This window comes from Streptomyces syringium (assembly GCF_017876625.1).
Taxonomy (GTDB): Bacteria; Actinomycetota; Actinomycetes; order Streptomycetales; family Streptomycetaceae; genus Streptomyces; species Streptomyces syringius.
The window spans coordinates 799,328-853,374 of sequence record NZ_JAGIOH010000001.1 but is presented as its reverse complement, the minus strand read 5'-3'; the positions used below and the strand labels follow the sequence as shown (position 1 = coordinate 853,374).

Here is a 54,047-nt window from a genome sequence, read left to right as displayed (position 1 = left end):
AGGCACAGTGCGGCCGCGCACAGCAGCAGACCGGTCAGGACGCGGTCGGTGCCCAGCGCCCGGCGGCAGCCCCGCAGGGCCTCCAGCGAGGCGGCGGCCAGCTCGCGGCGCACACCCGCCCGGTCCGCCCCGGCTCCGGCGCCGTCCGCCACCGGTGTGCGGCCGCGCAGCAGCACGGTCGTGCACACGGCCCCGGCCAGACAGGCGGCCCCGGCCAGCAGCTGCGGCACGGCCAGTCCCAGGAGCTGCCCGGCCGCGGCCCCGGCGACGGTGCCGGTCACGATGCCGGCGTTCTCGGCCATCCGGCCCCGGGCGAAGAGCGCGTCGAGGTTCGCCGAGGGGTCCTCCCGCTGGAGGCGGTCGACGGCCCAGGCGTCCAGGCTGCCCGAGGCGAACGGCGTGCCGACGGCCGCGATCAGCGTTCCGGCCACCGCCACCGCGGGGTCGGCGGAGAAGAACAGCATGCCGTAGCCGACCGCCCGCACGGCGAAACCCACCACGACGGAGGCACGGCGACCGATGGCGTCCGCGAAGACCCCCGTCGGCACCTCCAGCAGGGCCTCCAGCAGCCACACCGAGGCGATGAGCCAGATGATGGTGCTGCTGCTCAGACCGCGCTCGCCGAGCAGCAGCACCGACGTGACCGTCAGACACATGTCGCCGAAGAAGTCGAGTCCGGTCAGCAGCAGATACAGCCGCACCGTCGCGCGCCGCGCGGTGCCGTCCGGCGTCGTCGGGCCGCCCTTCACCGCTCGTCGTCCCCGGGGCGCAGCACGGGGACGACGCCCATGTCATAGCGGTACGGCCGCCCCGCCTCCTCGAAGGCGTGCCGGATCCGGTCCCGTACCTGCATGGGAATGCCCTCTGGGTGTCTGCGGGAGAACGCCGACTCGTGTTGGAACAACAGGAAGAATCCCTCCGCCTCGAACGCGTAACGGGTGTGGTCCGGCCCGAAACACGGGCCGAAGGCAACAGTGAACAGCCGGTGGCCGTCGAAGGGGAACCACCATGCGGGGTCCTCCAGATCGGCCATGGTGACGTGCGACGGGCTCGTCGAACGGCCGGCGAACCACGTCAGTACCGTCAGCGACGACGCCCGCAGCGTCGCCACGTCCGCCCCGAGCCGCGCCGGGAGGTCCAGCACGAATCCGTCGGCCTCACCCGCGGCCACCAGCCGCAGGGCCTGCCGGAAGCGCGGCAGGGCCCGTTCGAGGTGGTCCTCCACGGGCAACTCGTCATGGGCGGGTTCGGAGACCGGCCAGGTGGAGGCACGGGCGTACGGGCAGTGGGTGCGGTCGATGACCGGCTGGAACCGGGAGCGCCCGGCGCTCTCGCTCACCGCGCCGGGCCGTTCGGCGCCGGGCCGTTCGGCGACCGCCCGGCGGGCCCCGCCGTCAGCTGCTCGCGCAACTCCCGCCAGCTGCCCGCCTCCTCCCACCAGCGCGCGCCCCACCGCTCGGCGAACCCGGCCACCGTACGGTCGGCCAGGGCGTGCCCCTCGAAGACCGCGCTCCAGTACCCGGCCCGCTCCGTCTCCTCCCGCACGTGCCCCGGGTCGATCAAGTCGCCCGCGGTCCGGGCCACTTCCTCCTCCAGCCGTTCGGGGCGGGCGGCACAGCGCAGGATCAGAGCGGCCAGCGCCCGGGTGTAGCGGTCCTCGTAGCGGCAGTGGGCCGCGACCCGCTCCGCGGTGTCCGCCGGGACGCCGAGCGAGACCAGCCAGGCGGCCGACAGGCCGAGGCTCTCCACGACGAGCGCGCCCCACTCGGCGATCACGGGCGGGCGGCGCCAGCGTTCGGCCAGCGGCAGGCCGGGGGAGCGCCAGGCCAGTTCCATGGCGTGGCCCAGTTCGTGGTGGACGTACTGGGCGCACAGGGGAGCCGGGCGGTCGGGCAGTGCCACCGCCGACCGGCCGGGGATCCGGACGGGGAAGGTGACCGAGGGCCGGTCCCGGGTCCACACGAGCGACAGCCGGTGGCCCTCGGGCAGGGCGGCCAGGCCCCGCAGCCGGGGCACGGCGGCCCGCACCAGCGCGCGCGGGCAGAGCTCGACACCGGCCAGGTCGCCGCGGAGGAAGGCCCTGCGGTCCGCGCGAAAGGCGGCCTCCGTGACGCCCATGGCCCGCGCCCACTCCCGCACCACGCCCGGCAGTTCCTCCGTGGCCCGCGTGACGCTCGTGACGTTCTGGACGTGCGGGGCTTGCGGGGCGGGCACGGTGCCCGGCGGCTCCGCGGGTGCCGGGCCGCCCGCGACGGAGCGCAGCAGCGCCGCGAGCCGTCTGCCGTTCTCGTCCAGGCCGGGCAGGCCGAGGTCGGCGGCGCGCAGCAGCTCGATCGCCCGCTCCACCACCGCCTCGTCATCCGCCCGCACCGGGGCCTGCGTCACCCGGTGCCCCCGTCCCGCACCAGCGCGCCCACCTCGACCAGCCGGCGCAGCAGCTCCTCGCCCGGTTCCCCGGCCGGCACGCGCGCGTGCTCGCGCGGGGCTTCGGTGAGCCAGGCGAGCGCCGCCGCCTCCTCGTCGTGCAGGACCAGCGGGCGCCCCGCGCCGGGCCCGGTGCCCGGGACCAGGATCGCGGTGCGGCGCTCCACCGGGCGCACCGTGTCGAGGACCAGGTCCCACGGCATCCGCTGCTTCTTCAGGGCCGTCCGACGGGCGAAGTCGGCGGTGTCGTACGGGCTGATCCGCAGCCGGGTGGCGGGGGCGGGCGCCAGCCCGGCCCGGCGGGCCGCGGGCGAGGGCACCGGCGGGCGGTAGGCCAGGTCGGTGTCGGCCGACGCCAGCTCCCACTGCCAGCCGGGGCGGCCCTCGGGCCACCCCTTCTCCAGATACTCCGCGAAGGCGCGGGCCGTGCTCGGGCCCGGCGGGAAGTCCTCGCCCGGCTCCCGCTCGCGCGCCCGCCAGGCGTCACTCGCCACGAACCGCCCGATGCCCGGTGTGCCCTCCCCGGCGAGATAGAGGAAGCCGGCGGTGGGCAGCCGCGCGGTCACCGTCGCGGCGACGGCCGCCAGCCGCCGGGCCCGCTCCAGCCGGAAGCCCGCCGCGTTGCGCACCTCGGACGGCACTGCGGTGGTGTCCTCGGTGTCGTACAGGGCCGCCCACACACCGCGCACGGCCCGTTCGTACACGCTCTCGCCCCCGGTGTGCGGGGGAACGACTCCCGTCATCGGTCCTCCCCGCGCCAGATCCGCACCTCGGCGGCCATCCGGCCGACCTTGGTCACCAGGTCCTCCCCGCGGATGCCCTCCGACTCGGCCACCATGGCGCGCAGCCCCGTCGCCGCCGGCAGATGACGCCGCGCCAGCAGCCACAGTTCCTCACGGATCGGCGCGGCGTGCTGGTCGTCCGCGGTCACCCCGTCATGGGCGGCCAGCACCGTCACCCCCGACAGATGCCCTTCGACGACCCGGTCCCACGCGAAGTCGTCCGGCATCAGCACGTCGGTGGCGATGCCGCTGACCTCGGAGGCGATCAGATGGTGGCCGACGTCGTAGACCATGAAGGCGTCGGCCCGCCGGGCGATCTCCGACTGGAGCGCGAACGGATTGGCGTCGCCTACGACATAGGCGTAGGCGGAGTTCTCCACCGCGACCCGCACGCCCAGCAGCTCCTGCATCCGCTCGACACGGGGGACCACGTAGTCGACGGAGTCCTCGATCCACGGCATCGGGACCAGGGCCTCGACCAAGGACTCACCGTCCTTGGTCCACATCGCCAGATCGGTGGTCACCCAGGAGACGCCCAGCCTGCGCACCGCGTCCCCGAGCTGCTTCACCAGCTCGTCGTCGACGGGGTCGAGGCCGCACAGATCGAGGTCGAGGGTGTGCAACAGCGGTACGAGGCCGTGCTGTTCACAGAACCGCACGGCCTCGTCGACCGTGGCGGCGTCCCGTGCGTAGGGCCCCACCATGAACGCCCGGTCCTCGCCCGCCAGCCGCTCGGCGAACGGCGCCAGCCGCTCGTGCTCGGAGGTCATGTCCCAGCTGAAGCCCACCAGGGGCCGCGCCCCGGGCGGAGCGGCCTCGCTCACCGTACGCATGGCACCACCAGTCCTCGTCCCAGGGCGGCCGTCACGGCCTTGCCGTCCGTGTCGACCGGGCCCGCCTCCTCGTCCCACAGCGGGCGCAGCGCCTCGCAGACGGCGTCCCGCAGATGCGTGCGGCGCAGCCCGGTGGGCGTGCGCAGGGTGAGGGTCGCGAACGGGCGGGCCCGCGGGCGGGTGTGGCGCACCGCGTCCGGCCAGGGATAGGAGGCGCAGGCCTCGCGCAGCCGGACCGCGTACTCGGGCACGTCGAAGACGCACCCGGCGACCCACGCGCCCTCCGGCAGCCGGACCCCCGCCCGCTGTGCCGCCGCCGTGGGCCCCGCCGCGGCACCCCACAGCACGTCGCACTCGTACCGCGCGATCTGCCGCGCCCAGGGATCGGCCGTCGGCAGCCACGCCTCCTCCAGGAAGGCCGCGAACGTGGTGACCGTGGAGGCGGCCTCGGGGAAGAGGGATCCCTCCTGCGCTCGCCGCCCGTGCCAGTGCTCGCTGCCCAGATACGCGTCCATGGCGTCCGGGACCAGGCCGCAGTAGACGCGGGTGGTGGCCGGCAGGGCGCCCGTGCACCGCTCCAGCACCATGGCCTTGCGGGTCGAGCGGTCCACGGCCATGCCGGGGTCGGGCGGCCCGTCCAGGGGCGGCGGCCCGTAGAAGCCGCGCCACAGCTCGGTCACCTGCGTCACGTACGGATGGGGGGCCGGCGTCGGGCCCGTGGTCCCGGTCGTCACCACGACACCGCCTCCAGGCAGTCGTCCATCCGCTCCAGCTTGACCACCAGGTCGTCGATCCCCATGCCCTCCGACTCCCCGATCAGGGCCTGGAGTTGCGTCATCCTCGGCATCAGCAGCTCCGTGGTGCGCCACACCGGGTCGTCCACGGGCCACCGGTGCTGGTCCTGTACGAGCTGGTAGGCGGTGAAGTCCCGGCAGGTGATGCCGGAGATGTGCGCCTCCACCACCCGCTCCCAGGGGAAGTCGGCGTCCTCGGGACGCTCGACCGGCTCCCCGCGCTGCTGCCGCAGGATGTACAGGTGCCCGATGTCCATGCACAGACCGCAGTCGGCCCGCTCGGCGATGCCGGCCATCAGGGTGAGGATGTCCAGGTCCCCGGCCAGCACCGGGTAGGGCGGGTTCTCGCCGACGATCGGCAGCTGGGCGATGTCCTGGATCCGCTTCGTCCGGTCCGCCACCCAGTCGACGGCCTCCCGGGTGAGCGGCACCGGGAGCATGTTCTCGATCAGTTTCTCCCCGCGCAGCACCCACATCGCAAAGTCGGTGGTGATCCACGGGGAGCCCAGCGCCCGCGCGTAGTCGGCGATCTGGCGGACCATGCCGGGGTCCACCGGGTCGATGCCGGCCAGGTCGAGGTCCAGGGCGTGCAGATAGATGGACAGGCCGTTGGCCTTGGCGAACGTGCCCAGCTCGTCGACCAGGTCGTCCTGGCCGCACAAGGCCGCGGCACTGAAGGCCGTCACCGGCGGCCGGGTGCGGCGCACCGCCTCCGCCGCCAGGTCCCGCTCGGTCATGGAGTCCGTACTCAGCCCCAGCACCGGCCGGCCGGTACGGGCGGGCAGGGGCTGGTTCACACCGGCGACAAGGGTTTCAGGAGCCATCGGCGGCTACTCCGTTCACGGTGGCGACAGGGGGTGCGGTGCGCAGCAACGCCCGGGTGCGGCTCGTGACATCGGCCCCACCCGTCCCACGGGAGGCGAGGGCGTCGATACGGGCCGCCGCGCGCAGCAGCAGACCGTCCAGGCCGGGCGAACCGGTGCCCGGCCGGGGCAGCAGCGCGGCGAACTCCTCGGGCGTGCCGGGGGTGCCGGAGGCGTCGGGCGCACGGCCGCCGCCCCGGCGTTCGCAGTCGTCGAGGACGTTGTCGAAGAAGAGGTTGGGGGCGTGGCGCGCGGCCACGACGTCGAGCTGCAGGGCGAGTTCGTCCGGTGTCACCGGGTGCCGCTCGCGATGGCGCGCCCGGGACTGCAGCAGCGCTTCCGCCTCGGCGAGCACGAGATCGACGGCGGGCTGGTAGGCGGCGCGGAACCACACGAGGGCCGCGTGCGCCCGGGCCGTGGCCGCGTCCTCGATCAGCGTCTCGATGGGCGGCAGCTCCGACATCCCGAAGGCCGTGCCCCGGCGCTCCTCGTAGTAGCCCCGGATGGGGGTGCCCGCGTACAGCACGAGGTGGGTGTACAGATGCTCGTGCGGTACGTAGTCGTAGAAGCCGCCCGCGCGCAGGAACGCCTGATTGGCGCGCAGGTCCTCGATCGTGGTCTCCGGGTCGATCATGATGAAGTCCAGGGACACCCCGAGCCCGTGCCGTTCCAGAAGCCTGACCGCGCCCAGGTTGTCCGCGGGCTCCACGCCCTTGGCGAGCCGTTTGAGCACCTGCGGCGAGGCGCTCTCGATGCCCAGCTCGACGAAGCGCAGCCCGCACTCCTTGAGGTCCGGGATGAAGCTCTGATGCTTGATCAGCTGATTGACGCGGGTACCGAAGCTGAAGGTGATCTCGGGGTCGTAGGCGTGCAGGGCCTGCACGATCAGCAACGCCCGCTTGGGATAGACGTAGAAGTTCGCGTCGCTGAAATAGACGTGCTTGTAGTCCAGCCCGTCGGCGGCCCGGAAGTGGGCCATCTCCGCGACCACCGACTCGCCCGACCGCATCCGGTACTTGCGCCCGATGGTCAGCACACCGCAGAAGGAACAGTTGTACGGACAGCTGCGGCTGGAATTGACCGCGAGCGCGGGCAGCAACGTGCCCCGCGCGGAGTCGAAGTAGGTCAGCGGCGGGTATCCGGAGTCGGAGACGAACGGGAAGTCGGGAAACGGCAGGGCGTCGAGGTCGTCGAGGAAGGGGGAGTCGATGTTGACGCGGATCTCCCCGGACGGCAGCCGCACGGTGGTGCCGGGGATGTCGAGCCAGGAGTCCTCGCCGCGGCGGGCCAGATCGAGCATGGGCTTCTCGCCCTCGCGGCGGACCACGACGTCGACGTCGGGGCAGTCCCGCATGATCTCGCTGTGCACGGCTGTCGCATGCGGCCCGCCGAGCACGATGCGCGCCGCGGGATTGCGCCGCTTGATCCACGCGGCGTGCTCCAGCGTGGCGTCCAGCGACTCGTTGTAGACGGAGAACCCGACCATGGCGAACCGGTCGAGGCCATGGCGGGCGGAGAGGTCCACGGGGGCCTCGGGGCTGTCCCCGAAGTCGAACCCGGACGCCTCGAAGCCGTTGTGCCGGAGATAGGCGCCGATGTAGGCCAGGCCGATCGGCTTGGACTTCCGGCGGTCCGAATACCCCACGGAGGGGTTCACCAGAGCGATTCCCGACGGCTGCGCACCGGTCGCCGTCATCGGTCCCGCCAGCCGAGCACGCCCCGGGCCAGCAGATTCTCCAGGAACCGCCGGGACGGCTCGGGTAATCCGGCCACCGCGGCCTCGTCCAGGGAGCCGACCGCGCCCCGCCACAGCCGCGAGGCCGAGGCGTTCAGCCGGAGGCACTCGCCCGCCGGGCCGCCGCCGGCGACATACACATGTCCGCATTCGTCGAGCACGGGAAGTTCGCTGCGCAGCACCATCGCGCCCCTTCTCATACGGGCGCGGCGGCATGCGGAGCACGCCGCCGCGCCGTGCCCCGAGTGATCAGGACCAGATCCGGCCGAGCATCTTGGTGTAGCTGGCGTCGCCCATGCTGACCACGTCGGCCTCGGGGTTCTCGATCTCCTCGAAGCCGAGCAGCTCTTCCTGGCCGATGCCGTCGTCTACTTTGTTATCGGGGGAGTTGAGTGACTCGTTCATATTTCCTACCTCCAGCGCTCGACGTGTCGGACAACAACGGACCGACCGGCCCCGTGGGGCCGCTGTGCCGGTCCGGGCTTCGAGGCCGCCGCCGCGGAGACCGCGAGCGGCGCGACGTGCAGGAGCGGGGCGGGAGCGGCGGGTGCAGGCGAGGTGAAGAGGCCGGCCGGGCCGGCCGGATGATGACGAAGACGACGAAGATGACGTCATGGGCCCCTACCACAGAGCACCCTAGGTCTGTACCTGAAAGCTGGTCAATACACGTGCACAAGGAGGGATTTGGCCCATGATGGACGACATGGCGGCAGAGCGGGACGACGACGAAACGATCGGGCCGTGGGAGCCGGAGCCCCCCGGATCCCCTGGAGAGCAGGTGGCGGCCCAGGAGCGCGCCTTCTGGGAGGCGCGCCGGCGCTTCGAGGACCTCGCCGACGAGGACGACGAGAACGGTGCGGGGGAGGGCGAGGAGGCCCGGCGCGAGCGGCGGCGCTTGAGCAAACAGGCCCGGCGGCTGCATCTGAACGTGCGCAGTCACCGCTACGCCCGCGCGGTGGACGACGGCCCGGTGCCCGGAGATCTGCGGCTGCCACCGCTTCCGGGCCGCGACGATGATTTCCCGGCCGATGCCGAGGACGGCTTCGAGGGAGAGACGGACGGCCGGGAGCCGGGGGAGGGGGCCGGCCGCTGACGCGTCCCGTCCCCTTCCGTCCCGTCCGGGGCGTCTCAGCGGTCGGTGGCGGGCTCGGGCAGGTGGGCCCGGGCATGCCGGACGACGGCGCGGGCGGCGGGGCCGACCGGCCCCTCGGTCCGCCAGGCCAGCGCGAGAACCCCGCGCAGCGCCGGGCGGAAGCCGACCGTGTGCAGCTGGGCCGCGTGGGCACGGGCGACGGACTCGGGCACGACGGCCACGCCCAGACCGCGCGCCGCGAGCTGGGCGAGCACGTTGGGGTCACCGGCCTCGAAGGCGACGTGCGGCCGGAATCCCGCCGCGGCGCAGGCGTTCTCCACCGAGGCGCGCAGACCTGTGCCGCGCGGCAGGCTCATGATCGGCCGGTCGGCGAGGGCGCCGAGCGCGAGGGTGGTCCGGGCCGCCAGCGGATCGTCGTGGCTCACGGCCACGACGAGCGCCTCGTCCACGACGATCTGGACGCCCACCCCGGGCGGGGGCTCGCCCGCCAGCCCGACGACCGCCAGGTCGATCCGCCCGCCCGCCACCGCCTCCAGCAGCCGGTCGGAGGTGTCCGCGGTCAGGCCGATCTCCACGGCCGGATGGTCGTGATGGAAACCGGCCAGCAGCGCGGGCAGGTCGATGGACGGCCCGAGCGAGGTGACCGTACCGATGGTGACCTGCCCGCGCAGCAGCCCGGTGAGTTCCTCGACGGCCTGCCGGGCGCCGCTGACCGCGCCGAGCGCGGCCCGCGCGTACGGCAGGACCGCCTCACCGGCCTCGGTGGGCCGCACGGTCCGCCCCGAGCGGTCCAACAGCTCCTGGCCGAGCTCCCGTTCGAGCTTGCGGATCTGGGCGCTGATGCCGGGCTGGGCGACGTGCAGTGCGGCGGCGGCCTTCGTGAAGCTCGCTTCCTCCACGACCTTGACGAAGTACTCCAGCTGGCGAAGCTCCATAACCGCCGATGCTAGCAATCGGGACGTCGGGTGCTTCGCCTTATGGGGCCTGGGCCTGGGCCGGGGCTGGGTCGGGTTCGGGGGTCGGGAGCCTCGTCAGGCGGACATCGGCTCGTCTCCTTCCTCCGCGACTTCCCCGCAGACATCGGCCAGTTCGTCCAGGGACAGGCCCAAGGTGCCCGCCAGGGCCGCCACGGTGAAGAAGGCGGGAGTCGGCGCCCGGCCGGTCTCGATCTTGCGCAAGGTCTCGGCGGACAGTCCGGCGGCCGCCGCCACCGCGACCATGCTGCGCTCACCGCGGGCCCGGCGCAGCAGAGCGCCCAGCCGCTCGCCGCGCTGCCGCTCCCAGGGGGTCAGAGGGGTTCTCACCATGACCGTGATACTAATACCGGTATAAGAATTGGTTGGCGGCGGCGTCGGGCATGCCCGGCGCCGCCGGGCGAAGGTGGGGAGTCGGAGCATGGTGGAGATCAAGACGGATGCGGCGCTGGAGGCCATGCGCGAGGCGGGACGCGTCGTGGCCCACGCGCTCGCCGCGGCGCAGGGCGCGGCGGCCGTGGGGGTGGGACTGCGGGAGCTGGACGAGGCCGCCCGCGCCGTGCTCGCCGAGGCCGGGGCGCGCTCCCCGTTCCTCGGCTATCAACCGTCCTTCGCGCCCACCCCGTTCCCCGCGGTGATCTGCGCCTCCGTCAACGACGCCGTCGTGCACGGCATACCCGGCGACTACCGGCTGCGCGACGGCGACCTCGTCAGCATCGACTGCGGAGCGGAACTCGACGGCTGGACCGGCGACGCGGCCGTCAGCTTCACCGTCGGCACCCCCGCCCCCGCCGATGTGGCCCTGATCGACGCCACGCGCCGAGCCCTCGACGCCGGCATCAAGGCAGCCGTCGTCGGCAACCGCATCGGGGACATCTCCCACGCCATCAGCACGGTCGCCCGCGCGGCCCGCTGCGGCATGCCCGCCGACTTCGGCGGCCACGGCATCGGACGCCGGATGCACGAGGACCCCTCCGTCCCCAACCACGGTCGCCCGCGCCGCGGTTATCCACTCCGCCACGGCCTCGTCCTGGCCATCGAACCGATGCTCATGGCCGGCGGCCGCAACGACTACCGCACGGCCCCGGACGGCTGGACGCTCCGCACGACCGACGGCACGCGGGCCGCGCACATCGAGCACACGGTCGCCATCACCGAGGACGGCCCCCGGATCCTCACCCTGCCGTGACACCGAGGGGTCGGCCGCTGAACCTCGGTCCCCTGGGGGCGGGGAGGCGCCGACCGAGTGGGGTGCGGGCAGCGGGGGAGTGCCGTGTAAGGTCCGCTCATTCACTGAAAAGCCCTGGTGAGGGGCTTGCTCGGAAAGAGGCGGAGGACATGGGCGAGGCAGTGTCGGCAGGCAGCTCCTGGAAGCTGAGCGCGAAGGAGGGCGGCGCCCTGGCGGCACGCTGGTGGCAGTGGGCCCTCTCGGCGCCGGACGACCACGATCCGGTGAGGGACAAGACCGGGGAGTTCGCCGACTGGCAGCAGCCCGACGACCTCTGGTTCCTCGCCGGTACCTATGGCGGCCGGGTGGAGCGGCGCTGCGCGATACCCGCGAACCGGCCGGTCTTCTTCCCCGTCTTCAACACCCAGCACCCCGTCCCGTGGCACTCGAGAAAGCCCATGGTGATGGGGGTGGCCGAGGCGACGGCCCATCTCAACGGCTCCGCGCTGCCGCTCGAGGAGTTCACCTCCCGCCCGTTCCGGGCCGGGGGCCGGCGCCGGGTCGCCTGGGGCCTGTGGGCGGGCCTCGCTCCCCTGGTCCCGGGCCACTACGTACTGGAGATCAACGCGAGCACCACCGGTGGCTTCTGGGTGGACACCACGTACCACCTGACGGTCGAGGACCGCTGAGCGCGTTCGAGCCGCGCCGGTCGCGGGCGCGGTGCCGCTAACGGTGCCGCTAACGGCCTAGCCGTTCGGGCGCCCGCCGCCAGCCTCCGGCTCTTCCGCGGCCGGGCGATCTAGTCTGCGATCACCTCGTCCGAGCCCCGGGCGAGGTGATCGCGGCACGGCTCTCACCTGGAGGAAGAAATGGCGCCGCAGCAGCCTTTCGGCACCGTCGTCAGCTCCATCGGGATCAATCTGCGCAGATATCCCAGCACCGATTCCGCCGTCCTCGGCACGCTGAACAAGGACGCCCAGGTCGGCCTGCGGAGCAAGGTCCACGCCCAGGACATCGACGGCAACAGCATCTGGTACCTGCTGAGGGACCAGGCTGCCTGGGTCGCGGCGCGGCACGTCGCCAACACCGGCCAGGTCCCTCTCTCGAAGGACGCGGACGGCGCGGGCTGAGGGGAAGCGGCCGCGTCGTCGCCGGCGGACCGTGCGCGACCCGCAGGATCAGTTGTGACCGAACTTCCGCGGCTGCTTGTGTGCGACCTGCTCCGGAGTCGGGCGTCCCGTCTCCTGGGCCGCCGATGTCTTTTCCTGCTTCTTGGTGGTGTCCGTGGTGGCGCCGTAGCCGTGGCCGCCCGTGCGGGCGCCGCGGTTCTGACGCGTCTGCTTCTTGCCCACGATCGTGCCTCCTGCAGCGGATCTCGGATGATGAGCTGCTACCAGGCTCGCACTTACGTACGAAGCGTGCATGTCGGGCATCCGGGCGTGTGCTGACGGTCACGGAGCGGGCGCGCAGCGTGATGACTGCTCCGGACTGCCGCCGGGCCAGGTCACCCGGGTGCCGTCGGAGGCCGGCGGCAGCCGGCCGTGACGAGAGGCCGCGATGTCAGCCGGTCTGCTTGACGCACGTCCTGTCGTCCGCCGGGAGTTCGCCCGTGGCCAGGTAGGCGTTGACCTGCTCGTCCACGCAGGTGCTGCCGTAGTAGCCATAGACCCCGTGCTGGTTGGCGCCCTTCAGGGTGATCAGCCGGGAGCCGGGCAGCAGGCCACGCAGGGCCACGGCGCCCGTGTGGGGGGTGCGCGGGTCGCCGGTGGCGGACACGATCAGTGCCGGGGCGTCCTGCCCCACCTGAGTGGGCTCCTCGCGCGGACGGTCCCAGAAGGCGCACGGGCCGATGTTGTTGGTCAGCGGGCCGAACAGTGGGTGCGCGGCACGGCTGCGCTCGATGTCGCGCCAGTAGCGCTCGGGGTCGCGCGGGGCGGCGACGTCCCCGCACAGGATGGCCGTCTGCACACTGCCGGTGGGTGATTCCTCGCCGGTCAGCACCGCTTTCAGATACTCCTTGAACTCCGTCGCGAGCCGGGTCGGTTGACCCTGAGCGGCCCTGACCATCACGGACAGATGCTCAGCGACCGCCGCCCGCGCGGAATCCGTGTCTTCCGAGATCCCACCGAAGATCAGGGTCGGCACCTGGGTGTCGTCGACCCGGAAGACGTCGGGGCCGGTGCCGAGGGTCAGTCCGCGCGCGGACGCCTCGACGACGCGGCCGACGGTGGCGAGCACGTGATCGCGGGTGCGGCCGAGGCCGTAGGTGGCATGCCTCTTCGCCGCCCAGTCCGCCCAGCCGGCGAGCGCCTGCTCGTTCTCCCGCTCGACGCCCCGCATCAGCCGGGGGGTGTAGCGGCGCGGGTCGGGCGCCCCGTCGAGGACCACCCGGTCGTGGCGGCCGGGGAACATCTGGGTGTAGACGGTGCCCAGATAGCTGCCGTACGAATAGCCCAGGTAGGAGAGCTTCCGCTCACCGAGCGCGCCCCGGATGACGTCCATGTCGCGGGCGGTGTTGCGTGTGGTGACGTGCGGCAGCACCGAGGCGTTCGTGGCACGGCACTTCGCGGCCAGGTCCTTGTGGAGGGCGACCTGCCGGTCGAAGCCGGCCCGGCCGAGGCCGGCCGAGAAGACGGAGTGGCCCACGGGCCAGTGACAGTCGAGCGGGGTGCTGCGGCCGACGAAGCGCGGGTCCATGCCGATGATGTCGTAGCGTGCGCCGACCTCCTTCATGGCCTTGCGGGTGGCCGGGGGCTCGCCGAGGGCGGTCCCGCCGGGGCCGCCGAAGTTGATCAGCAGCGGGCCCACGCGACGGCGCGTGTCGGTGGCCCTGAGCCGGGACATCGCGACGGTGATCGTACGGCCCCGGGGATCGGCGTAGTCGAGCGGCACGGTCACGTTCGCGCACTGGGCCCCGGCCTTTTCCAAGTCGCGGCCCGTGGTGTCGTCGGGGCCCAGGACGCAGCTGCCCCAGTCGAGACGCTGCTGGTAGTAGCGGTCGAGACCGGCCCCGGGCGTCGGCTCGGCGGCGAAGGCCGCGGGGGTCGCGAAGGCCGCAGGGGTCGCGGTGAGACAGGCGACGAGGGCGAGGCCCACGGCCGAGGCACGGCGGGCGGTGACGGAGCTGAGTATGGTCACGGCATCTCCTTGGCACGGTCGGCGCAGAAGGCGGTGCTCACCACGGCAAGGAAGTCCTCTTCCGCCCGGTCGGTGCCGGGCACCTCGTTGAGGGCGAGGGAGACGCTCCGGCCTCCGGGCCCGACCGCGCCCAGCGCCCGGTGCCCGCCGGGCACCGTCCCGCCGTGCCCCCACCACCGGCCGCCGCACTCCAGGGGAGTGGCGATCAGCCCCAGCCCGTACCGGGCGCCGGGCCAGAGCCGGTCCGGGTCGGCGGGGACGGTGCGCTTCATCTCGGCGAGCCACCGTGCGGGCAGCAGCTTGCCGCCGAGCAGCGCGCCGAAGAACCGGTTGACGTCGGAGGGGGCGGAGACCAGCGCGCCGCCCGCGCCACCGAAGGTCATGTTCCACTCGGTGCCGTCGACCCGGGGCGGGCGGGTGCCCTCCGGTGCGTCGGCGTCCGTGAAGTAGCTGCGCGAGTGCGGACCCCGGATGCGGGTGTCGTCGCCCGGCCAGTAGGTGTCACGCAGGCCGAGCGGCTTGATGATCCGGCGGGTCACCTCTGCCTCGACGCCACGCCCGGTGACCTTCTCGACGACGAGCCCGGCGATCAGGGTGTTGGTCGTGGAGTAGTGCCATTTCGTGTCCGGGCGCGGCAACTCGAGCGCCGTCGCGATCAGTTCGCGGGGCTCGAAATGCCGGTAGCGCCACTCGTTCACGGGCCGGTCGACGAAGGCCTCGACGTAGTCGGGAATTCCGCTGGTGTGCTGGAGCAGTTGCCGCACGGTGATCCTGTGACCGTCGTGGCCGTTGCCCCGGATCAGCCCCGGCAGATAGCGCTCGACCGGCGTGTCCAACCCGATCCGGCCCTCCGCCGCGAGCTGCACGACGACCGTGGCGGTGAAGGTCTTGCTGACGCTGCCGATCCGCAACCGGTCCGTGGCGTTCATCGGCCGCCCGGTACCCAGGTCGGCCGTGCCCCGGGCGGCCCCCCACGTCCCGCAGCGCCCGTCGGCCATGTCGACGGCGGCGCCCGTCAAGCCGTGGCGCTGTGTGAGGACGCCCAGGGAGTCGACGACCGCGCCGCGCACGGCCTCGCACCCGGCGGACGAGGTGGGCGGGCCCGCCGCGCCGGCGGAGGGGGCGGAAAGTGCCAGAACAACCGCTGCCACGGCGAACGCCGCGGCGCCGCGCCCTCGCTTGCGGCTTCGTAAGGAGGTTTTTCTCTCGCTGTGCCGTTGGGATGTCATGCGTCCAGACGCTAGTGACACACCCGTCCCCGAACCCTCCGGCTGTCCCCCGTATCCCTGCGGGGGCCTGCCGTACCAACGGTTCTTGCGTGCGGGTGGGACTTCGGTGCCTACGGTTCCAAGGGAACGGCGAGGCCGCGGTCACCGCGCGCCGTGGCCGGGGCCGCGTCGCCCCCGTTCCTGGGCGGCTTCCCAGCCAACGCCCGGCGCTCGGCTAGGGGGCGGTGCAGACAACGTAGGCGGTCACGCTCTGATTGACCGTGCTCGTGTTCCTGGCGCTCGCGAACCAGGTGGCACCGGAAGGGTGTGAAGAGGTCACATGTGTCTCCCCACCGCTTGTGCTGACGCCTCCTCCAGTGATCACAGTGCCTTGAGGGCACGTCACACTGGCCGATCCTTCCAGCCCTGGTGGAACGTTCACGGCTACGCTGGAGCGCTGCAGGTGTTCGGCCATCGGCGCTGCGCCGTGCCTTGCGGTGGGCCGGCCTGTGTCGCTGCCTTGCGCGGCGCTGATGCCTGCCCCGGCTGCGATGGCCACGAGGCATGTCAACGCGGCGATGCGGATGCGTTTCATCATGGTCCCCCACGTGTCGTGACGGTGCTGGACTCCTGCATGCCCAGGAGATCCGCATCAACCCGCAATGGTCCCCGTTAGGGGGCGCAGAAATGATCCCTCGCCCAGTTGTTCGGAGGGGTGGCCCCTGACCCCGGACGAACGCCCCCGCGCCCACAGCCGCAGCTTCTCCGGGTTGCGGACCGCCCAGCTCCGGGTGACCGTCTCACCATGCCGCCGCCGTCGGCGGTCATCACGGCGGCAGGGTCGAGGAGGCCGACAAGGGCTGCGATGTCCTTGGTCTCCCATGCTTCTTTGACGTGCCTCACCACGTCGGCCCGGCCGGTCGCCGTCACCGGAGGGCGCGTGACGTCCGTCCGCCGCCGGGCGGAGGACGCCAGCTGCTTGCAGGCCCCAGGGGTCCGGTCGAGAACCTCGGCGATCTCGGCGAACGGGTACCGGAAGACGTCGTGCAGGACGAACGCCATCCGCTCGGCGGGTGTCATCGACTCCAGGACGACGAGGAAGGCCATGGCCACCGACTCATCCAGGACGATCCGGTCGGCGGGGTCCGCGAGGCCGGTGGGGTCGGCGCCGCCCGCGAGGTCCCACTCGGTGCGGTGGGGCAGCGGCTCGGGCAGTCACGCACCGATATAGCGTTCACGGCAGGCCCGCGCCGAGCGGAGCTCTCGCCCCCTCGCCTTACCTTTCGCAGGCCCGCGTCGTCGGATCACCATCGCTCTGCAGACGCTGACCATCTTCCTTCAGGCGGTCTCCGCCGGGCTGCTGCTGACCTCGCCCTACGGGGATACGCTGCACAGCGTCGGAGCCCGTGTGATGTACGGGGCGTCGATGCTGTACGTGCTCGCGGCGGTGCTGGCATGGAAGCCGGGCGGCGGCTCGCCCCGGCCTGTCCGGCACGCGTCCGGCTTCCTCGTACTCGCCTCGGTCCAGGTCCTGCTGGGCATCGCGCACGTCCCGTCGGTCCATCTCCCCCTGGGAGTCCTGATGTTCGGCCTGAGCGTGCTGGCGCTGGCCCGGCGCTGAGGCCCGATACGAGGCCGGCCGGGATCGACCGGGCCGCTGCCGAGACCGGCGTCTCTGCCTGACGTCGGCGTGATGTCACCTCGACCCGAGAACTCAGTAGCGAGCCGGGGCCGTCACGGACGACCATGGAACGCATGAGTGACCAACCCGCGCGATGGAGCCAGGCAACCGTCCACCCCGACATGTGGGCCGATCCGGACGACGACCCCCGCAACTGCGAAGGTCCCAGCCCGGACGGTGAGCTTGCGACACTGCAGGACTTCCTGACGAACTACCGCCTGACCTTGCGGATGAAGTGCGCGGGCCTGGACGCGGAACAACTGGCCCGTCGGTCGGTGCCGCCGTCGACGATGTCGCTGCTCGGCCTGGTGCGGCACCTCGCCGAGGTGGAACGCGACTGGCGCAACTGGATCAGTGACGGCGACCCGCTGCCGAAGCTGTACGGCGAGCGCGACGCGGACTTCGACGCGGCTGTCGCCGAGCAGGCCGTGGTCGATGCCGCGTACGCCGATCTGGAACGCGAGCAGGCCGCGACCGACGCCGCGCTGGCCGAGCACCCGGACCTGAGCGCGCGTGTGGGGAAGGACGGGGTCGCGATCCGGGAGCTGATGGTGCACAGGATCGACGAGTACGCCCGTCATTGCGGGCACGCCGACCTGTTGCGCGAACGCGTTGACGGGAGGGTGGGCCAGTGAAAGGGGCCGAGGTCTGCACCCGGGCCCCACTGGCACGTCACCTAGAAGGGAAAGCCTCAGATGTGACGCCACCACCGCTGAGCGGTGGGAATCCAGCTGCGCCGGGGCGGGCTGCTGCGGGTCTGGCCGACAGCCGACGTGCTGGTGATTTTCCGTTTCCTTGCGGTGGATGAGATCGACTTCGATGTCGACCTGCGAGAGTTGCAAGGTCAGGAGCAGCTGGACATGTTCTGTGGTTTCCTGCGAGCGATCGGACGGCGGCTGGGCAAGTGGGTGCTGATGGATCCGGAGGGCGATCACGGGCATCCGGTACTCGGCTTCGATGCCGAATTCGATCGGGTCGTCCGTCTGGCCGACCCTCCGGACAACGGACTGCTGCTGAGTTTGATTCTTAAGGTCTGAGGCGTTACGTATCGATGGTGGCTTCGGGCCGTTTGAGGGTTCTGCCCACGTCGAAGTGGGTGGCGGGTCGCCGGTCATGGAACAAGCTCAGGTGTAGTAGCTCTCGAATGATCCGATCCACCAGGCTGCCAGCGGCAGGACACACCCCTGTATGTCGGCCGTGATCCAGCACCGGCCCAGGGCAGCGATCCTGGACGTCCACCATGCCGTCGTACGCAGCGCGCTCACCACTCCGGCCTGATATCCCTGCCCGACGGGATCCGTCATCGGCCTCGGGGAACAACGGAACAGCCACGAGCGCTAAGCCGCGATCTTGGACAGCAGAGGACCCCGGCCATGTGACAGCCGGGTCCTCTGGGTGTGCAGGTGTCGGTTCAGCCACAGCAGTCGCAGCCGGGACGGCAACCGCACGCGTTCGTCTCGACGGCGGCGGTCGGGACCGCGGCGGCGGGGGCGCAGCAGCCCTTGCCCTGCCAGGCGTCGCGGCCTTCCTTGACCGCGATGGCGGCGATGACCAGGGCGGCGATCGGGTCGGCCCAGGACCAGCCGAGGGTGGCGTTGAGGACCAGGCCGAGCAGGAGGACGGCGGAGAGGTACGTGCAGAGCAGGGTCTGTTTGGAGTCGGCGACCGCGCTGGCGGAGCCGAGTTCGCGGCCGGCCTTGCGCTGGGCGGCGGACAGGAACGGCATGACCGCGAGGGAGAGGGCGGCGATGACGATGCCGGGGATGGAGCGTTCGGCTTCGCCGGTGCCGGTCAGCGCGCGGACGGCGTCGACGGTGACGTACGCGGCGAGCACGAAGAACGACACCGCGATGAGCCGAAGCGTACGCTTCTCCCGCGCCTCGCGCACGGTGTGGTCGCGGGCGGAGAACTGCCAGGCGACCGCGGCGGCGGAGGAGACTTCGATGACCGAGTCCAGGCCGAAGCCGATCAGCGCGGTGGAGGAGGCGATCGTCCCGGCGGTGACGGCGACGCCCGCCTCGATGACGTTGTAGGTGATGGTGGCCGCGACCAGCAGCCGTATCCGCTTGGCGAGCGCGTCACGGCGGGCCGGGGTCGGGCCTATGCCGATGGATATCTCGGCGGTCATCTCAGCAGCAGCCCTCCTCGTCCGCGTCGACACAGGTCTTGTCGGCCTCGACCGCCACGACGGCGGTGCGCAGGTCGTCCAGCGCGTGCCCGAGGCGTTCGTCGGCGAGCTCGTAGCGGGTGCGCCGGCCCACCGGTACCGCGACGACCAGGCCGCAGTCGCGCAGGCACGCCAGGTGGTTCGACAGGCGAGTCCGGGAGATGTCCAGGGTGTCGGCGAGGTCGGCGGTGGTGGGCCGGGGCCTTGCGCAGGGCGAGGAGGATCCGGCAGCGGATCGGGTCGGCGAGGGCGCGGCCGAACCGCGCCAGCACCTCGATGCCAGCAGCGAGAGTCAGCACGCCAACTAAAGTAGATGGAATCCTGAATTCACAAAATCTTGCATCCATAGATCATGGTGCACGGCCGTGCCGCTCCCCCTCCAGCTCGAACAGGCTTTTGGGCCGCCCGCCTCACCGCCCTGGGCGTCGCGCTCCGAGGGGTACCGCTGCGCCGCCTCGCCGCGGACGCCCTGACCGCCGCCCTGCTGCGCATCACCACCGACCCGCCCTACCGGTAACGGGCCCGTGCCCTGGGTATCCGTATCCGCGCGGAGGACGGGACGGCCCCGGTCGTCACCGCCGTGAACCGGATGGCCGGGGCCTGAACGCAGCCACGCGACCGATGAGTTCGGCTGATGCGCGGCCCTGGGCCGTGGTAGTGCACTTCGAAGGAGGGGTGCCCGCTCGCCGTCGGCCGAGGATGAGGGTGCCCGGCTGTCCCAGCCCGGCGGGCGGTGCATGGGAGCAGGCTCGCGGGCACCGACAAAACACCTTGCCTCGCCTGACCAAGGCGAAGGCGCAGGCATAGAGATCCCCCGGGCCGGTCGCGTGGCACCGGTGTGGTCTCCGGACGCCTGGCCGAGTCTGCCGTCCCGCGGGATGCCCGCCATAACGCTCCCGCTTGGTGCGCCACGAGCGGGTGCGGGATGTCGGCCAATCAACACCATTAATCGGTCATGCGTTCGAGTTCCGTGCCCGGGACTCATGCCTTGTGGGTTTGCTGAGATCACCGGCGCGCGTGCGCCGGGGTATCCCATGGGGGAAACACGTGAGACCGCGCATATCTGCACGCTCCCGACGACGCTTACGAGGACTGGCGCTATTCGCAACCGTTGCCGTTCTTCTCCCGCTCGCGTCGCCCGCCTCGGCGACTGACAGCCCGGCAGATGAGCTGAGTGTCGAAACCTACATGCTGCCAGCCGGGACCCCCGTTCCGCCTCTGGAAGAACTGCAGTCGGACGCCGCCTTCGACTCCTTTCGGAGTCGGATCCGGGCGTCGGCTGAAGGTGACACCCGGGCCGCCGCCGAGACGATCGGCCCTGCGGCTTCCTACGAGCCGCGCACCGCAGAGCCGTCCACCACGGAGGCCGATACCGGCGCAGACGTGGGCACGCCCGCCGGTGATGTCACCGCGGAGGCCGAGTCTGATCCGGCGGATGACGTTTCTGACGACCCCGAGCTCGCTGCAGCCGCTGCCACGTACCCGGAGCCTCCGCACACCATGTCGTTCGACGAGTGCAAGGCCGGGCTCGGTACGAAGAACAAACTGTTCATCAAGTCCCGGTTCGCTGTGTGTACGGGTGCATCGTTCATCCAGTTCTGGCGACAGAACAAGAAGCCTGTCGGGGAGAGTGCCTTCGACGTCCGCGTGATCGGCACCATCGCCAAGGGTAGCCGGGAGATGAAGGCTCAGGTCTACTTCTCGAACTTCGCCAAGACCGGCAAGACGGCGACCGGCGGCCTGATGATCACCCCTCGCATGACCGTCCCGCAGAAGTGGCCGGCATCCGCGAAGGCGACCCAGGGCGGCAGCATTCCCGGAGCGCAGAGCTTCGATGCCCTGGCTCGGCAAAAGCCTGCGACATTCATGCACTCGGTGACTGTCGCCGCCGGCCAGGGGACGACGCGGGATGACCTTGTATTTGCGGTGTACGAGCCCGCTATCAAAATCATGCCCCCGGCCGGCTGGGGCATGACCGGAGACATGGGCGGCAAGCTCTTCTTTCTCGCGCCGCGGTGGGACACCGCCAAGTACGTGACCAAGAGGGGCGGGGCAGTATTCAGCAACATTGTTACGTTGCCGTACAGCTCGAAGCAGGGGGCTCCGGAGAAGGAAGTGGCCGAGCACATACGAGACGCCTACAACAACACTCCCGATATCCGGCCGAAGAACGCGCACCGGGACATCCCCGGGCGGGACCTGAAGAAGCCACTGCACCGTCTGTTCCACGATACGAAACGACGCGACGCCAACCGGAATGCGGCCATCAAGGTATGCGAGGAGAATTGGGGAAAGAACTACCCGCAGGATCCCCAGAATCCCAACCGTAAGCGGGAGTGTGATGAGTTCCCGTTCGCCTCGACCTATGAGGGATCCGCTCGGAAGAAGTATGAACCATCGACCCCTGCAAACAACTTTTCGGCTCGGCCCCTGACGAGGGCGGACAATGGGGCTGGCGGCACGATATTGTCGGTCTTCTACAAGAGGAATCGTCTGATCGACGGCTCGGACGACGGTTTCCTGGTCTCGGTCAAGTAGCCACTCAGCGGGGAGGGGTGCTAGAACTCTCCTCCCCGCTCTTGGTCGCTGGCCAGAACTGCGCCAGGTAGCGTTCTACGCCGTTCGGGACTCCGTGCTGGGCCAGGTCGGCTACTTCCTCACGCCCCGCGCAGAACAGGCGAACTCTCCACAGGCGATTGGGGCTGCCCAGTTCCACGTAGCCCTCTTGTGCTCCTGCAGCCGCCCGAATCTCCAGTTCGCCGGAGGGCGACTGGAGTTCGGTCTCGTCCTGCACCTCCCACGCCAACCTTTTGTCCTGGGGTGGGTTGGCGTCCCAAACTTCGACGGTCAAGGCGGCGGTGTGAGTGTGACCGGCGCTCTCGATGTCGATCCGCCCTTCGTAGGCGGAGAGGAACGGCCCATCAGGTTCTCGCCCGTCGGGGTATGAATCGGGCACGGCCGAGTCGTCGGTGTCTTGCAGTCCGAATCCATAGAAGTCGACGTGTACGTCAACTTCCTGTTGGCGCAGCATGGTTGCCATGGTGACTCCCTTCTGAAGGCGGTGGATCGCACTCCGGTGCGGTGGATCGTATCGATTGGTTGCCCTCCGCTCCAGATCTGACTGGCCCTACTGTTCGGCGCTTGGTCCTCTGGCTCTCGCCCCTCTCCGGTAACCGCTCGGTTGATCCACTGGTGGCGGGGTGAGCCTCCTGTGAGAGCGATCGTCCCGGTGTTCGCCAGGGAAGACGCGCTCGAGACCGTGCGTGCTGCGTTGAGCAGGGGCAGCGGGCTACGGGTGACTCGTGAGCTGGCGAGTCGCGGAGTCCACATGGGATCTGCAAACCCCCTCGGTGAGACCCGGCGTGCCTCGGGCCGGCACGCTCCGGAGCAGCGGACGGGGCATCGGCGTGCGCTCCCGGCGCCTCGCCTCCGTCCGACGCCCCTCGTGATGCCGCCGTAAGACTTTCGTCATCGAAAACCAGGAGGCCCACGCCCCCGCGCCCCGTTGAATGGGTGAAGGCACAGCGGGCGTGAGGAGACGGACATGGGACGCATACGGCGCGTCATGAGCAAGCGGGTTGTGATCGGGGTGCTGGTCGCCGGGTTGGTGGCGGTCGGGGCGGGGGCTTTCTGGTTTCAGCCGTGGAAGCTGTGGGTCGACGAGACCGTGCGGGAGGCGCTGCCCGCCGCTACGGAATCGGCGGCCGCAGGCGCGGCCGCGCGGACCCTCGCCTCCGGGGAGCTGATCAGCCACGAGCACGCGACCAGCGGAAAGGTGCGGATCCTGCGCCTGGCCGACGGGAGCCGCGTGCTGCGGCTGGAGAACCTCGACACCAGCAACGGACCCGATCTGCGGGTCCTGGTCGCCGACGCGCCCGTGAAGAAGGGCACGGCCGGGTGGCGGGTCTTCGACGACGGGGCGCACGTCAGCCTCGGCAAGCTCAAGGGCAACAAGGGCGACCAGAACTACGTCCTGCCCGCCGGGCTCGACCTCGACCGGTACACCAGCGTGAGCATCTGGTGCGACCGCTTCGACGTGTCCTTCGGCGCCGCGGCCCTCAGCCGCGCCTGAACCGCCGCGCGCCGGGGTGCTCAGTGCGGATGGCTCAGCCCCCGGCGTCGTACCCCCGGTGGGCGGCCCGCGAGCAGATCGCTGGTCGCCCGGGTGGGGCGTACGCCCAGCTCACGGTCGAGGACGTGCACACACGTCTCGTACGCCCGCCAGGCCTCGCCGACGTTGCCCTCGGCGAGGTGGACGCGCACCAGCACCCGGTGCGCGCTCTCCCGCAGCATGTCGGCGCGCAGCACCGTCAGCGCGACCTCGATGGCCAGGCCGTAGGAGCCGCTCTCGCACAGCCGCTCGGCCACGGTCTCCATGACGTGCAGGCGCATCTGGCGCAGCCGCTCGCGGGCGTCGCCGAGCCATTCGTCCTCCCAGTCCGGCAGCAGATCCCCGGCGTCCTCACCCGGGGACCACGCCGTCGCATCCACCTCTCCGCCGTGCAGCACCCGCAGCGAACGGTCGACCACCTCACGGACGTCCACCTCGGCGCGCGTGTGCAACGCGATCTCACCGGCAGTGGTGACCACCAGCTCCGGGGCCGCCTGGTTGACCCGCCAGATACCGGTCCGCAGCCGGGCCAGGGCGCGGTGCTCCTCGGTCTCCGGCCAGAGCGTCCCGGCCAGTCGGCTGCGGCTCATCCGGCCGCTCAGCGCGAGGGCCGCGACCAACCGCTGCGCCCCGCCCGGCAGTTCCACGTCACGGCCGTCGAGGCTGAGCCGGAACCCGCCGAGGAGGGCGACCGTGACCCGGCCCGGCGTCCGCTGCGCCGGCCGGTGCGCGGGCGCGGGCCGCTCCCCGGCGGTCAGCTGGCGTGGGACGTCGGAATTCCCCCGTGTATCGGTCATGGCTCCCCCCACCGGGCGCCCGCGGCACGTGCCGCGCGGCGGCCGCGTCCTGGCGCTGCCTGACTGGGGGGCGGTCGGCGTGACGAACCCGGTCTGTGCCCGTCGATCCCGGTCCCCACGACGAGGATGCCCGAGTTTGGGGGCACATGCCAAGGGATAGGCGGTGCCGCGAGAGACCGGGGAACATGCGGCTTACCGCTGGTCGGCCAACAGGTGACGGCGAGCTGGGCGCGCGGGACCCGCGCCCGGGGCGGACGGCGGTTCCGGTACCGGGACCGGCGTCCCGGCCGGGGATGGCAGGGGTGCGGGGCAGCCGTCTCTTCCGCCACCGCCCCGCACCCCTTCTTCCTTTCCGTTCCTGTCCCCGGGTCAGCCGGAGACAGGTGCGGCACCCGCGTCCTGGCTGCCCGCGTCCTGGCCGGGGCCCGCGGGGGCGTCCGGCCGGGGCACCCGACCGGCGTCGGCGAGACGGACGAGGTCGGTCAGCCAGCCGGGGGCCGCGCCGCCGTCGGTGCCCTGACCCGCGGCGCCCGCGGCCGGCCCCCCGGCCGTCGCGCCGGGTGCGGCCCCCGCATCGGCGGCCCCTGCATCAGGGGCCCCTGGACCGGTGGCCGGCGTGGTGACCGCCGCGGTGCCCGGGGGCCCGCCGTCGTCCGCGACCGTGATGTGCAGCTTCATGGACGGCTCCCTAGGTGAGACGGGCTGAGGTCTCGTTGCTGAGGACTAATTGAGGACCGCGTAACGGCCTTCGAAGTTGATCTGCGCGCCGCTGATGTTCTTCACCGTCAGCCAGTAGGTCACCGCCGTGGCGGACGCCCGCTCCACCGTGGTCTCCCACTCGATCTGCGGGGCCCCGGCCTGGGGCGACGTCGGCATGAAGTACCAGATGACGTGCCACTCCTGAGGCCAGCTGTGGGTGAACCAGCGGCCGGTCTGCCCGGGGCCCAGCGTTCCGGTGAACTGCGTTCCTACTCGCATCGTTGCTCCCTCTCCCGATCCCGATCCCGCATCTCCCGATCCCGATCCCGGCGTGTCCGGTCCGGCGTGTCCGGTCCCGCGCTCACCGTCCGGCCGTCACCATCCGAGGACCGCGAACCGGGCCTCGAAGTCGACCGGGTCGGCCACGAGGTTGGTCACGTCGATCCAGTACGTCGCATACGCGTCACTGGCCCGCTCGACCCGGACCCGCCAGCGGACCTGGGGCGCGCCGGGACGGACGCTGGTCGGCTGGACCGTCCACACCACGTGCCAGTGGGCGGGCCAGTTGTAGGTGAACCAGCGGCCGGTCCGGTTGCCCGCCAGGGTGCCCCGGAACTGGACGCCGACCCAGGTGGCCGTCTGCAACGCGGCCGGGATCAGCTGCCGCAGGTCGGGACGGTTGCCGATGCGCTGGGTGGCCGGACGGCCGGGCGCGTCCTGCTGCGGCGAGCCGGTGGCGCGCAACAGCTCCCTGGCGCGCGCCGGGGACAGCCGGATCCTGCCGTGGGCCCGCAGCACCCCCTGGGTGGAGGCCAGCGCGCCGACGACGATCGGCGAGGCACTGGAGGTGCCGCTGAACCGGTCGGTGTACCACAGGTCCTGGTTGGTGCCGCCCTGCAGATCGCCGTAGCCGGTGGTGGTCACCTCCCGCCCCCAGCCCTGGGCGTCCACACAGGCACCGTGGTTGGAGAAGTCCAGCCGCGACCGGTCGGGGCCGTGGTTGGCGCCATGGGTTCCCGGTGGTGGCGCCCCGGCGCCGACGATCACTGCGCCGGCGTCCAGCGCGGTGCGCCGGAAGGGGTTGCGCCACCAGGCGGGGAAGCCGGGCTGCGGGGTGTCGTAGACGGCGGCGTCCAGGTTCTCCGCGCCGTTGCCCGCGGCCTCGACCACGACGATGCCCCTGTTGACGGCGTAGCGGATGGCCAGGAAGTCGTCCGGCCACCACTCGACGGCGATGAAGCCCTGCTGGCCGGAGCCGGTCGCGTTGGGACCCGGCCGGTGGATCTCCAGCAGGATGATGTCGCCCGGCCCGAGCCGGTCGGCCGCGTTGCGGATCGCGGTGGAGGTCGCGATGGAGAACGCGGAGGCGCTGGTCACCGCGTCGGGCGAAATGCCGGTGACGCCGAGTGTGTTGACGTCCCCGCCGATCTCGCCGAGGACGGCCGTGCCGTGGTTGACGAACGCGGTGTCGGTGCTGCCCGTGCCGGAGACGATGCCGCCCTGGTTGTTCAGCAGGTCCTCGTGGGTGAAGCGCCAGCCCCACTCGCAGTCGATGACCCGGACCCCCGCGCCCCGGCCGCCCGGCCGCGTCCAGGCGTAGCGGGCGTCGATCCCGCCCGGTGCGGCGTCGAGATAGCCCTGGCGGGCGGTGAAGTCCGGGGTGACGGGCGGGGCGTCCGCCGCCGCGGGGACCATGTCGTTGAGGGGCGCGCCCGCTTCGCCGGTGCCCGCTCCGCTGTCGGTGCCCGACTTCTTCGACGCCTTGGCCGTGCTCTCCCGGGTCGCGAGCTGCGCGCCGGGTTTGACGTAGGCGGCTTCGACGGCGTCCGAGGAGCGCAGCCGCTCGGCCAGTTCCTCCAGCCGGTCGGCCGGAGCCGACACCTGGTAGAAACGCGCCATCCTGTCGATGATCTCGCGCGCGTCGTCGTCGAGGGGCGGTGCGTCCGCCCGTTCCGCCTGGGCGAGCAGCCTGTCCGGGTCGGTGCCGAACAGCGGAGTGATGACGACGTCCGCGTCGGCGGCCACGGCATGCAGACCGTTCACCGGGACATCCGAATCGGCGCTCGCGCCGGTCGCAGTGATCCGAACGCCCGCACCGGCGCGCGTCACGCACACCAGCTCGGCGCGCCCGGAAGGCGATTGAGGCGGAGGGGCCGTGCCGCCCCCGCCGTTTCCCGCACCTGTTCGCTGTGCCACAGCACTCTCCTTCGCCCGTTACGGAAGGTCTGCCGGCGGTTTCACATAGGCGGCCTCGACGTCCGGGCGGGCGCGCAGGGCCGCCGCGACGGCCTCGGCATCCGCGCCGGCGGGAACACCGACCCTGAGCCACCGTGCCGAGTCCGGATCACCACCGCCCGGGTGCAGTGGCTCGGCGGTGACGCCGAACCGCCGCGCCAGCCAGCCGTGCAGGTCCGCCGGCCGCACGGCCCCGACGGGCTCCGCGAGACCGGTGGGCGACTGCGTACGAAGCTGGACGACGATTTCCGCCTCGGCCATGGGCAACCCCTCCGCGTGCCCCTGGTCCCGTGCCTGCTGCTCGGCCACTGGGCCCGGCCGAGGCTAGTGAGGACCTCGTCACCCGCCCGTCACGGCAGCGTCACGGTGGCGGCCGGGCACTGCCGGAAGGGCCGTCCGGGGCCGATCCACCGGAATCCGCCCTCTGTCCGCATGCCGAACCCTGGCTGAAAACACCCCCATAAAACCCCCGTGACCTGCGCGTTCCCGCGTCGAAAAGCGCCCGCCGAACAGCACGGAGTTACGATTCGGCCCTGAGCGCGTGCCGGGGGGAACCGCGCGAAGAGCACAGAACGGGGAATCGGGTGCTCGGTCGGGAACGGCCCGCGTCCGGCGCTTTTGGGGGCAGGCATGGTCAACGACGCTGGCGGGCTGACATTCGCCGTACTCGGCCGACTGCGGGCCTGGCGCGACGGCGAGGCCCTGGAGCTCGGCTCCCCGCAACAGCGGACACTCCTCGCGGAATTACTGCTGCGCCAGGGGCACGCCGCCTCGGCCGCCGAGATCGTGGACGCGGTATGGGGCGAGAACCCGCCGCCCCGCGCCGTCGGAGCGCTGCGCACCTACGTCTCCCGGCTGCGCAAGCTGCTGGAGCCGGAGCGGGAGCCGGGTGCGGCGCCGCGGTTCCTGGTGTCCGTGTCCGACGGCTACGCCCTGCGGATACCCCGTCAGGCGCTGGACGTGGCCCGGTTCGAGGACCGGGTGGCCGCCGCCGCCCGCGCGCGGGCCTGCGGTCGGCTCACGGACGCCCGCGACCTGCTGAGATCGGCGCTCGCGCTGTGGACCGACGAGCCCTTGCACGGTCTGGCCGGCGCCCAGGTGCGCTCCCACCGCGACCGGCTCGCCGACCGCAGGCTGATGGCGCTCGAGACCCGCCTCGAACTCGACCTGGAGCTGGGCGCCGCCGAGCCCGCCCTGCGGGAGCTGGCCGAGCTGACCGCCCGGCACCCGCTGCGCGAGCGGCTGTGCGCGCTGCGCCTGGTCGCCCTGCACCGCGCCGGCCGCAGCGCCGAGGCGCTCGCCGTGTACGAGGAGACGCGCAGGGCCCTGTCGGAGGAGCTCGGCCTCGAACCCGGCCGCGAGCTCGTCGGAATCCAGCGGCGGATCCTGGCCGCGGCACCGGACGCGCCGGCCCCCGGCGCCGGCCACCTCACCCCGGGGGAGCGGGCCGTCCCCGCCCAGCTCCCCGGCGATCCGGCGGATTTCACCGGCCGCGAAGAGACCGTCGACGAGCTGTGCCGCGCCCTCGCCCCCGGGCATCCGCAGGCGGTCGTCACGGTCGCGGTCTCCGGCATCGGCGGGGTCGGCAAGAGCGCCCTGGCCGTGCACGCCGCCCACCGGGTCCGCGAGGACTTCCCGCACGGGCAGTTCTACGCCGATCTCCAGGGCACCGGGGAACGCCCGGCGGACCCGGCCACCGTCCTCGGCTCGTTCCTCCGGGCGCTCGGCGTCGACGACGCGGCCGTACCCGACGGGCTGGCCGAGCGCGCCGCGTGCTTCCGCACCCAGCTGGCCGACCGCCGGGTGCTGATCCTGCTGGACAACGCCCGGGACGCCGACCAGGTCCGGCCCTTTCTGCCCGGGACTCCCTCGTGCGCCGTGCTGATCACGAGCCGCGCCAAACTGGGCGACCTGCCGTCCGCGCGCCTGATGGACCTCGACGTCATGACGGCGCGGGAAGCGGTCACCCTCCTGGGGCGGGTCGTGGGCACGGACCGCACCGAGGCGGAGCCGGAACCGGCCGCCCAACTGGTCTTGGCCTGCGGCCTCCTGCCGCTGGCCGTACGGATCGTGGCCGCCCGCCTCGCCACCCGCCCCACGTGGACCCTCGCCACCCTCAACGACCGGCTCGCCGACCGGAAACACCGGCTGGCCGAGCTGCGCGTCGCGGACCTGGCGGTCGAGGCCGCCTTCGCCCTCGGCTACCACCAGCTCGACGAACGCGCCCGGCGGACCTTCCGGCTGCTGTCCCTCCCCGACGGCACGGACATCTCGGCGGCCGCCGCCGCGGCGGTCCTCGGCCTCGCGGAGCGGGAGGCCGAGCCGCTGTGCGAGGCGCTCGTGGACGCCAGCCTGCTGGAGTCCCCGGCGCCCGGCCGCTACCGCTTCCACGACCTGCTGCGGCTCTTCGCCCGTGAGCGCGCCGAAGCCGAGGAGTCCCCGCGGCAGCGGGCCGACGCGCTGCGCCGCCTCATGGAGTTCTACGTCGCCACGGCGCGCGCCTCCCATCTGCTCACCAGCCCCGGAGCGGGCCGCCGCGACGTCGCCTCCCCGACCCCCGGCCTCACCTTCGACAGTGCCGACGCCGCCCGCGACTGGCTCTTCACCGAGGCGTCGTGCCTGTTCGCGGCGGTGGGCCAGGCGGTCGCGGAACCGTCCCACGCCGTCGCGCCCGCCGCCGACCTGCTGCTCATGATGGACGGCCTGTTCGAGTACGGGGCACACGGGCGGGAGTTCGAGCAGGCCGCCCGGGCGGTGATCGCCTGCGCGCTGCGGGTGGCCGACCGGCGCAGCGCCGGCCGCGCGTATCTCGTCCTCGGCTCCGTGTACTACCACGCCGACCGGCTCGTCGAGCTCGTCCCCGTCTGCCGGGAGGCGCTGGCGCTGAGCCGCGCCGCCGACGACCCGCTGACCACCGCCGACTGCCTGGTGCAGCTGTCCCGGTGCGACCACCACATGCGCCGTCACGACGCGGCGCGCGAGCGACTGTCCGAGGCCCTGGCCGTCTTCCGTGCGAACGGTGACCGGCTCGGCGAGGCGAACGCCTTCGGCGCGCTCGCCCGGGTGTACCTCGCTCTCGGCCACCGGGAGCCGGCCCTCATGGTGGCCGAGGAGGGCCTCGCCCTGCACCGCTCCCTGGGCAGCACCCACCTGGTGGGCCACGCGCTGTACCAACTGGGCATCGTCCTGGCCGGCACCGGCCGGACCGAGGAGTCGGCGGCCCGGCTCACCGAGGCGCTGACCCTCTTCGGCGCGCACCGCAACCGGCTGTGGGAAGGGCTCACCCTCTTCCGGATGGCCGAGAACGACCTGGCCGCCGGGGCCCCGGAGCGCGCCGCCCGCCACGCGGAGCAGTCCGTCGCCACGCTGGAGGAGGTCCGGGACGCATGGGGCCGGGCCAAGGCGCTCGCCGTGCTCGGCCACGCGCTCGACCTGCTGCACCACCCCGACCGGGCGCGGGCGAGCCGGCTCGCCGCCTACGAGATCTTCCTGCGCCTGGGCGTCCCGGAGGCCGACGACCTGCGGATCCTCCTGACCCGTGACGGCGCCCGCGAGACCGCCGGTGCCGGCGCGCGCGAGGAAGCGGCCGCGCGGCCCGCCGACTAGCCGGCAGCGCCCACGGCCGAGCGCCCCTACCGGACTCCTGGCTTCTCCCGTCGAACTCCCGGCTCCCCCACCGGACTCCCGGCTTCCCCCGGCTGTCCCGAACCACGGAGAACACCATGACCGCGCCCCCCACCTCGGATCACGCCCCGGACGGCCCGCCCGTCCCCCGCTTCGCCGTGCTCGGCCCGCTCCGGGCCTGGCACGGCGAGCACGAGCTGCCCCTGAGCGCACCCCGCACCCAGGCCGTGCTCGCCGCACTCGTGCTGCGCGCGGGCAGGCCCGCGTCCGCGCGGGAACTCATCGGCGCCGTCTGGGGAGACGACGCACCGCCCCGCGCGTCGGGCGCGCTGCGCACCCACATCTCCGGGCTGCGAAGGCTGCTCGAACCCGGATGCGGCCCCCGCGGGCGGGCCCGGGTCCTGGTCTCGGCCGACGGCGGCTACGCCCTCCGCCCGGAGCCCGGGGCACTCGACCTCGCCGTCTTCGAACAGCGCGCCGCGGACGCCGGGCGGGCCCGCGCCGCCGGACGCCTGGAGGAAGCACGCGAACTGCTCGACTCGGCGCTCGCCCTGTGGGCCGGAGCACCCCTGGCGGGAGTCCCCGGCCCGTACGCGCATGCCGAGCGCACCCGGCTCACCGAGCGGCGGCTGACCGTGCTGGAAGAGCGCTGGGACGTGGAGACCGAACTCGGCGACCACACCGCGGCGATCGCCGCGCTCGGCGTGCTCGCGGCCGAACACCCCTGGCGGGAGCGGATACAGGAACTGCTGATGACCGCGCTGTACCGGGCCGGCCGCCAAGCCGACGCGCTCGAGGTCTACGCCCGCGCCCGCCGCTCCCTGGCCGACCAGCTCGGCGTGGAGCCGGGTCCCGGCCTGGCCCGTCTGCAGCGCCGCGTCCTCGCCGCCGAACCGGGACCCGCGGACCCCGCCGGCCTGCTGCGGCTCACGGCCACCTTTCCGCTCCCCGCCCAACTCCCTCATGACACCGGCGACTTCACCGGACGCGAGGACAGTGTCGCCCGGTTGTGCGCGGCCCTGGACAGCGGCCGGATCGTGGCACTGAGCGCCATCAGCGGCATGGGCGGCGTCGGCAAGACGACCCTCGCCGTCCATGTCGCCCACCGGACGCGGGACAGGTTCCCCGACGGCCAGCTCTACGCCGATCTGCGCGGCACCGACCCCCGGCCCGCCGAACCCATGCACGTACTCGACCGATTCCTGCGCGCCCTCGGTGTCCCCGCCGGCCACGTCCCGGCGCTGCCTGACGAGCGGGCCGCCCTGTACCGCTCCCGGCTCGCCGGCCGCAGGGTGCTCGTCGTGCTGGACAACGCCCGCGACCTGGCCCAGCTACGCGATCTGCTGCCCGGTTCGCCGGGCACCGCCGTGCTGCTGACCAGCCGTTCACGCCTCGCCGGGCTCACCGGCGCCACCCTCGTGGACCTCCGTCCGATGGTGCCCCGGGACGCGCTGGCCCTCCTCGCCCGCATCGTGGGGGAGGAGCGGGTGAACGCCGAGCCGAGGGCCGCGGCGGCAGTCGTCGAGTCCTGCGGCGGGCTGCCGCTCGCGCTGCGCATCGTGGCCGCCCGGCTCGTGGCCGGCCCGGACCGGACCCTCGCGCGGACCGCCGCGCTGCTGGCCGACGAGCGGCGCAGGCTCCGCGTGCTCCGGGCCGAGGACGCGGCGGTGGAGACCACGTTCCGGCTGGGCGCGGGCCTGCTCGACGACGAACAGGCCCGCGCCTTCCGGCTGCTGGCCCTGCCGGACGTACCCGAGATGACGCTGCCCGAAGCGGTGGCGGTCCTGGACCGGCCGTGGCGGGCCGCCGAGGACCTCTGCGAATCGCTGGTCGACCTGAATCTGCTGGAGTCCCTCTCGCCCGGCCGCTACCGCTACCACGACCTGCTGCGGCTGTTCGCCCGCCAGGCCGCCGTCGAGGAAGTGCCGGACAGCGAGCGGACCGCGGCGCTCACCCGGCTGCTCCACTTCCTCCTCGCCACCGCCCGCAACGCCCACCGGACGACGATGCCGGACGACGTGTTCCCCGGCGACCTTGCCCCGCCCCGCTCCGCCGGGCTCGCCTTCGCCACCCAGCAGGAGGCCGCGGGCTGGCTGGTGGACACCCAGGCGACCCTCCTCGGTGTGATCGAACAGGGCGCGCACGACGGGCGGGCGCCGCTGGCCGTCTGTGCCGATCTGCTGGTGGCCGTGGACCCGCTCGGCCGGATGGGCGCCCGGCCGTACGGCTTGGAGCGCGCCGCCCGGGCCGTGTGCGAAGCCGCCGAACGGGCGGGCGACACCAGGGCGGAGGCCCGCGCCCGGTACATGCTGGGCGGGGCGGTGAGCCTGCGCTTCGAACTCGGCCGGGCCCTGCCCGAATTCGAGCGGGTGGTCGAGCTGTGCCGTGGCGCGGGGGACCGGGCGCTGCTGGGACCCGTGCTGATCGCGCTCGGCGGCTGCGCGCTCGCCCGCCGTGACTTCACCGCCGCGCACGACCTGCTCACCGAGGCGCTCGAGCTGAGCCGGGCCGTGCACAGCCGCGGCAGCGAGGCCTACGCCCTGGGTTTCCTCGCCCTCGCCGAGCTGGCCACGGGGGAGCCGGCAGCGGCGGTGGCCACCGGCCGGGAGGCGGTCGCCCTCACCCGGGCGACGGGTGACCGGGCCGGCGAGGCGAACGCACTGCACAACCTCTCGCAGGTCTGCCTGTGGACCGGCCGCACCGAGGAGGCCCTCGACTGCCTCCACGAGAGCCTGCGGCTGTGGCGGGGGACGGGCTCCTTGTACCGCGAGTCCCTGCTGCTCGGGGCGCTCGCCCAGGCGTACAACTTCGCGGGCCGTCCGGCCGAGGCCGCCGAGCACGCCGCGACGGCCCGTGACATCGCCGAGCGGCACGGCGACGGCTATTTCCTCGGCCGCGCGCTCGCCCAGCTCGGCCACGCCCACGCGGCACAGGGGCACCCCGCCGAGGCGACGGTCTGCTTCCGCAGGGCGTATGACATCTTCCACGGCCTCGGCCTGCCCGACGCCGACGACCTGACCCTGCATCTGACCGCCGGGGCGGGATGACGGGGGCCGCGCAGGCGCGGGACTCCCGTCCGGGAGGAGCCCCGCGCGCGGTCCGGCGGCCTCAGCCCGGCAGGCTGCTCACCAGGCCGGTCAGCAGGCCGGTCACACTGCCCAACAAGCCGGTGGCGGTGCCCAGCAGTCCGCTCACCACGCTGGTGACCAGGGCGAGCAGCCCGCCGACGCCGTCCGCCGCGCCGTCCCGGTTGCCGTCCCTGGTGCCGTCCTCGGGTCCGTTCCCGGCCTGCCGGGCGAGGAGCTCGTTCCTGGCGGCGTCGGCGAGCTCCGCCGCCCTGGTGATCGCGGCGTGGTCCGGGGCCTGTTCGGCCGCCTGCTTCTCCAGGTCGGCCCGGGCTCTGAGGAGGGAGTCGTGGTGTTGCCTGGTCTCGGCGCAGTCCCCGCCCGGTTCCTCGGGGAGGCCGGCCGCGGAGCAGCGCCGGACGGTCTCCGCGGCTTCCTGGAGGGTGCTGTCCTCGTCCATGGCCCTGAGGGCCTCGCCGGCCGCCTTGCGCAGTTCGTCGGCGGACGGGGCGGACGCGGCGGTGTCCACCGTGCCCGGGGCAGCCGATCGTGCGGTGGCGGCGGCGGTGCCGCCCGCCGTCCCGAGGGCGAGCGAGCCCAGGACGGCACCGACGACGAAGAGGCTGGTCCCGCGAGTAGCGCCCATGGAGAACTCCTTAAGTGGGGGATCTTGGCGCCACCCTGCGTCGGCCCCCCGTCCCCCGCAATCGGGAGCTTCCTCGCACGTCATCCGGACGCCGCGGCGGTCTGTGAGCCGTCCGGGTGGCGCCGGCCCCGGCCGCCGCAGCCCCGTGGCGTCCGGGGCCTGCGCCGGGAAATTCATCGTCAGCATTCCTCCAGGAAGGTGCCGTTGCTGAAACTGGCTGGCTGTCAGGTGACGGGGTGTCGGCGAATGGAGTAGCCGGGACCCGGGCCCCGCGCTCGCCGCCGTCGGGCACGCGCGGAGCCGGGCCCCGGCCCCGGACGGGCGGACCGGAGCCGGGCCCGCCGGCCCGTCGCGGTCCGTGGGGGCCGCCGCGGAGCGCCGTGGCGCAGACGTCAGCGGGTCCGGTCGAACGCCGCCCAGCGCTCCAGCGCGAACTTGCTGCCCTCGCGTCGGATTTCGGCCGCACCGTGGCCCGGCAGATGCGCCGGGAACACCAAGGAACGGGTGTCGGCGGCCTGTTCCAGGATCCGGCGGCGCGACCGGGTGGCCTCCTCCTGGTCCTCGCTCAGGCAGGTGTCGCAGTCGGGTTCCACGAACTGCAGCGGGCTGTGCACGAGGTCGCCGATGAACAGGGCGCGCTCCCTGCCCGACGCCAGCTGCAGCACCGACGAACCCGGGGTGTGCCCGGGGGCGAGCCGCAGACTCAAGTACGCGTCGATGCGGTATTCGTCCTCCCACAACAGCGTCTGACCCGCCCGGTGCACCGGCGCGACGCTGTCCTCGAACATGTCCCCGCCGGCCAGCGCCACGCCGACACCGCCGAGGGAACCCCGCTTGGGATGGTTGTTGACCGGATTCCAGTAGTCAAAGTCGGCCTTGGCGATCACATAGGTGGCGTTCGGGAAGGTGGGCACCCACGCACCGTCCACCAGCCGGGTGTTCCAGCCCACGTGGTCCGAGTGCACATGGGTGTTCACGACGATGTCCACGTCCTCGGGGCGGACCCCGACGGCGGCCAGCTGCCCGAGGAAGTCGGTCCGCAGGTGCGACCAGGCGGGCATGTGCGGCCGTGCCTTGTCGTTGCCGATGCCGGTGTCGACGAGGATCGTACGGCCCTCACTGCGCAGCACCCACGTCTGTACGTTCGCGATGAGGTCGTCGGTCCCGGGCGTCCAGAAGTCCGGAGCCAGCAGCGATTCGTTCTCCCGCCACATCCGCGGGGTGCTGCCGGGGAAGATGGCGGGGGTGGGGGCGACCGGCGCGTGCCATTCGACGACGCGGGTGATGTCCACCGCGCCCAAGGTGATTGTCTGCATGCCCTCGACGTTAGAGAGCGCGCGCGAGACGGCCAATAAGTGATCGTGCCCGATCTATACGCCATCGTCTCGGTGGGTGCCGGACGTCGGAGCGCGACGCGGCCTTGCGCATACTCACCTCATGGACGTACTCAGCGACGCCGTCGCCGCCCTGCGCACCGGGCGGCCCTATTCGGCGCTCTCCGGCCGGCACGGACGATGGCGGACGGACATCGAGCCCTTCGCGGGCGCCGGATTCCACGTGGTGCTGCGGGGAAGCTGTCTGATGCTGCCCCAGGGCGGCGGCGAGCCGATCACGCTCGCCGCGGGCGACGTGGTGTTCCTGCCGCACGGCACGCCCCACGCGCTGACCGGCTGCGACGACCCGGCGGACACGCCGTCCGACACGGTGTCCGTATCCTGCGACGCCCCGCAGGCCGACCCCTCGCACGCCCCGCTGGTCCTGCTCTGCGGCGCCTACCGGCTGGACCAGACCCGGGCGCACCCCCTGCTGGCCGACTTCCCCGAGGTCATCCACCTGCCCGCCCACCACGGACGGCACCCCGCGCTGCGTGCGACCGTCACCCTGCTCGGCGACGAACTGCAGTCACCGGGGCAGGGCACGGACGCCACCCTGCCCGCGCTGCTGGACCTGCTGCTCATCTACCTGATGCGCGCCTGGTTCGACGAACGGTCCGCCCGGCCGGGCACCGGCTGGTGCCGGGCCCTGGCCGACCCCGCGATCGGTGCCGCGCTGCGCACGGTCCACGACAACCCGGCGCGGCCGTGGACGGTGGCGGACCTCGCCGGCCGGGCGGGACTGTCCCGGGCGGCCTTCGCCCGCCGGTTCACCACCCTCGTCGGCAGGCCCCCGCTGACCTACCTCACCTGGTGGCGGCTGACGCTCGCGGCCAGTCTCCTGCGCGAGAGCGACGCACCGCTCGCGGCCGTGGCCCAACGGGTCGGCTACACCTCGCAGTTCGCCTTCGCCACGGCCTTCAAGCGCGCCTACGGCGTTTCCGCGGGCCGCTACCGCCAGGAGCGCCACGACGACCACCGGCACATCAGCGACTGGGCGATGACCACGACCACCACCACCGGGTCACAGCAGCTCATCCCCGCGTGAGCCGCGGCCGGGGCCCGTTTTTCCGGCAGGGCCGGAATCCCCGCCCTTCCGCTGCGCGGGCCGGTGCCCCTCCCGGCACGATGGGAAGGCCGCACCGGGGACGCCCCCGGTACGACGCGGCGGGGTGGCCCCGCGTCACGCGCGGGGCCACCCGGCCCGGCCGCCGAGCCCACCGTCCGGAAGCAACGGGAGCACTCCATGATCTTCATCGTCGTCAAATTCACCGTCCGCCCCGAGCGCAGCGACGAGTGGCTGACGCTCGTCGACGACTTCACGCAGGCCACCCGACAGGAGCCGGGCAACGTCTTCTACGAGTGGTCCAGGAGCGTCGACGACCCCCACCAGTTCGTCCTGGTCGAGGCCTTCAAGGACGCCCGGGCCGGCGAGGAGCACGTGAACTCCGAGCACTTCAGGACCGCCATGGCCTGGATGCCCGATGTGATCGCCAAGACGCCCGACATCATCAACGTCGAGGTCCCGGGCACCGGCTGGGGCCCGATGGCGGAGCTCACCCCGCGCGGCTAGAGCAGACGACGGCACCCGGGCGAGGGGGCCGGTCCGGGGATCCCGGACCGGCCCCCTCGCCCGTTCGGCCCCCGAGCACGGGCCGCCGCTGCCGCGCCGCCATAGCGTCGAGGCGGAGCGGGACGCCGAGGACGAAGGAGACGGATGATGCTGCGGGTGGATGTCGATATCTTCTCCGGCCGTCCCAACCCCGCCTGGGTCGTCTCCGACGAGGACGCTGCGGGCGCTCTGCTGGAGGAGATCGCGGCCGTGGCCGACGAAGCGGTCGGCCTGTCCGGAGCCGGCTACGGCGGTCTCGGATACCGCGAGGTCGTCATCTCCTCGATGAGCGACGACGAGTCCTGGCCCGAATCCCTGCCCCGCACCTTCACCCTCGGCACCATCGGCGCCCCCGACCCCCGGCGCTCGGCCGAGCTGGCCCGGCGGATCGTCGCCGACATGCCCCGGTACCGCGGGTTCAAGCTGCCCGGGCACGCCGAGACGCCCCTCGACGACACGACGCGCGACCTCGTCCTGGAGCAGATGGACCGGTTCTTCCAGGACCCGCCGGAGTGGTTCCGGCCGCCGCTCTTCCCCTCGAACTCGCTGCGCTCCACCATCAGGGAGGACGAGCCGATCGACACCGGCTGCTTCTACGAGGTGAGCGAGTTCAACCCCGACTTCTGGAACCGCCCGGAAGTCCAGCCCTACAACAACTGCTACAACTACGCGCGCAACTACCGCACGGACACCTTCGCCCAGCCCGGCCGTGCCCACGGCGCCCAGACCGACGTCATGGCCTGTCCGGACGTCACCCGAGCCGCGCTCGCCGACGGCCTGGTCCGCCGCTTCGACTGCCTGCCCGACAGCGAGTACCCCCGCCGCCTCATGGCCCTCGTGATCTGGCCCGGCGTGGACTACCACTGGTACCGCGAGCAGCGCGGCGACTTCTGGGGGCACAAACCCGGCTCGACGGCCGCGCGGAACTACGACAACAGAGGCGCCCTCATCACCGATCCCGAGACGTGCGACCGGGGCGGCTACACCGACTTCTGCGGGTACTTCTACGCGGGCAAGTCCGTGGTCATCAACTGAGCCGGTGGCCGCCGACGGACCGGAGCGGCGAGGCCCGGTGATCGTGGAACTGCACGTCCTCAGCGGCCGCCCCGATCCGCGCTGGCCGCTGGACCCCGGCGCGGCCGCCGCGCTCCGGGCGCTCCTGGCCACCCTCGCCCGGGCGGACGCGAAGCCGCCCCCGGCCCCGGGCCTGGGGTACCGGGGGTTCACCGTCACCGACTCCGAGGCGGTCCGGCACGTGTTCAACGGCCTCGTCACCGTCGGCGACGTGGCGCTGGCCGACCCGGGAAGAACCGTCGAACGCCGGCTGCTCGGCACGCTCCCGCCGGAATTCGAGCACCTTGGGCCCGTCGTGGCCGCCGCGCTCGACGGCTGACGGACGGCGGCCCGCCTCACCCCCGGCCGAGCGCGGCCGCCATCCGCCGCACGGCCTCCGTGATCACCTCCGGCGACGTGGCGAGGTTCAGCCGCACGTGCCCGGCTCCTCCCGTGCCGAAGCCGGTACCGCCGATCAGCGCGACCCGCCCCCGTTCCAGGAAGACGGCGGCCGGATCGTCGCCCAGGCCGAGCCCTCGGCAGTCCAGCCACGCCAGATAGGTGCCCTCCGGGGGCGTGTACCGCACGTCCGGCAGATGACGCGCCAGCAGCTCGGCGAGCAGCCGCCTGTTCTCGTCCAGGCCTGTCAGTACCGCGTCGAGCCACTCGCCGCCCTCCCGGAGGGCGGCGGTGTGGGCGATGATGCCGAGGTGGCCGGGGCCGTGGCTCACCTCGTAGGGCAGCCGGGCCAGGTCGTCCGTGGCGGCGGGGCCCACGACGGCCAGCGCCGCCTTGAGCCCCGCCAGATGCCACGCCTTCGACGCCGACATCAAGGAGAACGCCCCGCCCGCCCCGGGCACCGACAGAAACGGCACGAACCGGGTGCCCGGCGGCACGAGGGGCGCGTGGATCTCGTCGGCGACGACCCGCACGCCATAGCGGTTCGCCAGCTCCGCCAGGGCCGCCAGCTCCTCCGCGGTGTGCACGGTGCCGGTCGGGTTGTGCGGACTGCACAGCAGATACGCCGCGCGCCGCCCACCCGCCACCGCCCGCCGGAACGCCGCCTCCAGGGCGGCGGGGTCGATCCGGTGCCCGTCGCCCAGCGGCGCCTCGAGCACCCGCCGGCCCATGTTCTCCACGAACGGGAAGAACGGGGGGTACACCGGAGGACTCACCACCACCGCGTCCCCGGGCCCGGTCACCAGCTTCAGCATCTCGACGACGCCCAGCATCACGTCCGGCACGATCGCCGTCCGCTCCGCCACCACCCCGTCCCAGCCCCACCGCTGCCGCGCGAACGCGTCCAGCGCCTCCGCGTACCCCGTCCCCACCGGGTATCCCGTATCGCCCAGCGCGACCGCGTCCACCAGCGCCCGCGCCACGGGCTCGGCCACGGGTACGTCCATCTCGGCGATCCACAGCGGCAGCACGTCCGGCGGGTACGTGCGCCATTTGGCGCTCGTCCGCAGGCGCAGTTCGTCGAGCGAGAGCCGGCGCAGCGGGTTCTTCTCGTCGTACGGCATGGGGCCATTGTGCGCGGCGCCCGGCGGGACGGGAACGCGACGGCGACTCTCCCACCGCCGCCGGCATCACCCCGCCCGGCACACCTGCGGGGCCGTCTCCTTCATGCCGAGCAGCCGGAAGTAGTTGGCCCCGAGAGCGATGCCGCGGAACGCCTCGTCCCCCAGGGCCTTGTTGATACGGCTGGTGACCTCGAGCTCTTCCTCGTAGACCTGGTAGTCCTTGTTCCCGGCCGCTACGAAGTCGGTGCCCGGGATGGCTCTGGTGGGGTACCGGTCGAAGAACGCCGCGTACTTCTGCCTGACGCCCGGCTTGCTGAAGTATTGGTCCTCCAGCACCCGCCAGCTCAGATCGAGGGTCAGCCGGGGGTACTTGTCGAGGAGCCGCTGCACGATGCGGATGTGCTGGTCGGGGTCCATGGCGGACAGTTCCTTGGAGAGCCCCATGTGCGCCCACACGATCTCGTTCCGCGGGTAGCGCCGAAGGGTCTCCTCCATCAGGTGGAGGTATTTCGTCGGCTCCCGGTCGCTCCCGATGTCCGCGTGGATGGTGATCGGCATGCCGCGGTCCCGCAGCACCTTCATGAACGGTGCCCAGTTCCTGATGTTCTCGCTCGTCGCGGGCTCATGGCGGTTGGGGAACAGGGCCTGCTTGACGAGGTTGACCTCTCCCGCCCAGCGGAACATCCCCGGGAATTCCTTGTCGTAGAGGGAGATCCCGGGTGGGACGGTCTCGGGGTGGTTGAGGTCCATGAAGGTCATGGAGAGCGTGAGGCCGGGATCCTTGGGCTTCGCCTCCATGTAGTTCCCGGCGTTGACGAAGTCGTTCTTCATGCTGGGGACCACGGGCGTCCCGGGGCAGTCCAGGTAGTAGGTGCAGTCGGAGTTCACGGGCAGCGTCTGCCCGATGCCGTACATGCTCGCGTGGCGGACGCCGCTCTTGCGCAGGTAGCCCGTGAGTTCGTCGAACGAGATGGCCTGGCCGCCGAAGGGGCGGAAGTGGAGGTGGCTGTCGACCACTGAGGTGTACGGCTTCTTCTCGCGGTCGAAACAGTCCTGCGTCGCCAGCGCGGGTGACGTCCCCGCCGAGGCGACGACGGCCACCGCCGCCAGAGTCGCGCTGGTGATCCCGATCCGCCTGCCCATGCTCCAGGTGCCGCTGATGGTGGCCTCCACTGATCCGACGTGCCCGTGATCGATAGGACCGCAGCATTGCCAGAACGCCCGTTGTCAAACGACCCGTCCGGGTGAAGGGGGGACGCATACTCGAAATCGTGTGGCTCAGCTGGTGTGAGAGGGGTGCGCGGCACGGAGGGCGTCCGTCGGCCAGAGTGCGTCGGGGAATGCTGGGGCGTCGGAGTCGGTGTCGGGCATCAGGGTGCTGAGCATCCGCTGGGCGGTCTTCGCGCTGTCGGTGGCGCGGGGCAGCATGACGCTTTCGTAGGCGTCGAGGGCCTCGTCGACGGTGGAGTGACCGATGACGGCTCGGGCGAGTTCGGCGCCGTCGAGCAGGGCGAGGTTGGCGCCGACGCCGATCGGCGGCATCAAGTGGGCGGCGTCCCCGAGCAGGGTGATACCGGGGGTGCGCTGCCAGGAGTGGGGAACGGGAAGGACGAACATGGGACGGTTGATGAAACCGCCTTCGTTCTCACGCAGGATGTCGAGCAGGCTGTCGTGCCAGCCCTGGTACCGGGCGAGGAGACGCGCGCGTACGGCTTCGGTGTCGGCGAGGTCGAGGCCGGTGTGCCAGTCCTGGGGGCCGCGGAAGGTGATGTAGGCGCGGACGTGTCCGTTGCTGTTGCGCTGCAATACCAGGCTTCGGCCGCCCGCCTTGGCCGACATGGTGCCGCGGCCGACCAAGCGGGCGATGCCGGGGTGGCGGCGGTCGACATCGTCGAAGTGGGACTCCACCATCGTGACGCCGGCGTAGGAGGGCTGGGCGTCGGAGAGCGCGGGGCGTACCCGGGACCAGGCACCGTCGGCGCCGATGACCAGGTCGAAGTCCTCGATGCCGCGGTCGTGGTGGTGCAGGCGGGCGGTGCCGTGGGGAAGCGGGGTGACGGCCCTTACGGAGTGCCCCCAGCGGACCGTGCCGGGGGTGAGGGAGTCCAGCAGCAGACTGCGCAGCTGCCCGCGGTCGATCTCGGGCCTGCTCGCATCGCCCTTGTCGGCCCGGTCGTGACGTATCAGGGTCGCGTGACGGTCGTACAGGCGCCACTCCTGGCCTTCGGGCCGGGCCAGCGCGAGGAACCGGTCGAACAGACCGGCCGCACGCAAGGCTGCTTGGCCGGTGTCCTCGTCGATGTCGAGGGTGCCGCCCTGCGGGCGGGACCGGGGGTCGGTCTCGTGCTCGAAGACCGCGACCGGCACGCCGTGTTGTTGCAGGACGCGTGCGCAGACGAGGCCGCCGGGTCCGGCGCCGACGATCGCGATGCGAGGGGTGGTGGACATGAGGGTCACGCTCCGTTCGACGGTCGAAGAGAGTGCCGGCGCCCTGGGGCGACGCCCTGAGCTGAGTGCCGGTCAGGCTTGCCCGCTCACAAAAGCACAGCCGCTGCAAAAGTACAATCGCTCTGACTTTGCGCCTGATCGCTTTTACGATCGAGTCGACTCGAAGCAGGTAGGGTGGAGGCATGGCCGAGACAACGACAGGACGCCGCGAGCGCAAGAAGGCCCGAACCCGGCAGGCCCTGGCGGACGCCGCCGTGCGGCTGTTCACCGAGCGCGGCTTCGACAACGTCGGTGTGCGCGAGGTGGCGGAGGCGGCCGACGTCTCGCTGAGCACACTCTTCAAACACTTCCCCAGCAAGGAGGCGCTCGTCTTCGATCTGGACGCGGACATCGAGAGCGCCCTGATCGCCGCCGTTCGTGACCGAGCCCCTGGTCAGTCCGTGCTGCACGCCCTGCGTGACCACATGGTGCACACCCGGACCGCCGTGCTGACCGACGACCCCACGTTCGTCCTCGTCGAATCCACCCCCGCGCTACGGGACTACGCCCGGCGCATGTGGTCGCGCCACGAGAAAACACTGGCTGCCACCCTCGCCGAGGCCACCGGGCTCGCCCCGGAGGCCCCCGCCGTCACCGGACTGGCACGCTTCGTCCTGGAAGCCCCCGGCATCGCCCGCGCGAGCGAAGACCCGCCCCGGACCATGGGCGACTTGTTCACCCTGCTGGAATACGGCTGGGCCACCACCCCCCTGGCGCGACAGGAAGGCAGCCCCGGTCGGGCCGGCTGAACTCGGCCGATTGTGGCGACGGCTGCCTCCGACGACAGCTCAGCCGGCGCGTCCCTCGTCCCCCTCGGCCGGGGCGGAGACCGCCCGGTCGTCGAGGACGATGACCACCTGGGGGCCGTAGCGGTCGGCGGAGTCGGTGTGCTCCAGCGCGTCGGCGCTGCGCTCGTACAGCTCGGCGGCCATGGCCAGGTCGCCGAGCCGCTCGATGTCCTCCTCCTGGGAGGTACGGAAGAGGGAGAGGAGCACGGCGATGAGGCTCCGCCCCGACAGGGTGACCTCCACCCTCCCCTCGTGCTCGTCGTCGACCGGGCCGGGCGCGCGGAAATGCGGGTCGCACGCGGTCTGTTCGAGGAGGAAGGCCCAGGTGTCGCGGTGACAGACGAGCCTGGCGGAGGAGACACCGGCGGCGCGGCGGAGCAGTCGCCGGAGCCGCGCGGGGCCGGCGGCTCCGGTGTCCGTCCCGTCAGGGGAGGCCGGGGGACGGGGGAGGGGCGGCGCCACCGGGGGAACGGTCTGCCGCTCGACAGTTTCGGCGGGAGGCGTGGTGCGGGCGTCGACGAGCTCGCTCAGGGCCGCGCAGTCGACGCGGAGTCGCTCGATCTCCCCGAGGACACGGTCGAGTTTCCCGTGCAGGGCCTCGTGGTTCTCACGCAGCCAGGTCCCGCCGGTGGCTATGGCCTCCGACAGCCCCAGCAGTGTGGCGAGGGTGTCGTGCACTTCGGTGAACCCGGCGCCGAGGGCGTTGAGGACCTCTTGGCGCGTCTCGTGGGCGTCGTTCAGGATCGCGGCGGTTTTGACCCAGGCCATGGCGCGGACGTCCCCCTCCTGTATCCGCTGATGTCGCCCACATCTCTATCCGTACGGACCCGTCCGGACACGCGACTTCCGTCCCGGATCCCCACCACCCGCGTCGCTGCCCGTCACTCCACGCCGGTGGGGCAACGGGGGTCCCAGGCGTCGTTGACGCCGGTGGCGGCGGCCCACCACGATCGGGCACACAGCGTGAACGAGGGTTGTTCCAGCGTGAGGAGCCGCACATGTCCACTCCGCAGTCCGGTCCCGGGGCCACGCCGCCGGGCAAGGGCCTGATCCTCGACTTCGGCGGGGTGCTGACCACCTCCGTCGTCGCCTGCACCCGCGCCTTCTGCCTGCGCGAGGGGCTGGCCCCGGACGCCTTCCTGAACGCCGTCTCGGTGGATCCGGTGGGACGCGAACTCTTCGCGGACCTGGAGCGCGGGGCGATCACCCAGGAGGAGTGGAACGAACACACCGCGCCCCTCCTCGGGGTCGACCCGGTCAACCTGCTCGGCCGGGCCCTCGCGGACCTCCGCCCCGAGCCGACGCTGACCGGCGCCGTGCGGGCCGCCCGGCGGGCCGGGGTGCGGGTCGGCGTCCTGTCCAACAGCCTCGGCTTCGAGCCGTACGACCCGTACGCCGGGTACGAACTCGACACGTCCTACGACGCGGTGCTGCTCTCCGGCCGCTACCGGATGCGCAAGCCCGACCCCGGGCTCTACACCATCATGCTCGGCCTGATGGAACTCCCCGCCGAGGCCTGTGTGTTCGTCGACGATTCCGCCCGCAACCTCACCCCCGCCCAGGAACTCGGGATGGCCGTCGTCCGCGCCACCGAGCCCGCCGCCACGGTGGCCGCGATCGAGACCGTGCTCGGTCTCGACCTCACGGACCAGGTCCGTTGACCTCCGGCGCCCGGCCATCGGCGCGCGGGGCGCGAATGGCATCCTGAAGAGGTGAACGGACCCGAGATCCACATCAGCGTCGCCCCGGAACTGAAGCTCTTCGTCGCCGCCGAGCGGCGCGGCGAACGGGCGGTCGTCGTCACCGACGGAGCGTCGACGCTGGGGCACGTCGTCGAATCGCTCGGTATCCCGCTCACCGAGGTCGGCCGGCTGCTCGTCGACGGCCGGGAGGTGCCGGCGGCGCACGTGCCGGGCGCGGGGGAGTCCGTCGAGGTGCGCGCCGCTGCCCGCCCGCAGCCCGTGCCGGGGGCACCGCTGCGGTTCCTGCTCGACGTGCACCTGGGGACCCTGGCCCGGCGGCTGCGGCTGCTGGGCGTCGACGCGGCGTACGAGGCCGAGGACATCGGCGACCCGGCGCTGGCCGCGCTGTCCGCCGCCGAACGGAGAGTGCTGCTCTCCCGCGACCGGGGTCTGCTCCGGCGCCGGGAGATCTGGGCGGGGGCGTACGTCTACAGCGACCGCCCCGAGGAGCAGCTGCGGGACGTGCTCGGCCGCTTCGCGCCCCGTCTGGCGCCGTGGACCCGGTGCACCGCGTGCAACGGCGAACTGCGGGACGCCGACAAGGAAGCCGTCAGTGAGCTGCTGGAGCACGGCACGCAGCGCACGTACGACGTCTTCGCGCAGTGCACCGCCTGTGACCGCGTGTACTGGCGGGGCGCGCACCACGAGCGGCTGGAGGCGATCGTCGAGGGCGCGGTCCGTGAATTCGGGGCCGCCGCGGCCGGACTCGGGGCGTCCTAGCCCGGACGCCCCCCGGGCCTCACCCCGGGCTCACACCAGGCGGGAGCCGGTCCGCACGCCCGGGCCGCCGGCGACGAGCGCCGCCACGAGGGCCTCACCGGCCTCCGCCAGGGCCTCGTCCGTCAACGGCGCGAGCGCGTCGAGGATGAAGACGGCCCGGGTGGTGGCGTGGGTGAGGCGGGTGCGGGTGCACTGGCGCCAGTTCCAGCGGCGGCAGGTGACGCCCGCGTCGTCGCGCCACACGACCTCGCCGGGTTCGGGGTGCTCCACGACGGGCTCGCCCGCCGCGGTGGTCTCGAAGGGCTCACTGCCGTCGGCCCGGGTGAGGAACGCGGGCCCCCGGTAGTGGTCGAGGTCCTCGCCGCCCAGCGGGATGCCGTGGGCGACGGAGATCGCGTTGTAGATGTCCGTGAGGCGGTCCACCCGGGGCAGCCCGGCGGGCACGCGGCGCAGCAGCCCGTCCACGCTGGGGCGGGTGCGCTGCGGCTTCGCCCCGAAGTCGCGGAAGGCCTCGCGCCATGCGGCCACGTGCGGGTGGGGCCCGGCGGCCCCGTCCCCGGTGCGCGCGAGGGCGCTCGCCTCGGCGGCGGCGAGCAGTTCCTCGCTGAAGGCGTCGCTCGGCCCGGGACGGAGCCCTTCGGCGACGACGACCAGCGCGCGGTAGTCCGGCCGCAGCGCCCGCACGGCGGGGTCGATGGTGACGGTGTCGAGCCATGTCTTGATGTCGGGTGTCACGTCTCTCCTGGCCTGCGCGTCGTCGTTCATTTCAATGTACCAGTAGGTCATTGCACTGAACCAGCCTCTGCTGTTGCCGCTCCGGGTGTTGCCGCGCGCAACACCCGCCCCGTGCCCGACGCTGTGCTCGTCCCGGCCGGTCGTCGTGCCCGGGCCGAGCCGGGCCGGTGCCCGGCCGTGGAACGGGAGGTCCGTGGTGAAGGGTTCGCTGTTGACGCCGAGAGCGGCACTGGTGCTGTTGCTCGGGGTGCTCGCCGGGCTGGGAGCGGGGGTGCTGTCGGCGCTGGCCGGGGTCGACTCCGCGCAGTGCGTCCTGTGCGGCGGTGCCGTCTTCGGAGCGGCGGTGTCGTTCTTTGACCGCTTGGTGGCGGATTCCGATGCCTGAACGGACACGGGGCCGTCCCGGCGGGGTCGCGTGGGAGGGTGGTCACCACAGGTCGGTGACGGTCGCGCGGGAGGAGCACGGGAGGCCGCCGCGCGGGGACGGAGCGGGGCATGGGTGAATTGCGGCCGCTGGCCGACGGACTGACCGAGGAGTGCCGGATCTTCGCGCAGACACTGCGCGAACTGTTCTCCGGCCTCAAGGTGTCGGTCCGCCGGTACGCCGCCCGCCGGTTCCGGGACGCGGGCACCATCTCCCGCTATCTGAGCGGTACGCGCATCCCGCCGTGGGAATTCGTCCTCGACCTCTTCGCCGATCTCGCGGAGTCGCGCGGCACCGCCGTCACCCCGGCCGCCATCGAGCGGGTCCGGGAGCTGCACCGGGCGGCCGTCCGCACCAGCGGATCACCCGCGCACGCCATGGAACTGCTGGAACACCAGCTGGCGGACGCCGACCGGGAGTCGAGGCGGTCCACCGTGCAGGAGGACGTACTGGGCGACGCGCTGCTCGACCGTCAGCACCGGATCGCCGATCTCGAGGTGCGGCTGAGCCAGCTGGAAGGGGCGTGGGCGGCGGAGCGCACCCGCGCGGACGAGCTGGAGATGAACGTCCCCGACCGCGAGGAGCTGGTCCAGGAGCGCGACAAGCTCCGCCAGGACGTGCAGCGGCTCACCGAGGAGCTGGAGGACGTACGCCGGCGCGGGCTGCTGGCGGAGGAGCGCTGTCTGCTGTTGGAGCGGCAGTTGGCCATGGTGGAGGCCCAGCAGCCGCCCCCGGCACGGGAGGACCGCCACCCGCCCGACGGACCCGCCCCGGTCACCCCCTCGGCGAGCTACCCGGGACCCCGCCCGAAGATCCTCATCGTCGACGACCAGCACAACAACCTGCTCGCGATGACGGCCGCCCTGTCCACCCTCGACCAGGAACTGGTGGCCGCGTCCTGCGGGCAGGAGGCGCTGAAGGCCCTGCTCGACCACGACGACTTCGCCGTCATCCTGCTGGACGTGCAGATGCCGGAGATGGACGGCTACGAGACGGCCGCCCAGATCAAGCGCCGCGCCCGCAACCGGGACATCCCCATCATCTTCGTCACCGCCATGGGCATAGACGCCGAACACTCCTCGCGCGGTTACGCCGCCGGGGCCGTGGACTACATCGCCAAGCCCTTCGACCCCTGGGCCCTGCGGGCCAAGGTCTCGGTCTTCACCGAGATCTTCCTCGAACGCCGCCGCTACCACCGGAGGGAGTACGCCCGCGAGCACTGACGCGGGCGGGGTGGGGCCGGACGCGTGGTAAAGCCGGGGAAGTACGGCGCTATTCACCTGTCGTACGACGCGTGTGCGAGGAGAATGGGAACTCTGGCAACAGACGCTCGCTCTCGCCTCGCGGCCGGGACACGACGGACGGCTTCGGGGCTACCGGACATCACTCGACCGAGGAGCCCGATCATGCCCCCGTCCCTGCCCACGTCCCCCACCGCCGCCGCGTCCTCCCCGGCGGGCACCCCCGCCCCGGCCGCGGCCGCCCGGCTCGGCGAGCGGCTCGACGCCGCCCGCCCCTATGTCCTGTCCCTCTTCCGCGTCGTGGTCGGCCTGCTCTTCCTCTGCCACGGTGCCGCGTCCCTCTTCGGCGTCCTCGGCGGTGCCGTCGGCGCGGACGGCACCGCGATCGAAGCGGGCACCTGGCCGGGCTGGTACGCCGCCGTCATCCAACTGGTCGGCGGCGCGCTGGTCCTGCTGGGCCTCGGTACCCGCACGGCGGCGCTGATCTGCTCGGGCTCGATGGCGTACGCGTACTTCGACGTGCACCAGGGCGTCGCGCTGTGGCCGTTGCAGAACGGCGGGGAGGCGTCGGCGATGTTCTGCTGGGCCTTCCTGCTGCTCGTCTTCACCGGCCCCGGCGCGCTCTCGGCGGACCGCCTCCTGGGCCGTGACGGCAGACGCGAGGTGTAGCCCCCTACGGAGCCGTCAGACCGGGGAGGGCCGCGACTCGTACAGCCGGGTGTGATAGCGCCCGTCGGCCTCCAGCCCGGCGGGGTCGTCGCCCGCGAGAAGAACCCGCTCCACGGCGGCCCGCTGCTCCGCCACCGTGGTGAACAGCCGCTGCGGATACGTCCGGGAGGTGTCCGTACGCGTCGTCAGGCCATGGGCCTCCAGACTGGCGGCGACCTGCCCGTAGGAGAAGGTGCGCAGCACGAACGCACTCACCCACACCGGACGCCGCGTCCACTCCAGCAGCGCCTCGAAGGTCCGGTGGGTGACATAGCCGACGCCCCCGGTGACCGTGATCAGCCCGGTGCGGCCGAGGGCCCGGCGCAACGGGAGGCTGGGGGAGGCGGTCTCCAGGTCCTCCGCGTACGCCTCGTCGAGCAGGCCGACGGCCAGGGCGTAGCGGGTGGCGTTGTCCGCGGCGTCGAGACCGATGGCGGGTGTCGCGTCCGCGCGGCGCCGGGAGGCGTAGAACTCCTTGTCGCGCCCGATGAGTTCGGTGGTGGTGAGGGAGTCCGCCTCCGGGCCGGTGTAGTGGGCGTAGAGCTCGGCGAGCGAGACGTCGTGGTTGAGGAGGGCGGCGTTGATGCCGTAGGAGCAGCACACGTCGAGCACCGTGACCGGGCCCTCACCGCCGTCCGTGCCGAGCGCGCCGCGCTCGGCACGGGTGCGGCGGAAGACCTCCTGGGCATGGTGCGGGATCTCGTATTCCAACGGGGCGAGCCGCCGGAAGTAGGCGCGGGGATCGGGCTCGTTGTAGATGTCGTGGAACCATGCCTTGCCCGTCGTGTCGCTGCTCCGGCTTTCGGCCATGCGCGTACCTCCGGGGGACGGTGGGGACAGCTCTCCTGCGCGTGCCTAACGGACCCGTGGCACGGGCCGGTAGGCCGCAGGACTGGAACCGGTCAGGACTCATGGTCCGCGCGTTGACGGCCGGGCACTCCGAAGTGTCCGAAACATACCTCGTGTGGGGTACACCGAACGGGGTCCGGCACCCCGCACCGTGCTGCGCACACGAGCCGCACGGCGACAGCGGTGCGGCCCGCCCCGGTGGTCACACCCGTACGGGCCCCCGGCGGGGCGTACCTTGGCCGACAACCGCCCGTGCCCCTTCGGGACCGGTCGACCGGAACGGACGTCACTCATGGGAACACTTCAAGCCGTCGCCCTGATGGCCGCCACGCTCACCGTCGGCCTCGTGGCCGGGCTGTTCTTCGCCTTCGCCTGCGCCGTCATGCCGGGGCTGCGCCGGTCCGACGACAGGGCCTTCGTCGAGGTGATGCAGCGGATCAACGTCGCCATCCTCAACGGGTGGTTCCTCTTCTGCTTCCTCGGCGCGCCGGTCCTCACCGGCCTGGCCACGGCGCTGCACTTCCGCGCCGATGGACGGGCGGCGCTGCCGTGGACCATCGCCGCACTCGTCCTCTACGCGGTCGTCCTGATCGTCACCGCGGCGGTCAACGTGCCGCTCAACAACCGGCTGGAGGCGGCCGGAACGCCGGCGGGCGGCGCCGACGCGGCGGCCGTCCGCGAGCGCTTCGAGGCCGTGTGGGTCCGCTGGAACCTCGTGCGCGCGGTGGCCTCCACGGCGGCGTTCGGCGCTCTCGCCTGGGCCCTGGTGCTGCACGGCCGGGCGGCCTGATCCGGGCGGCGCCCCCACGGACCGCACTTCCCCGGGCGGACGGGCGGTGGTAAACGGTGGGACGAGGCACCGCCCGGTGCGCCCATCGCCCGGTGTGAACCCGTGTGCCCTGTGATCCCGCTGCTGCGAAGGAGCGTTCCATGCGCAAGGCCGTCGCACCACTCGCCACAATCCTGCTGACCTGCGCCGCCGTCCTCTCCGCCGGCGGTGGCGCCTCGGCGCACGACAGACCGGCGCCGGCCGCCGCCGCACCGGACGGCGGCCGGGAGTGCGCGGACGTCTGCTTCACCGTATGGCTGCCGGTCCGGTGCGTGTTCTCGAACGGCTATACGGCCCAGTTCAGCAACCGGTGCTTCGCCGAGATGCACGCCTGCCGGCATCACCTTGAGATCGTGAGCTGCCACCGGGTGTGAACCCCGCCGGTGGCGCCCACGCCCGGAGCCCTACGCGGGGACGTGGATCCCCGCGGCGGCGAGCCACTCGGTGATCCGCCGCGGCGGCCAGGCGCCGCTGAAACGGAAGACCTCCGAGCCGTCCCGCATCAGGACGACGGTGGGCACGCTCAGGGCGTCGAACCGTTCCTGCGCCCACTCCGCCTCGTCGACATCGATCTTCACACCGGTCAGGGCGTCCCCGCACGCGTCGACGATGTCCTCGAGCACCGGCGTGAGCAGCCCGCAGGGACCGCACCACGGCGCGGTCAGATCGACCAGTACCGGCACGGGCCCCGCCAGCAGCTCGTCCAGGTCCGCCTCCCGGACGATGTCGCGGAGCACCCCGCCGCGCTCCTCGGCGACGGCCTCCAGCTCCTCGTCCATGTCCTCGTCCAGGACCGCGGCGTCGGCGGCGGCCCGGGCGAAGACGGCGGCGTTCTGCGGGGGCGCGGAGATGCCGTTGACCGCAAGGCCGGTGGACAGCAGGCGCTCCAGCACCGCGAGGTCCAGTTCGTGGCCGGGGCGCTCGGCCACGGACAGGTCGGTCAGCGGGGGAGCGAGCGTGAGCACCGCGTCGGCCAGTGCGTCGTCGACCGGGGTGTTCTCGATGGTGAGGGTGCCCAGGTTGTGCCGGCCCGCCAGCTGCCGGAGCGAAGCGGGCTCGAAGGCACCGCCGCCGCACAGCACCAGGGAGTCCAAGGAGGCAAGGGTCTCGGACCCGGCCAGCGCGGCCAGCCCCGCGCCGGTGAACCGGGGGGAGTCCAGGACCAGGTCGCCCAGCGAGGACAGCCCGCCGAGCGCCCGCACGCCCTCGTCGGTAAAGTCGCCCGCCACGACGAGGGTCCGTACCCCGCTCAGCTTCCCGACCGACCGGAGCGTCTCGTCCGTCGCGCCGCCCAGGTCCACCACGACGAAGGTGTCGGGCGGCAGCTGGGCGAGTTCGGCCAGGCCGTGCCCGTCGGCGTCGGCCGCGTAGACGAGCTGGGCCTCGGCCGGGACCTCGACCGCGCCCCGGGGCGCGACCTCGACCGGGCCGCCCTCGCCGTCGGCCTCGGGCGCGGAGGGTTCGGTGTAGTAGACGACGGTGCCGGGCAGACCCTGCTCGGGAAAACGGACGACGCGAGTGCTCATGGGCCCCATGCTAAACAGCCGACCCACCCTTCCCGGAAGGGTGGGTTCCGTGGCGGCCCGGGGGGCGTCACGGTCCGGGCCGCCGCCACGCGGGATCGCGTCCGCTGAGCCCGATGACCCGGTCGAGGAGCGGGGCGTCGGCGGGGACGTCGACGACCGGGCCGAACGCGTCGCCACGGGAGTCCAGCTGGTCCGGTGCGGACATCGCGGAGACGAACGACAGGCACGCCTCCAGCTCCCGCGCATCCGCCTCGAACGGCCGCCCCATGGCACGGGCGACGTCCCAGCCGTGCACGACCAGCTCGTTGAGAGCGATCCGCCCGGCCAGCTCGGCGGGCAGGTCGAGGCCCCCGGCGCGGGTCTCGCCCGCCCAGGCGGCGGGCGCGCGCCAGGCGTCGGCGAGCGCGGCGAGCCGGGCGGGAATACGGGTGCGCCAGTCGTCGTCCAGCCGGGCGGCGTGCCCGGACGGCCCCTGGGACGCCGCCCGGGCCCCGGTTTCGGTGGCGTCCTTGGTGGCGGCGGCGGTGAAGGCCAGCGACAGCCCGTCGACGTGCTCGATGAGGTCGCCGAGGGTGTATCTCTCGCAGGGGGTCGGTGCCGTCAGCAGGCTGTCGGGGACACCGTCCACGAGGTCCGCCATCCGCCGGGCCGCCGGCCCCAGGTCGCACATCACGGTCATCGTCGGCTCCTTCGGCGCTCGTGCTCTCGGTGGCGGGTCCTCAGAGCCGCGCTCTGATCAGGTCCTCCAGCGAGCCCTGCGGCACCTCGCCGTCGGGAGTCAGCTTGTCGACCGCTTCCGGCAGGGCCGCGGCGATCTGGTCGGCGGCCTCTTCCGGGGCGATGCCCGCCTGCTGCGCGACGCGGTCCAGCGTCTGGTACGGCAGGGCCTGCGCGACCTCCGCGCCGGTGATCGGTTCGTTCGCGCCCGAACCCACCCAGGACTGTGCCTTGCCCTCCAGGCCGCCGTCCCGGAGTTCGCTCAGCAGCGCGGCGAGCGGGTTCCCCCCGCCCTGCCCGCTGTCACCGAGCGTGCCCAGGAGACCGGCCAGCAGATTGCCCGTCCCGCCGCTCTGCCCGCCGCCGAGCAGCCCGCCCAGCAGACTTCCCAGGTCGTCATCCGCCATGTCCCATGCCTTTCCCGTAGCGGGCCGGGTGTCGGCGTGTGGAACGGCCGCACCCGGCTCCTGTCTTCCGAGGCCTACCCGTGGCGGCGGCCTCCGGCCTGGTGACCGGGGCATGTTCACCCGTACGTAGCCGGGGCGGGGCGCCTCTCGGCGGGCGGGCCGGGCGCGCGGCAGGTGGCGGCCGTGGCGGACCGCCGTGATCGCGTGGGGCCGGGCACGGACACCGTCGTCCGGTACGAACCCGCCCGAATGAACCAGCGCCCGGGGCTGCTCCACTGCGCGCGCCTGGACCATGTGCCCTCCACCTGTCCTGGCGCGAAAGCGACGTCGAGACCCGTGGAATCGCCTGCTTCAGCCGGTGCGTTGCGATCGGTCGGAGTGAACCCGGAGGCATATGAGGCGAGTTGGCCCGTCCTGTCGGCCGTCGTCGGCGGTATCCGCCCTTTTCGTCCGCGCCAAGTCGCCCTGTGTACCAGCTCCGTATGCCGCCGTGTAACAACTCCGTATAAGCCACCGCGCGCACCCCGCCGCACAGTATTACTGGTGCCTCACAGCGAGCGGTACGACCCGGAGGAAGCCCTATGGGTAGGCACAGGCAGCCCAACCGTGTGATGCGCGCACATGCCACGGCGATCAAAGCGGCCACCATGATGGGCGTGGCGGGGGCGCTGGCCTTCACCTTCCAGACGACGGGCGGCAACACCGCCGCCGAAGCCCGGTCCGAGCCCCGTTTCGAGCCGATGCCCGATCCCGTCGACGACACGGCCGAGCCCACGGCGGCCACGCACCGGGACAAGAGCGGGAAGCCGGCCGAGGCGAAGCCCGCCGGGCCGTCCGACGTCACCTTCTCCGCCGAACCCAAGGTCCGGCACACGGTGCGACAGCCGAAGAGCGCCGTGACAGCGCCGCCGCCGGCGGCCGGGGCCCCGGCGGGCCCGTCCGTGACCGGTGTGTCCTCCCTCCCGGGCGTTGCCACCGACGCCGCCGCGGATGCCGTCTCCGGGGTGGCATCCGGGGTATCGGGGGCGGTCTCCGCGCCCGAGCGGGCCGTGGCCCCGCCGCCGCCGGCGCCCGCGACCGGTGCGCCCACCGCGCCGACGGCGCGGCCGGCGGGCGGCGAGTCCGCCCAGCGGCAGGCGCCGCTGAGCGGGGTGGTCGACGGGTTGCTCGGTGGCGTCACCGGAGTCACCGGCGGACTGCTGGGCCGCTGAACGCGCAGCCGGCCGTCAGCTCCGGTCGGCGGTCACGGTGAGCAGGTCCACGACGTCGCGCAGGT

58 protein-coding genes and 3 pseudogenes (2 of these 61 running past the window's edge) are annotated in these 54,047 nt (G+C 72.6%); 25 read left to right on the top strand and 36 right to left on the bottom strand.

Annotated features, from left to right (window positions below; translation table 11 throughout):
* From JO379_RS03925 to JO379_RS03880, 10 genes are all read right to left on the bottom strand, one after another.
* A protein-coding gene (locus JO379_RS03925) for an MFS transporter (RefSeq protein WP_130880825.1) crosses the window boundary here: on the bottom strand, nt 1–749 show its 5' portion. Its footprint begins 598 nt before the window's first position; only the first 749 of its 1,347 coding nucleotides appear in the window; it begins with the start codon at nt 747–749; its stop codon lies off the left edge, out of view.
* The gene (locus JO379_RS03920) at nt 746–1,339 is read right to left on the bottom strand and encodes a YqcI/YcgG family protein (protein WP_130880826.1); all 594 of its coding nucleotides are present in this window, start codon (nt 1,337–1,339) and stop codon (nt 746–748) included. Before JO379_RS03920 ends, JO379_RS03925 begins: the two co-directional genes overlap by 4 nt.
* Nucleotides 1,336–2,385, bottom strand: coding sequence for a hypothetical protein (locus tag JO379_RS03915; RefSeq protein WP_209513902.1), 1,050 nt, complete (start codon nt 2,383–2,385; stop codon nt 1,336–1,338). Before JO379_RS03915 ends, JO379_RS03920 begins: the two co-directional genes overlap by 4 nt.
* Nucleotides 2,382–3,167, bottom strand: a complete 786-nt coding sequence (locus JO379_RS03910; protein ID WP_209513901.1) for a hypothetical protein — start codon at nt 3,165–3,167, stop codon at nt 2,382–2,384. The genes JO379_RS03915 and JO379_RS03910 overlap by 4 nt, the downstream gene beginning before the upstream one ends.
* A complete protein-coding gene (locus JO379_RS03905; RefSeq protein ID WP_130880829.1) occupies nt 3,164–4,039 on the bottom strand; it encodes a multinuclear nonheme iron-dependent oxidase in 876 nt (291 codons plus the stop codon). Before JO379_RS03905 ends, JO379_RS03910 begins: the two co-directional genes overlap by 4 nt.
* Complete coding sequence (locus tag JO379_RS03900; RefSeq protein ID WP_209513899.1) at nt 4,027–4,728, bottom strand: hypothetical protein; 702 nt, start codon at nt 4,726–4,728, stop codon at nt 4,027–4,029. Before JO379_RS03900 ends, JO379_RS03905 begins: the two co-directional genes overlap by 13 nt.
* Nucleotides 4,729–4,769: 41 nt before the next feature.
* A complete protein-coding gene (locus JO379_RS03895; RefSeq protein ID WP_130880831.1) occupies nt 4,770–5,657 on the bottom strand; it encodes a multinuclear nonheme iron-dependent oxidase in 888 nt (295 codons plus the stop codon).
* Complete coding sequence (locus tag JO379_RS03890; RefSeq protein WP_209513897.1) at nt 5,647–7,353, bottom strand: B12-binding domain-containing radical SAM protein; 1,707 nt, start codon at nt 7,351–7,353, stop codon at nt 5,647–5,649. Before JO379_RS03890 ends, JO379_RS03895 begins: the two co-directional genes overlap by 11 nt.
* Nucleotides 7,354–7,388: 35 nt before the next feature.
* The gene (locus tag JO379_RS03885; RefSeq protein WP_209513895.1) at nt 7,389–7,616 is read right to left on the bottom strand and encodes a hypothetical protein; all 228 of its coding nucleotides are present in this window, start codon (nt 7,614–7,616) and stop codon (nt 7,389–7,391) included.
* A gap of 64 nt (nt 7,617–7,680) precedes the next feature.
* Nucleotides 7,681–7,836 carry a hypothetical protein gene (locus tag JO379_RS03880; RefSeq protein WP_165451648.1) on the bottom strand — a complete coding sequence of 52 codons (156 nt, stop codon included), beginning with the start codon at nt 7,834–7,836 and terminating at the stop codon, nt 7,681–7,683.
* A gap of 286 nt (nt 7,837–8,122) precedes the next feature.
* Between JO379_RS03880 and JO379_RS03875 the strand changes: the two genes are divergently transcribed.
* Complete coding sequence (locus JO379_RS03875; RefSeq protein WP_209513893.1) at nt 8,123–8,524, top strand: hypothetical protein; 402 nt, start codon at nt 8,123–8,125, stop codon at nt 8,522–8,524.
* Nucleotides 8,525–8,559: 35 nt separating this feature from the next.
* Here the strand turns inward: JO379_RS03875 and JO379_RS03870 are convergent, their stop codons facing one another.
* Together JO379_RS03870 and JO379_RS03865 are read right to left on the bottom strand one after the other, a co-directional pair.
* Nucleotides 8,560–9,459, bottom strand: a complete 900-nt coding sequence (locus JO379_RS03870; protein WP_130880834.1) for a LysR family transcriptional regulator — start codon at nt 9,457–9,459, stop codon at nt 8,560–8,562.
* Between the two features lie 96 nt (nt 9,460–9,555).
* The gene (locus JO379_RS03865) at nt 9,556–9,831 is read right to left on the bottom strand and encodes a helix-turn-helix domain-containing protein (RefSeq protein WP_130880835.1); all 276 of its coding nucleotides are present in this window, start codon (nt 9,829–9,831) and stop codon (nt 9,556–9,558) included.
* An 88-nt stretch (nt 9,832–9,919) separates the two neighbouring features.
* On the opposite strand from JO379_RS03865, the gene map reads away from it, so the two are divergent.
* The 3 genes from map to JO379_RS03850 all read left to right on the top strand — a co-directional run bounded on the left by map (nt 9,920) and on the right by JO379_RS03850 (nt 11,796).
* Nucleotides 9,920–10,687, top strand: a complete 768-nt coding sequence (gene map, locus JO379_RS03860) for a type I methionyl aminopeptidase (RefSeq protein WP_130880836.1) — start codon at nt 9,920–9,922, stop codon at nt 10,685–10,687.
* Nucleotides 10,688–10,836: 149 nt separating this feature from the next.
* Nucleotides 10,837–11,355 (top strand): hypothetical protein, encoded by a 519-nt coding sequence (locus JO379_RS03855; protein WP_130880837.1) that lies wholly within the window; start codon nt 10,837–10,839, stop codon nt 11,353–11,355.
* 180 nt (nt 11,356–11,535) lie between these two features.
* Nucleotides 11,536–11,796, top strand: coding sequence for an SH3 domain-containing protein (locus tag JO379_RS03850; protein ID WP_130880838.1), 261 nt, complete (start codon nt 11,536–11,538; stop codon nt 11,794–11,796).
* 48 nt (nt 11,797–11,844) lie between these two features.
* Here the strand turns inward: JO379_RS03850 and JO379_RS03845 are convergent, their stop codons facing one another.
* The 4 genes and pseudogenes from JO379_RS03845 to JO379_RS03830 all read right to left on the bottom strand — a co-directional run.
* The gene (locus JO379_RS03845) at nt 11,845–12,018 is read right to left on the bottom strand and encodes a hypothetical protein (RefSeq protein WP_165451649.1); all 174 of its coding nucleotides are present in this window, start codon (nt 12,016–12,018) and stop codon (nt 11,845–11,847) included.
* Nucleotides 12,019–12,226: 208 nt separating this feature from the next.
* Entirely contained in the window at nt 12,227–13,804 is a 1,578-nt protein-coding gene (locus JO379_RS03840; protein WP_209513890.1) for an alpha/beta hydrolase, read from the bottom strand.
* Nucleotides 13,801–14,955 (bottom strand): serine hydrolase domain-containing protein, encoded by a 1,155-nt coding sequence (locus JO379_RS03835; RefSeq protein ID WP_307841891.1) that lies wholly within the window; start codon nt 14,953–14,955, stop codon nt 13,801–13,803. Before JO379_RS03835 ends, JO379_RS03840 begins: the two co-directional genes overlap by 4 nt.
* A gap of 858 nt (nt 14,956–15,813) precedes the next feature.
* Nucleotides 15,814–16,272 (bottom strand): annotated as a pseudogene (locus tag JO379_RS03830) (sigma factor-like helix-turn-helix DNA-binding protein); the annotation flags it as partial.
* A gap of 43 nt (nt 16,273–16,315) precedes the next feature.
* On the opposite strand from JO379_RS03830, the gene JO379_RS03825 reads away from it, so the two are divergent.
* The 3 genes and pseudogenes from JO379_RS03825 to JO379_RS03815 form a co-directional block, all read left to right on the top strand.
* Nucleotides 16,316–16,633: a hypothetical protein gene (locus tag JO379_RS03825; protein WP_130880840.1), complete on the top strand. Its 318-nt coding sequence runs from the start codon at nt 16,316–16,318 to the stop codon at nt 16,631–16,633.
* 125 nt (nt 16,634–16,758) lie between these two features.
* Nucleotides 16,759–17,328 carry a DinB family protein gene (locus JO379_RS03820; RefSeq protein ID WP_209513885.1) on the top strand — a complete coding sequence of 190 codons (570 nt, stop codon included), beginning with the start codon at nt 16,759–16,761 and terminating at the stop codon, nt 17,326–17,328.
* A 114-nt stretch (nt 17,329–17,442) separates the two neighbouring features.
* A pseudogene (locus tag JO379_RS03815) lies at nt 17,443–17,730 on the top strand (hypothetical protein); the annotation flags it as partial.
* A 374-nt stretch (nt 17,731–18,104) separates the two neighbouring features.
* Here the strand turns inward: JO379_RS03815 and JO379_RS03810 are convergent.
* Nucleotides 18,105–18,821, bottom strand: coding sequence for a cation efflux transmembrane domain-containing protein (locus JO379_RS03810; RefSeq protein WP_130880842.1), 717 nt, complete (start codon nt 18,819–18,821; stop codon nt 18,105–18,107).
* Nucleotide 18,822: 1 nt separating this feature from the next.
* Nucleotides 18,823–19,159: pseudogene (locus JO379_RS03805) on the bottom strand (ArsR/SmtB family transcription factor).
* A gap of 53 nt (nt 19,160–19,212) precedes the next feature.
* Here JO379_RS03805 and JO379_RS33855 point away from each other — a divergent pair.
* Both JO379_RS33855 and JO379_RS03795 read left to right on the top strand, forming a co-directional pair.
* Complete coding sequence (locus JO379_RS33855) at nt 19,213–19,377, top strand: hypothetical protein (RefSeq protein WP_209513884.1); 165 nt, start codon at nt 19,213–19,215, stop codon at nt 19,375–19,377.
* 530 nt (nt 19,378–19,907) lie between these two features.
* Complete coding sequence (locus tag JO379_RS03795; protein WP_130880844.1) at nt 19,908–21,398, top strand: NucA/NucB deoxyribonuclease domain-containing protein; 1,491 nt, start codon at nt 19,908–19,910, stop codon at nt 21,396–21,398.
* A gap of 4 nt (nt 21,399–21,402) precedes the next feature.
* On the opposite strand, the gene JO379_RS03790 is transcribed toward JO379_RS03795, so the two are convergent.
* Entirely contained in the window at nt 21,403–21,900 is a 498-nt protein-coding gene (locus JO379_RS03790; protein WP_209513882.1) for a hypothetical protein, read from the bottom strand.
* A gap of 504 nt (nt 21,901–22,404) precedes the next feature.
* Between JO379_RS03790 and JO379_RS03785 the strand changes: the two genes are divergently transcribed.
* A complete protein-coding gene (locus JO379_RS03785) occupies nt 22,405–22,932 on the top strand; it encodes a DM13 domain-containing protein (RefSeq protein WP_209513880.1) in 528 nt (175 codons plus the stop codon).
* A gap of 20 nt (nt 22,933–22,952) precedes the next feature.
* On the opposite strand, the gene JO379_RS03780 is transcribed toward JO379_RS03785, so the two are convergent.
* From JO379_RS03780 to JO379_RS03760, 5 genes are all read right to left on the bottom strand, one after another.
* Nucleotides 22,953–23,768 carry an AfsR/SARP family transcriptional regulator gene (locus JO379_RS03780; protein WP_209513878.1) on the bottom strand — a complete coding sequence of 272 codons (816 nt, stop codon included), beginning with the start codon at nt 23,766–23,768 and terminating at the stop codon, nt 22,953–22,955.
* 369 nt (nt 23,769–24,137) lie between these two features.
* Nucleotides 24,138–24,446, bottom strand: coding sequence for a hypothetical protein (locus tag JO379_RS03775; RefSeq protein WP_130880848.1), 309 nt, complete (start codon nt 24,444–24,446; stop codon nt 24,138–24,140).
* Nucleotides 24,447–24,491: 45 nt separating this feature from the next.
* The gene (locus JO379_RS03770) at nt 24,492–24,746 is read right to left on the bottom strand and encodes a hypothetical protein (RefSeq protein ID WP_130880849.1); all 255 of its coding nucleotides are present in this window, start codon (nt 24,744–24,746) and stop codon (nt 24,492–24,494) included.
* A gap of 96 nt (nt 24,747–24,842) precedes the next feature.
* Entirely contained in the window at nt 24,843–26,510 is a 1,668-nt protein-coding gene (locus tag JO379_RS03765; protein WP_307841890.1) for a S8 family peptidase, read from the bottom strand.
* Between the two features lie 171 nt (nt 26,511–26,681).
* Nucleotides 26,682–26,963 (bottom strand): hypothetical protein, encoded by a 282-nt coding sequence (locus JO379_RS03760; protein WP_130880851.1) that lies wholly within the window; start codon nt 26,961–26,963, stop codon nt 26,682–26,684.
* Nucleotides 26,964–27,332: 369 nt separating this feature from the next.
* Between JO379_RS03760 and JO379_RS03755 the strand changes: the two genes are divergently transcribed.
* Nucleotides 27,333–30,308, top strand: coding sequence for an AfsR/SARP family transcriptional regulator (locus JO379_RS03755; RefSeq protein WP_209513876.1), 2,976 nt, complete (start codon nt 27,333–27,335; stop codon nt 30,306–30,308).
* Nucleotides 30,309–30,424: 116 nt separating this feature from the next.
* A complete protein-coding gene (locus JO379_RS03750; RefSeq protein ID WP_209513874.1) occupies nt 30,425–33,373 on the top strand; it encodes an AfsR/SARP family transcriptional regulator in 2,949 nt (982 codons plus the stop codon).
* Nucleotides 33,374–33,434: 61 nt separating this feature from the next.
* Here the strand turns inward: JO379_RS03750 and JO379_RS03745 are convergent, their stop codons facing one another.
* Nucleotides 33,435–34,037 (bottom strand): hypothetical protein, encoded by a 603-nt coding sequence (locus JO379_RS03745; RefSeq protein ID WP_130880854.1) that lies wholly within the window; start codon nt 34,035–34,037, stop codon nt 33,435–33,437.
* A 392-nt stretch (nt 34,038–34,429) separates the two neighbouring features.
* On the bottom strand, nt 34,430–35,353 hold the full coding sequence (locus JO379_RS03740; protein WP_209513872.1) for an MBL fold metallo-hydrolase: 924 nt from the start codon (nt 35,351–35,353) through the stop codon (nt 34,430–34,432).
* Nucleotides 35,354–35,474: 121 nt separating this feature from the next.
* Between JO379_RS03740 and JO379_RS03735 the strand changes: the two genes are divergently transcribed.
* The 4 genes from JO379_RS03735 (at nt 35,475) to JO379_RS03720 (ending at nt 38,415) form a co-directional block, all read left to right on the top strand.
* Nucleotides 35,475–36,458, top strand: coding sequence for an AraC family transcriptional regulator (locus JO379_RS03735; protein ID WP_209513870.1), 984 nt, complete (start codon nt 35,475–35,477; stop codon nt 36,456–36,458).
* 198 nt (nt 36,459–36,656) lie between these two features.
* The gene (locus JO379_RS03730) at nt 36,657–36,983 is read left to right on the top strand and encodes a putative quinol monooxygenase (protein WP_209513868.1); all 327 of its coding nucleotides are present in this window, start codon (nt 36,657–36,659) and stop codon (nt 36,981–36,983) included.
* Nucleotides 36,984–37,127: 144 nt separating this feature from the next.
* A complete protein-coding gene (locus tag JO379_RS03725) occupies nt 37,128–38,057 on the top strand; it encodes a hypothetical protein (RefSeq protein WP_209513866.1) in 930 nt (309 codons plus the stop codon).
* Between the two features lie 4 nt (nt 38,058–38,061).
* Nucleotides 38,062–38,415, top strand: coding sequence for a hypothetical protein (locus tag JO379_RS03720; RefSeq protein WP_209513864.1), 354 nt, complete (start codon nt 38,062–38,064; stop codon nt 38,413–38,415).
* Nucleotides 38,416–38,431: 16 nt separating this feature from the next.
* On the opposite strand, the gene JO379_RS03715 is transcribed toward JO379_RS03720, so the two are convergent.
* The 3 genes from JO379_RS03715 to JO379_RS03705 form a co-directional block, all read right to left on the bottom strand.
* Nucleotides 38,432–39,598, bottom strand: coding sequence for a MalY/PatB family protein (locus JO379_RS03715; RefSeq protein WP_209513862.1), 1,167 nt, complete (start codon nt 39,596–39,598; stop codon nt 38,432–38,434).
* A 66-nt stretch (nt 39,599–39,664) separates the two neighbouring features.
* Entirely contained in the window at nt 39,665–40,771 is a 1,107-nt protein-coding gene (locus JO379_RS03710) for an amidohydrolase family protein (RefSeq protein ID WP_307841888.1), read from the bottom strand.
* Between the two features lie 105 nt (nt 40,772–40,876).
* Nucleotides 40,877–42,046 carry an FAD-dependent oxidoreductase gene (locus JO379_RS03705; RefSeq protein ID WP_209513860.1) on the bottom strand — a complete coding sequence of 390 codons (1,170 nt, stop codon included), beginning with the start codon at nt 42,044–42,046 and terminating at the stop codon, nt 40,877–40,879.
* A gap of 182 nt (nt 42,047–42,228) precedes the next feature.
* On the opposite strand from JO379_RS03705, the gene JO379_RS03700 reads away from it, so the two are divergent.
* Nucleotides 42,229–42,834, top strand: coding sequence for a TetR/AcrR family transcriptional regulator (locus tag JO379_RS03700; protein ID WP_209513858.1), 606 nt, complete (start codon nt 42,229–42,231; stop codon nt 42,832–42,834).
* Between the two features lie 39 nt (nt 42,835–42,873).
* Here the strand turns inward: JO379_RS03700 and JO379_RS03695 are convergent, their stop codons facing one another.
* A complete protein-coding gene (locus tag JO379_RS03695) occupies nt 42,874–43,641 on the bottom strand; it encodes a hypothetical protein (protein ID WP_209513856.1) in 768 nt (255 codons plus the stop codon).
* 230 nt (nt 43,642–43,871) lie between these two features.
* Between JO379_RS03695 and JO379_RS03690 the strand changes: the two genes are divergently transcribed.
* Together JO379_RS03690 and JO379_RS03685 are read left to right on the top strand one after the other, a co-directional pair.
* Nucleotides 43,872–44,534: an HAD-IA family hydrolase gene (locus JO379_RS03690; protein ID WP_209513854.1), complete on the top strand. Its 663-nt coding sequence runs from the start codon at nt 43,872–43,874 to the stop codon at nt 44,532–44,534.
* Nucleotides 44,535–44,585: 51 nt separating this feature from the next.
* Nucleotides 44,586–45,335, top strand: a complete 750-nt coding sequence (locus JO379_RS03685; protein WP_209513852.1) for a Mut7-C RNAse domain-containing protein — start codon at nt 44,586–44,588, stop codon at nt 45,333–45,335.
* A 30-nt stretch (nt 45,336–45,365) separates the two neighbouring features.
* On the opposite strand, the gene JO379_RS03680 is transcribed toward JO379_RS03685, so the two are convergent.
* Nucleotides 45,366–46,100: a B3/B4 domain-containing protein gene (locus JO379_RS03680; RefSeq protein WP_209513850.1), complete on the bottom strand. Its 735-nt coding sequence runs from the start codon at nt 46,098–46,100 to the stop codon at nt 45,366–45,368.
* 163 nt (nt 46,101–46,263) lie between these two features.
* On the opposite strand from JO379_RS03680, the gene JO379_RS03675 reads away from it, so the two are divergent.
* The 3 genes from JO379_RS03675 (at nt 46,264) to JO379_RS03665 (ending at nt 48,404) form a co-directional block, all read left to right on the top strand.
* Nucleotides 46,264–46,455, top strand: coding sequence for a hypothetical protein (locus tag JO379_RS03675; protein WP_245382756.1), 192 nt, complete (start codon nt 46,264–46,266; stop codon nt 46,453–46,455).
* A 110-nt stretch (nt 46,456–46,565) separates the two neighbouring features.
* A complete protein-coding gene (locus JO379_RS03670) occupies nt 46,566–47,717 on the top strand; it encodes a response regulator (RefSeq protein WP_209513848.1) in 1,152 nt (383 codons plus the stop codon).
* Between the two features lie 183 nt (nt 47,718–47,900).
* Nucleotides 47,901–48,404 (top strand): DoxX family protein, encoded by a 504-nt coding sequence (locus JO379_RS03665; RefSeq protein ID WP_209513846.1) that lies wholly within the window; start codon nt 47,901–47,903, stop codon nt 48,402–48,404.
* Nucleotides 48,405–48,419: 15 nt separating this feature from the next.
* Here the strand turns inward: JO379_RS03665 and JO379_RS03660 are convergent, their stop codons facing one another.
* A complete protein-coding gene (locus JO379_RS03660; RefSeq protein ID WP_209513844.1) occupies nt 48,420–49,253 on the bottom strand; it encodes a hypothetical protein in 834 nt (277 codons plus the stop codon).
* 331 nt (nt 49,254–49,584) lie between these two features.
* On the opposite strand from JO379_RS03660, the gene JO379_RS03655 reads away from it, so the two are divergent.
* The gene (locus JO379_RS03655; RefSeq protein WP_209513841.1) at nt 49,585–50,082 is read left to right on the top strand and encodes an anthrone oxygenase family protein; all 498 of its coding nucleotides are present in this window, start codon (nt 49,585–49,587) and stop codon (nt 50,080–50,082) included.
* 140 nt (nt 50,083–50,222) lie between these two features.
* Complete coding sequence (locus JO379_RS03650; protein ID WP_209513839.1) at nt 50,223–50,495, top strand: hypothetical protein; 273 nt, start codon at nt 50,223–50,225, stop codon at nt 50,493–50,495.
* 30 nt (nt 50,496–50,525) lie between these two features.
* On the opposite strand, the gene JO379_RS03645 is transcribed toward JO379_RS03650, so the two are convergent.
* From JO379_RS03645 to JO379_RS03635, 3 genes are all read right to left on the bottom strand, one after another.
* Entirely contained in the window at nt 50,526–51,647 is a 1,122-nt protein-coding gene (locus tag JO379_RS03645; RefSeq protein WP_209513837.1) for a thioredoxin family protein, read from the bottom strand.
* Between the two features lie 67 nt (nt 51,648–51,714).
* Nucleotides 51,715–52,326: a TIGR03086 family metal-binding protein gene (locus tag JO379_RS03640; RefSeq protein WP_245381367.1), complete on the bottom strand. Its 612-nt coding sequence runs from the start codon at nt 52,324–52,326 to the stop codon at nt 51,715–51,717.
* A gap of 40 nt (nt 52,327–52,366) precedes the next feature.
* Nucleotides 52,367–52,885, bottom strand: coding sequence for a YidB family protein (locus JO379_RS03635; RefSeq protein WP_505016579.1), 519 nt, complete (start codon nt 52,883–52,885; stop codon nt 52,367–52,369).
* A gap of 467 nt (nt 52,886–53,352) precedes the next feature.
* Here JO379_RS03635 and JO379_RS03630 point away from each other — a divergent pair, with 467 nt between their 5' ends.
* Nucleotides 53,353–53,982, top strand: a complete 630-nt coding sequence (locus tag JO379_RS03630; protein ID WP_209513834.1) for a hypothetical protein — start codon at nt 53,353–53,355, stop codon at nt 53,980–53,982.
* Nucleotides 53,983–53,997: 15 nt separating this feature from the next.
* On the opposite strand, the gene JO379_RS03625 is transcribed toward JO379_RS03630, so the two are convergent.
* Nucleotides 53,998–54,047: the final stretch of a carboxylate-amine ligase gene (locus JO379_RS03625; protein WP_245381366.1), read on the bottom strand. It continues 1,066 nt past the right edge of the window; the window shows 50 of its 1,116 coding nt (coding positions 1,067–1,116); the start codon falls outside the window, past its right edge; it ends in the stop codon at nt 53,998–54,000.

What these genes read in the sequence shown, in the direction of transcription:
- JO379_RS03905 (WP_130880829.1), bottom strand. Translation starts at nt 4,039, where the DNA reads ATGCGTACGGTGAGCGAGGCCGCTCCGCCCGGGGCGCGGCCCCTGGTG.
- JO379_RS03645 (WP_209513837.1), bottom strand. Translation starts at nt 51,647, where the DNA reads ATGAGCACTCGCGTCGTCCGTTTTCCCGAGCAGGGTCTGCCCGGCACC.
- JO379_RS03635 (WP_505016579.1), bottom strand. Translation starts at nt 52,885, where the DNA reads ATGCCCCGGTCACCAGGCCGGAGGCCGCCGCCACGGGTAGGCCTCGGA.
- JO379_RS03700 (WP_209513858.1), top strand. Translation starts at nt 42,229, where the DNA reads ATGGCCGAGACAACGACAGGACGCCGCGAGCGCAAGAAGGCCCGAACC.
- JO379_RS03680 (WP_209513850.1), bottom strand. Translation starts at nt 46,100, where the DNA reads ATGAACGACGACGCGCAGGCCAGGAGAGACGTGACACCCGACATCAAG.
- JO379_RS03660 (WP_209513844.1), bottom strand. Translation starts at nt 49,253, where the DNA reads ATGGCCGAAAGCCGGAGCAGCGACACGACGGGCAAGGCATGGTTCCAC.
- JO379_RS03670 (WP_209513848.1), top strand. Translation starts at nt 46,566, where the DNA reads ATGGGTGAATTGCGGCCGCTGGCCGACGGACTGACCGAGGAGTGCCGG.
- JO379_RS03630 (WP_209513834.1), top strand. Translation starts at nt 53,353, where the DNA reads ATGGGTAGGCACAGGCAGCCCAACCGTGTGATGCGCGCACATGCCACG.
- JO379_RS03640 (WP_245381367.1), bottom strand. Translation starts at nt 52,326, where the DNA reads ATGACCGTGATGTGCGACCTGGGGCCGGCGGCCCGGCGGATGGCGGAC.
- JO379_RS33855 (WP_209513884.1), top strand. Translation starts at nt 19,213, where the DNA reads ATGGTGCACGGCCGTGCCGCTCCCCCTCCAGCTCGAACAGGCTTTTGG.
- JO379_RS03760 (WP_130880851.1), bottom strand. Translation starts at nt 26,963, where the DNA reads ATGGCCGAGGCGGAAATCGTCGTCCAGCTTCGTACGCAGTCGCCCACC.
- JO379_RS03730 (WP_209513868.1), top strand. Translation starts at nt 36,657, where the DNA reads ATGATCTTCATCGTCGTCAAATTCACCGTCCGCCCCGAGCGCAGCGAC.
- JO379_RS03775 (WP_130880848.1), bottom strand. Translation starts at nt 24,446, where the DNA reads ATGAAGCTGCACATCACGGTCGCGGACGACGGCGGGCCCCCGGGCACC.
- JO379_RS03880 (WP_165451648.1), bottom strand. Translation starts at nt 7,836, where the DNA reads ATGAACGAGTCACTCAACTCCCCCGATAACAAAGTAGACGACGGCATC.
- JO379_RS03735 (WP_209513870.1), top strand. Translation starts at nt 35,475, where the DNA reads ATGGACGTACTCAGCGACGCCGTCGCCGCCCTGCGCACCGGGCGGCCC.
- JO379_RS03725 (WP_209513866.1), top strand. Translation starts at nt 37,128, where the DNA reads ATGATGCTGCGGGTGGATGTCGATATCTTCTCCGGCCGTCCCAACCCC.
- JO379_RS03820 (WP_209513885.1), top strand. Translation starts at nt 16,759, where the DNA reads ATGGAACGCATGAGTGACCAACCCGCGCGATGGAGCCAGGCAACCGTC.
- JO379_RS03755 (WP_209513876.1), top strand. Translation starts at nt 27,333, where the DNA reads ATGGTCAACGACGCTGGCGGGCTGACATTCGCCGTACTCGGCCGACTG.
- JO379_RS03690 (WP_209513854.1), top strand. Translation starts at nt 43,872, where the DNA reads ATGTCCACTCCGCAGTCCGGTCCCGGGGCCACGCCGCCGGGCAAGGGC.
- JO379_RS03885 (WP_209513895.1), bottom strand. Translation starts at nt 7,616, where the DNA reads ATGGTGCTGCGCAGCGAACTTCCCGTGCTCGACGAATGCGGACATGTG.
- JO379_RS03705 (WP_209513860.1), bottom strand. Translation starts at nt 42,046, where the DNA reads ATGTCCACCACCCCTCGCATCGCGATCGTCGGCGCCGGACCCGGCGGC.
- JO379_RS03665 (WP_209513846.1), top strand. Translation starts at nt 47,901, where the DNA reads ATGCCCCCGTCCCTGCCCACGTCCCCCACCGCCGCCGCGTCCTCCCCG.
- JO379_RS03785 (WP_209513880.1), top strand. Translation starts at nt 22,405, where the DNA reads ATGGGACGCATACGGCGCGTCATGAGCAAGCGGGTTGTGATCGGGGTG.
- JO379_RS03750 (WP_209513874.1), top strand. Translation starts at nt 30,425, where the DNA reads ATGACCGCGCCCCCCACCTCGGATCACGCCCCGGACGGCCCGCCCGTC.
- JO379_RS03875 (WP_209513893.1), top strand. Translation starts at nt 8,123, where the DNA reads ATGATGGACGACATGGCGGCAGAGCGGGACGACGACGAAACGATCGGG.
- JO379_RS03650 (WP_209513839.1), top strand. Translation starts at nt 50,223, where the DNA reads ATGCGCAAGGCCGTCGCACCACTCGCCACAATCCTGCTGACCTGCGCC.
- JO379_RS03790 (WP_209513882.1), bottom strand. Translation starts at nt 21,900, where the DNA reads ATGGCAACCATGCTGCGCCAACAGGAAGTTGACGTACACGTCGACTTC.
- map (WP_130880836.1), top strand. Translation starts at nt 9,920, where the DNA reads ATGGTGGAGATCAAGACGGATGCGGCGCTGGAGGCCATGCGCGAGGCG.
- JO379_RS03855 (WP_130880837.1), top strand. Translation starts at nt 10,837, where the DNA reads ATGGGCGAGGCAGTGTCGGCAGGCAGCTCCTGGAAGCTGAGCGCGAAG.
- JO379_RS03695 (WP_209513856.1), bottom strand. Translation starts at nt 43,641, where the DNA reads ATGGCCTGGGTCAAAACCGCCGCGATCCTGAACGACGCCCACGAGACG.
- JO379_RS03655 (WP_209513841.1), top strand. Translation starts at nt 49,585, where the DNA reads ATGGGAACACTTCAAGCCGTCGCCCTGATGGCCGCCACGCTCACCGTC.
- JO379_RS03910 (WP_209513901.1), bottom strand. Translation starts at nt 3,167, where the DNA reads ATGACGGGAGTCGTTCCCCCGCACACCGGGGGCGAGAGCGTGTACGAA.
- JO379_RS03715 (WP_209513862.1), bottom strand. Translation starts at nt 39,598, where the DNA reads ATGCCGTACGACGAGAAGAACCCGCTGCGCCGGCTCTCGCTCGACGAA.
- JO379_RS03745 (WP_130880854.1), bottom strand. Translation starts at nt 34,037, where the DNA reads ATGGGCGCTACTCGCGGGACCAGCCTCTTCGTCGTCGGTGCCGTCCTG.
- JO379_RS03895 (WP_130880831.1), bottom strand. Translation starts at nt 5,657, where the DNA reads ATGGCTCCTGAAACCCTTGTCGCCGGTGTGAACCAGCCCCTGCCCGCC.
- JO379_RS03740 (WP_209513872.1), bottom strand. Translation starts at nt 35,353, where the DNA reads ATGCAGACAATCACCTTGGGCGCGGTGGACATCACCCGCGTCGTCGAA.
- JO379_RS03810 (WP_130880842.1), bottom strand. Translation starts at nt 18,821, where the DNA reads ATGACCGCCGAGATATCCATCGGCATAGGCCCGACCCCGGCCCGCCGT.
- JO379_RS03780 (WP_209513878.1), bottom strand. Translation starts at nt 23,768, where the DNA reads ATGACCGATACACGGGGGAATTCCGACGTCCCACGCCAGCTGACCGCC.
- JO379_RS03850 (WP_130880838.1), top strand. Translation starts at nt 11,536, where the DNA reads ATGGCGCCGCAGCAGCCTTTCGGCACCGTCGTCAGCTCCATCGGGATC.
- JO379_RS03870 (WP_130880834.1), bottom strand. Translation starts at nt 9,459, where the DNA reads ATGGAGCTTCGCCAGCTGGAGTACTTCGTCAAGGTCGTGGAGGAAGCG.
- JO379_RS03865 (WP_130880835.1), bottom strand. Translation starts at nt 9,831, where the DNA reads ATGGTGAGAACCCCTCTGACCCCCTGGGAGCGGCAGCGCGGCGAGCGG.
- JO379_RS03770 (WP_130880849.1), bottom strand. Translation starts at nt 24,746, where the DNA reads ATGCGAGTAGGAACGCAGTTCACCGGAACGCTGGGCCCCGGGCAGACC.